Source organism: Vibrio sp. 1401, assembly GCF_033340295.1.
The window spans coordinates 1-57,671 of the sequence record NZ_JAWOWF010000004.1 but is presented as its reverse complement, the minus strand read 5'-3'; the positions used below and the strand labels follow the sequence as shown (position 1 = coordinate 57,671).

The 57,671-nt window shown below is 44.9% G+C and carries 47 protein-coding genes, 2 tRNA genes and 3 pseudogenes (1 of these 52 running past the window's edge); 34 read left to right on the top strand and 18 right to left on the bottom strand.

Annotation, left to right across the window (positions count from 1 at the left end):
* From R7Z77_RS03520 to hemL, 5 genes are all read right to left on the bottom strand, one after another.
* Positions 1 to 736 carry the 5' portion of an ABC transporter substrate-binding protein gene (locus R7Z77_RS03520; RefSeq protein WP_005380037.1) on the bottom strand. It extends 947 nt beyond the left edge of the window, so only the first 736 of its 1,683 coding nucleotides appear in the window; the start codon lies at positions 734 to 736; the stop codon falls past the left edge of the window.
* A gap of 780 nt (positions 737 to 1,516) precedes the next feature.
* Positions 1,517 to 4,903, bottom strand: a complete 3,387-nt coding sequence (locus R7Z77_RS03515; RefSeq protein WP_318136600.1) for a response regulator — start codon at positions 4,901 to 4,903, stop codon at positions 1,517 to 1,519.
* Positions 4,904 to 5,128: 225 nt separating this feature from the next.
* The gene (gene rsmC, locus R7Z77_RS03510; protein WP_033905578.1) at positions 5,129 to 6,154 is read right to left on the bottom strand and encodes a 16S rRNA (guanine(1207)-N(2))-methyltransferase RsmC; all 1,026 of its coding nucleotides are present in this window, start codon (positions 6,152 to 6,154) and stop codon (positions 5,129 to 5,131) included.
* A 76-nt stretch (positions 6,155 to 6,230) separates the two neighbouring features.
* Complete coding sequence (locus R7Z77_RS03505) at positions 6,231 to 7,316, bottom strand: AI-2E family transporter (protein ID WP_005386541.1); 1,086 nt, start codon at positions 7,314 to 7,316, stop codon at positions 6,231 to 6,233.
* 345 nt (positions 7,317 to 7,661) lie between these two features.
* A complete protein-coding gene (gene hemL / locus R7Z77_RS03500; protein WP_005380032.1) occupies positions 7,662 to 8,957 on the bottom strand; it encodes a glutamate-1-semialdehyde 2,1-aminomutase in 1,296 nt (431 codons plus the stop codon).
* 246 nt (positions 8,958 to 9,203) lie between these two features.
* Here hemL and erpA point away from each other — a divergent pair, with 246 nt between their 5' ends.
* From erpA to vmeK, 3 genes are all read left to right on the top strand, one after another.
* Positions 9,204 to 9,545: an iron-sulfur cluster insertion protein ErpA gene (erpA, locus tag R7Z77_RS03495; RefSeq protein ID WP_005380031.1), complete on the top strand. Its 342-nt coding sequence runs from the start codon at positions 9,204 to 9,206 to the stop codon at positions 9,543 to 9,545.
* A 105-nt stretch (positions 9,546 to 9,650) separates the two neighbouring features.
* Positions 9,651 to 10,766, top strand: a complete 1,116-nt coding sequence (locus R7Z77_RS03490) for an efflux RND transporter periplasmic adaptor subunit (protein WP_005380030.1) — start codon at positions 9,651 to 9,653, stop codon at positions 10,764 to 10,766.
* 9 nt (positions 10,767 to 10,775) lie between these two features.
* Entirely contained in the window at positions 10,776 to 13,880 is a 3,105-nt protein-coding gene (gene vmeK, locus R7Z77_RS03485; protein WP_017820415.1) for a multidrug efflux RND transporter permease subunit VmeK, read from the top strand.
* A gap of 65 nt (positions 13,881 to 13,945) precedes the next feature.
* On the opposite strand, the gene R7Z77_RS03480 is transcribed toward vmeK, so the two are convergent.
* The gene (locus R7Z77_RS03480) at positions 13,946 to 15,238 is read right to left on the bottom strand and encodes a peptidoglycan DD-metalloendopeptidase family protein (RefSeq protein WP_033905576.1); all 1,293 of its coding nucleotides are present in this window, start codon (positions 15,236 to 15,238) and stop codon (positions 13,946 to 13,948) included.
* Positions 15,239 to 15,368: 130 nt separating this feature from the next.
* On the opposite strand from R7Z77_RS03480, the gene tyrS reads away from it, so the two are divergent.
* A complete protein-coding gene (gene tyrS, locus R7Z77_RS03475; protein ID WP_017820416.1) occupies positions 15,369 to 16,556 on the top strand; it encodes a tyrosine--tRNA ligase in 1,188 nt (395 codons plus the stop codon).
* Positions 16,557 to 16,974: 418 nt separating this feature from the next.
* Positions 16,975 to 17,820 carry a magnesium transporter gene (locus R7Z77_RS03470; protein ID WP_005380062.1) on the top strand — a complete coding sequence of 282 codons (846 nt, stop codon included), beginning with the start codon at positions 16,975 to 16,977 and terminating at the stop codon, positions 17,818 to 17,820.
* On the opposite strand, the gene dacB is transcribed toward R7Z77_RS03470, so the two are convergent.
* Together dacB and R7Z77_RS03460 are read right to left on the bottom strand one after the other, a co-directional pair.
* Positions 17,799 to 19,220, bottom strand: coding sequence for a serine-type D-Ala-D-Ala carboxypeptidase (gene dacB, locus R7Z77_RS03465; RefSeq protein WP_017820417.1), 1,422 nt, complete (start codon positions 19,218 to 19,220; stop codon positions 17,799 to 17,801). The genes R7Z77_RS03470 and dacB overlap by 22 nt on opposite strands.
* Positions 19,221 to 19,406: 186 nt before the next feature.
* Positions 19,407 to 20,429: a porin gene (locus R7Z77_RS03460; protein WP_005380064.1), complete on the bottom strand. Its 1,023-nt coding sequence runs from the start codon at positions 20,427 to 20,429 to the stop codon at positions 19,407 to 19,409.
* 545 nt (positions 20,430 to 20,974) lie between these two features.
* On the opposite strand from R7Z77_RS03460, the gene greA reads away from it, so the two are divergent.
* Positions 20,975 to 21,448: a transcription elongation factor GreA gene (gene greA / locus R7Z77_RS03455; RefSeq protein WP_005380065.1), complete on the top strand. Its 474-nt coding sequence runs from the start codon at positions 20,975 to 20,977 to the stop codon at positions 21,446 to 21,448.
* 84 nt (positions 21,449 to 21,532) lie between these two features.
* Here greA and yhbY read toward each other — a convergent pair whose 3' ends face one another.
* A complete protein-coding gene (yhbY, locus tag R7Z77_RS03450; RefSeq protein WP_005380066.1) occupies positions 21,533 to 21,829 on the bottom strand; it encodes a ribosome assembly RNA-binding protein YhbY in 297 nt (98 codons plus the stop codon).
* A gap of 138 nt (positions 21,830 to 21,967) precedes the next feature.
* On the opposite strand from yhbY, the gene rlmE reads away from it, so the two are divergent.
* The 17 genes from rlmE (at position 21,968) to R7Z77_RS03365 (ending at position 40,047) form a co-directional block, all read left to right on the top strand.
* On the top strand, positions 21,968 to 22,597 hold the full coding sequence (rlmE, locus tag R7Z77_RS03445; RefSeq protein WP_005388985.1) for a 23S rRNA (uridine(2552)-2'-O)-methyltransferase RlmE: 630 nt from the start codon (positions 21,968 to 21,970) through the stop codon (positions 22,595 to 22,597).
* A gap of 108 nt (positions 22,598 to 22,705) precedes the next feature.
* Positions 22,706 to 24,679, top strand: a complete 1,974-nt coding sequence (ftsH, locus tag R7Z77_RS03440) for an ATP-dependent zinc metalloprotease FtsH (protein ID WP_017635895.1) — start codon at positions 22,706 to 22,708, stop codon at positions 24,677 to 24,679.
* Positions 24,680 to 24,731: 52 nt separating this feature from the next.
* Positions 24,732 to 25,562: a dihydropteroate synthase gene (folP, locus tag R7Z77_RS03435; protein WP_017820419.1), complete on the top strand. Its 831-nt coding sequence runs from the start codon at positions 24,732 to 24,734 to the stop codon at positions 25,560 to 25,562.
* A gap of 19 nt (positions 25,563 to 25,581) precedes the next feature.
* A complete protein-coding gene (glmM, locus tag R7Z77_RS03430; protein ID WP_005388992.1) occupies positions 25,582 to 26,922 on the top strand; it encodes a phosphoglucosamine mutase in 1,341 nt (446 codons plus the stop codon).
* A 220-nt stretch (positions 26,923 to 27,142) separates the two neighbouring features.
* Positions 27,143 to 27,481: a preprotein translocase subunit SecG gene (secG, locus tag R7Z77_RS03425; protein ID WP_005380080.1), complete on the top strand. Its 339-nt coding sequence runs from the start codon at positions 27,143 to 27,145 to the stop codon at positions 27,479 to 27,481.
* Between the two features lie 16 nt (positions 27,482 to 27,497).
* Positions 27,498 to 27,581: transfer RNA gene (locus tag R7Z77_RS03420), tRNA-Leu, on the top strand.
* A 56-nt stretch (positions 27,582 to 27,637) separates the two neighbouring features.
* Positions 27,638 to 27,714 (top strand) — tRNA-Met (locus R7Z77_RS03415).
* 225 nt (positions 27,715 to 27,939) lie between these two features.
* Positions 27,940 to 28,395: a ribosome maturation factor RimP gene (rimP, locus tag R7Z77_RS03410; protein WP_005386424.1), complete on the top strand. Its 456-nt coding sequence runs from the start codon at positions 27,940 to 27,942 to the stop codon at positions 28,393 to 28,395.
* Positions 28,396 to 28,431: 36 nt separating this feature from the next.
* Positions 28,432 to 29,919, top strand: a complete 1,488-nt coding sequence (nusA, locus tag R7Z77_RS03405) for a transcription termination factor NusA (RefSeq protein ID WP_005380084.1) — start codon at positions 28,432 to 28,434, stop codon at positions 29,917 to 29,919.
* Positions 29,920 to 29,941: 22 nt separating this feature from the next.
* A complete protein-coding gene (infB, locus tag R7Z77_RS03400; protein ID WP_005380086.1) occupies positions 29,942 to 32,653 on the top strand; it encodes a translation initiation factor IF-2 in 2,712 nt (903 codons plus the stop codon).
* A 114-nt stretch (positions 32,654 to 32,767) separates the two neighbouring features.
* The gene (rbfA, locus tag R7Z77_RS03395) at positions 32,768 to 33,163 is read left to right on the top strand and encodes a 30S ribosome-binding factor RbfA (protein ID WP_005380087.1); all 396 of its coding nucleotides are present in this window, start codon (positions 32,768 to 32,770) and stop codon (positions 33,161 to 33,163) included.
* Positions 33,163 to 34,116, top strand: a complete 954-nt coding sequence (truB, locus tag R7Z77_RS03390) for a tRNA pseudouridine(55) synthase TruB (protein ID WP_017820421.1) — start codon at positions 33,163 to 33,165, stop codon at positions 34,114 to 34,116. Before rbfA ends, truB begins: the two co-directional genes overlap by 1 nt.
* Before the next feature lie 141 nt (positions 34,117 to 34,257).
* Positions 34,258 to 34,527 (top strand): 30S ribosomal protein S15, encoded by a 270-nt coding sequence (gene rpsO, locus R7Z77_RS03385; protein ID WP_005380094.1) that lies wholly within the window; start codon positions 34,258 to 34,260, stop codon positions 34,525 to 34,527.
* A 292-nt stretch (positions 34,528 to 34,819) separates the two neighbouring features.
* A complete protein-coding gene (gene pnp, locus R7Z77_RS03380) occupies positions 34,820 to 36,955 on the top strand; it encodes a polyribonucleotide nucleotidyltransferase (RefSeq protein WP_005380098.1) in 2,136 nt (711 codons plus the stop codon).
* 178 nt (positions 36,956 to 37,133) lie between these two features.
* Positions 37,134 to 38,054 (top strand): lipoprotein NlpI, encoded by a 921-nt coding sequence (gene nlpI, locus R7Z77_RS03375; RefSeq protein WP_005380101.1) that lies wholly within the window; start codon positions 37,134 to 37,136, stop codon positions 38,052 to 38,054.
* A gap of 99 nt (positions 38,055 to 38,153) precedes the next feature.
* Positions 38,154 to 38,576: a MarR family winged helix-turn-helix transcriptional regulator gene (locus tag R7Z77_RS03370; protein ID WP_005380103.1), complete on the top strand. Its 423-nt coding sequence runs from the start codon at positions 38,154 to 38,156 to the stop codon at positions 38,574 to 38,576.
* Positions 38,577 to 38,700: 124 nt separating this feature from the next.
* Complete coding sequence (locus tag R7Z77_RS03365) at positions 38,701 to 40,047, top strand: MATE family efflux transporter (protein ID WP_064376537.1); 1,347 nt, start codon at positions 38,701 to 38,703, stop codon at positions 40,045 to 40,047.
* Between the two features lie 53 nt (positions 40,048 to 40,100).
* Here R7Z77_RS03365 and R7Z77_RS03360 read toward each other — a convergent pair whose 3' ends face one another.
* The 3 genes from R7Z77_RS03360 to R7Z77_RS03350 all read right to left on the bottom strand — a co-directional run bounded on the left by R7Z77_RS03360 (position 40,101) and on the right by R7Z77_RS03350 (position 44,186).
* Entirely contained in the window at positions 40,101 to 40,979 is an 879-nt protein-coding gene (locus tag R7Z77_RS03360; protein WP_064376546.1) for a U32 family peptidase, read from the bottom strand.
* 20 nt (positions 40,980 to 40,999) lie between these two features.
* Complete coding sequence (locus R7Z77_RS03355; RefSeq protein ID WP_064376538.1) at positions 41,000 to 42,013, bottom strand: peptidase U32 family protein; 1,014 nt, start codon at positions 42,011 to 42,013, stop codon at positions 41,000 to 41,002.
* A gap of 133 nt (positions 42,014 to 42,146) precedes the next feature.
* On the bottom strand, positions 42,147 to 44,186 hold the full coding sequence (locus R7Z77_RS03350; protein ID WP_005380112.1) for a bifunctional diguanylate cyclase/phosphodiesterase: 2,040 nt from the start codon (positions 44,184 to 44,186) through the stop codon (positions 42,147 to 42,149).
* A gap of 363 nt (positions 44,187 to 44,549) precedes the next feature.
* Between R7Z77_RS03350 and R7Z77_RS03345 the strand changes: the two genes are divergently transcribed.
* Together R7Z77_RS03345 and R7Z77_RS03340 are read left to right on the top strand one after the other, a co-directional pair.
* Positions 44,550 to 45,077, top strand: a complete 528-nt coding sequence (locus tag R7Z77_RS03345) for an SCP2 domain-containing protein (RefSeq protein WP_005394645.1) — start codon at positions 44,550 to 44,552, stop codon at positions 45,075 to 45,077.
* Positions 45,061 to 45,564, top strand: a complete 504-nt coding sequence (locus R7Z77_RS03340) for a GNAT family N-acetyltransferase (RefSeq protein WP_005380119.1) — start codon at positions 45,061 to 45,063, stop codon at positions 45,562 to 45,564. The genes R7Z77_RS03345 and R7Z77_RS03340 overlap by 17 nt, the downstream gene beginning before the upstream one ends.
* 62 nt (positions 45,565 to 45,626) lie before the next feature.
* On the opposite strand, the gene R7Z77_RS03335 is transcribed toward R7Z77_RS03340, so the two are convergent.
* Positions 45,627 to 46,073, bottom strand: coding sequence for a hypothetical protein (locus R7Z77_RS03335; RefSeq protein ID WP_064376539.1), 447 nt, complete (start codon positions 46,071 to 46,073; stop codon positions 45,627 to 45,629).
* A gap of 159 nt (positions 46,074 to 46,232) precedes the next feature.
* Here R7Z77_RS03335 and R7Z77_RS03330 point away from each other — a divergent pair, with 159 nt between their 5' ends.
* The 6 genes and pseudogenes from R7Z77_RS03330 (at position 46,233) to R7Z77_RS03310 (ending at position 50,179) form a co-directional block, all read left to right on the top strand.
* Positions 46,233 to 46,631: a DNA polymerase III subunit psi gene (locus R7Z77_RS03330; RefSeq protein ID WP_064376540.1), complete on the top strand. Its 399-nt coding sequence runs from the start codon at positions 46,233 to 46,235 to the stop codon at positions 46,629 to 46,631.
* Between the two features lie 12 nt (positions 46,632 to 46,643).
* Positions 46,644 to 47,099, top strand: coding sequence for a ribosomal protein S18-alanine N-acetyltransferase (gene rimI, locus R7Z77_RS03325; protein WP_005380122.1), 456 nt, complete (start codon positions 46,644 to 46,646; stop codon positions 47,097 to 47,099).
* Positions 47,100 to 47,384: 285 nt separating this feature from the next.
* A pseudogene (locus tag R7Z77_RS28875) lies at positions 47,385 to 47,456 on the top strand (peptide chain release factor 3); the annotation flags it as partial.
* Positions 47,457 to 48,240: 784 nt separating this feature from the next.
* A complete protein-coding gene (locus R7Z77_RS03320; protein WP_000122829.1) occupies positions 48,241 to 48,561 on the top strand; it encodes a helix-turn-helix domain-containing protein in 321 nt (106 codons plus the stop codon).
* Positions 48,554 to 49,768 (top strand): type II toxin-antitoxin system HipA family toxin, encoded by a 1,215-nt coding sequence (locus tag R7Z77_RS03315; protein WP_005394637.1) that lies wholly within the window; start codon positions 48,554 to 48,556, stop codon positions 49,766 to 49,768. The genes R7Z77_RS03320 and R7Z77_RS03315 overlap by 8 nt, the downstream gene beginning before the upstream one ends.
* A 216-nt stretch (positions 49,769 to 49,984) precedes the next feature.
* Positions 49,985 to 50,179 (top strand): helix-turn-helix transcriptional regulator, encoded by a 195-nt coding sequence (locus R7Z77_RS03310; RefSeq protein ID WP_005394635.1) that lies wholly within the window; start codon positions 49,985 to 49,987, stop codon positions 50,177 to 50,179.
* 16 nt (positions 50,180 to 50,195) lie between these two features.
* On the opposite strand, the gene R7Z77_RS03305 is transcribed toward R7Z77_RS03310, so the two are convergent.
* From R7Z77_RS03305 to R7Z77_RS03295, 3 genes are read right to left on the bottom strand one after another with little or no spacing between them, the layout of a single operon-like run.
* Positions 50,196 to 51,437 (bottom strand): tyrosine-type recombinase/integrase, encoded by a 1,242-nt coding sequence (locus R7Z77_RS03305; RefSeq protein ID WP_031780411.1) that lies wholly within the window; start codon positions 51,435 to 51,437, stop codon positions 50,196 to 50,198.
* 1 nt (position 51,438) lies between these two features.
* The gene (locus R7Z77_RS03300; protein ID WP_032471961.1) at positions 51,439 to 51,708 is read right to left on the bottom strand and encodes a hypothetical protein; all 270 of its coding nucleotides are present in this window, start codon (positions 51,706 to 51,708) and stop codon (positions 51,439 to 51,441) included.
* A gap of 2 nt (positions 51,709 to 51,710) precedes the next feature.
* Positions 51,711 to 52,685, bottom strand: a complete 975-nt coding sequence (locus R7Z77_RS03295) for a ParM/StbA family protein (protein WP_001963822.1) — start codon at positions 52,683 to 52,685, stop codon at positions 51,711 to 51,713.
* Positions 52,686 to 53,149: 464 nt separating this feature from the next.
* Here R7Z77_RS03295 and mobI point away from each other — a divergent pair, with 464 nt between their 5' ends.
* Entirely contained in the window at positions 53,150 to 53,593 is a 444-nt protein-coding gene (gene mobI / locus R7Z77_RS03290) for a conjugative transfer protein MobI(A/C) (RefSeq protein ID WP_031780410.1), read from the top strand.
* A 10-nt stretch (positions 53,594 to 53,603) separates the two neighbouring features.
* Here mobI and umuC read toward each other — a convergent pair whose 3' ends face one another.
* Together umuC and umuD are read right to left on the bottom strand one after the other, a co-directional pair.
* Entirely contained in the window at positions 53,604 to 54,911 is a 1,308-nt protein-coding gene (gene umuC, locus R7Z77_RS03285) for a translesion error-prone DNA polymerase V subunit UmuC (protein ID WP_284143970.1), read from the bottom strand.
* Positions 54,880 to 55,329 carry a translesion error-prone DNA polymerase V autoproteolytic subunit gene (gene umuD, locus R7Z77_RS03280; protein WP_005394623.1) on the bottom strand — a complete coding sequence of 150 codons (450 nt, stop codon included), beginning with the start codon at positions 55,327 to 55,329 and terminating at the stop codon, positions 54,880 to 54,882. The genes umuC and umuD overlap by 32 nt, the downstream gene beginning before the upstream one ends.
* Positions 55,330 to 55,984: 655 nt before the next feature.
* Here umuD and R7Z77_RS03275 point away from each other — a divergent pair.
* Positions 55,985 to 56,620, top strand: a pseudogene (locus R7Z77_RS03275) (exonuclease domain-containing protein); the annotation flags it as partial.
* Positions 56,621 to 56,687: 67 nt separating this feature from the next.
* Positions 56,688 to 57,596 (top strand): annotated as a pseudogene (locus tag R7Z77_RS03270) (IS5 family transposase); the annotation flags it as partial.
* Between the last annotated feature and the right edge of the window lie 75 nt (positions 57,597 to 57,671).

Genomic DNA, 57,671 nt, shown 5'->3' with positions numbered 1-57,671 from the left:
TTTCTCCGTTAACGATTTTGCCCAAGAATTGGTCGTTGTTCGCGATTTGTGGCACACGCAGACAATCTACATCTAGGTTGTCAGCATCCCAATAATTCGGGTTCTCACACTGGATATATAGCTGCGGTGTGAAAGTGTCGATTTCAGTAAATGGACCACTGCCTACTGGATTTTCGTTTGTGAATGTTGCTGGATCTTTTACTTTGCTCCATACGTGCTTAGGTACGACGGGTACTTTCGCAATTTCGTAAGGAACGTTTGAGTTTGCTTCGCTTAGACGGAATTTAACTTGGTAGTCGTTAACTTTTTCTACGCCAGTCACCCAAGAGTTGATACCAGATTGGTCTAGCTCTGGCTTCTCTTTAACTAGGTTGAAAGAGTAAACAACATCATCAGCGGTAAACGCTTTGCCATCAGACCATTTTACGCCCTTACGGATATCGAAGGTTACGCTCATCAGGTCATCAGCCATGGTAAAGTTTTCTGCTAGACGAAATACAGGCGTATTACCGTGCATTTCGTTAAAAACAACGAGCGGCTCGTAAATAAAGTCGGTTGTTGTGTGCAGGTTAGTTGCACCCAAGAAAGGGTTAAAGTTACGAACGAAAGTTGTAAACTCTTTAGGGTGGATAGTCAGTTCACTGCGTTCAGCCGCAGTAGCTACCGATGCAAAACCTGTAGTAGCCGTTGCAATAATTGCTGTTGCTAGTGCTGTTTTTTTAATATTGGCAAGCATAGCTGTTCCTTACTATTTGCTTTCATTTCACTAAATGGAATTGAATGTCATCAATTGATAAACACTCTCTAAGACCTACCTCTTGTACATGCCTTACTCATTACAACATTGAGTTTCGCCAAGAGTGGCCTGTAGGCCTTAGGCAGGAGTAAGAAAACACCTTATCCATAAAATAATCAAACTTGATTCCCGTTAAAAACGTTAAAATCTCTGAGCTCTCCGTTATAAACGTTATTTTGGCTAATTTTAACCAGCATTGGGCCAAAAAATAAACGTTGATATGCGTCGCAGTTTATATCCTTGTTAATAATGAATGTTGGTGATTACTAACCTTTTGGTCCTTTTTAAATATACGTTTCTTGCTTGGTTTCTAGGTTCGGAGATCTCGCTCACATGCAGAAATGGTGTTAATTAATCAGCTAAAAATTAATCTGCCGTTCTGTTGTGATTAAGTTCGCAATCTCTATCAATAGTTCGTCAAAATCCGCTTGTTATCTGAAAAATGGCCTTTTTTATCGACAGTTTTCTTCCGTTTGTTGTCCTTTTTTTATTGTATGAATGAAGTTTTTCGGTTGCTCGAACTTACCTAGTTAAGACAAGTTAAATGGATAAGGTCGTACGTTTTGAAGACCAACAATAGATAGCGTTGTCTAACCAAATGTTCGTTATTGGAAATATGTTAACGGGGTAGGAAGAGGCGGTCTCTTTTATCTCTAGGAAGGGAATACTCGAATAACAAAAAAGCCCAGCATGCACGCTGGGCTAGTTTTTTGATAAATATTAGCTGGTCAATAGTCGCTGTAGTTTATCTCGTTGTGCTTCTATGTATGCTCTCTCGGGGCTCTGTTCTTTGCAGTGTTCGAGAATGAACTCTATCGAGCTTAGCACCGTTCTCCAACGTGGTGTTTTGGGTAATGTTTCTATACGCATGTATTTATCTAAAGTGCGTGTTTGCAAAGTACTACGGTCTAGATAAACGCGCCACAAGCCACTTTGCTCTGCAAATGCGAACTTACTTTCACCCGTTACAGATTCCCAATACTCTAAAGCATGTGTCATTGCGTCTACTAGAACTTCTCGCATAAGTTCTTGCTTGTCTTTTTTATTACCGAGCGCTTTGTCTGCAAGGCGCGTAAATTCTCCGCCAAGCTCTTTTAGCTTTTGTAATTGGTCTTTGTCACCATCAAATGCATAACTTGAAAGCACTTCTACGGCGGTTTCTAGATTATGTATGCGAGCGGCACTGGCTCCACCGCCGACATTAAAGATGTACATGATATCTAACCCTGAACCTTCAGGGAGCTTAAGAATGTCTGCTTCGATGTTCTGACGAATATCTTCAATATAGATATCAATCTTGCCACAGTAATGAGGTTGTTTGACGGTTAGATATTTAGGGGCAATCAGCTCATCAGCAGATGAGCGCTTTAGCTGTTCTAAGCTGCGCTTGAATAGCTTACAAGCAGCTTCGTTAGCAAAGCGAATACGCTTGTCTTCACGTAGACAGATGATAGCTTCAGGAGCCGATTCTAGCTGTTCCAACAGACGACCTTGAGTCTCAAGTAAGCTTGCTTCAACGACTGCTCGCTGTCTAAGTTCAGACTCTAGCACTTTGTTTTCCATATGGCGCATTTCTGCTTTACTTGCCGTTAAATGCGCTTGGATACGTGCCGCCAACTCTTGTTTATTAAATGGTTTCGATAAATAGTCGTTGGCTCCTGCTTCAAAACCTCTTACACGATCTTCTGTTTGACTGAGTGCGGTGAGCATAATGATTGGCAACTCGGCATGATCATAGGTTTCACGTAGTTCACTACAAACTTGGTAGCCGCTCATGCCTGGCATCATGATATCCAATAACAGAAGTTCTGGCTTCTCTTGCTCGACGAGCGCTAACGTTTCTGGCCCATCGGAGACGGTACGCACACGATAGCCCTCTAAACGTAAAAAGCTTTCAAGCACGCGTAAGTTTACTGGTTCATCGTCAGCAACATACAGTAACGGGCCGTCTGGGTTCTCTGGAAGTGATAAGTCTTCGCTGTTCTCTACATTAACTTCAGGAATTTGGAAGTGCCCGTGCGCAGCTAGAGTCTGGGTTGCTTGGATTTCTTCTTCACTGGCGAGCGGTAAAGTGAAACTGAAGGTAGTTCCGACCATTGGTTGGCTACTGACGTATAACGAGCCTCCCATTAATTCGATCAATTGCCGGCTAATGGAGAGCCCAAGCCCTGCACCTTGACGATAACGGCTCGCGTCTTGCCCTGCTTGGATAAGTGGTTCAAAAATATGCTCAAGTTGTTCTGCGGGAATTCCTTGTCCAGTATCCACGACTTGTACGCGTACATGATCATCTACCACATTAGCGGAGATAACAATTTTACCTTCTGAGGTGTATTTAATCGCATTGCCAATCAGGTTATATAGCACTTGTTCAAGGCGTTGCGGGTCAGCTGACACTGCTTTTAAATCCGCTGGGACTTGGTTGATGATGCGGATGGTTTTACTTCCAAGTAAATGGCTAGAAAGCTCTAAAACCAATCGTGTTGCACTGCCCAAACTCACTGCTGATTTCTGGATATCCATGCTTCCATAACGCATTTTATGATAATCCAACAAGTCATCGACTAGATTAGCGAGACGCTGACCACTTTTAATGATGATATCAAGCTGATATTTCTGGCTAGCGGGGATCGCGCCATTGGCGCCGGACGCTAAGGTTTCAGCAATCCCGACCATGCCGTGTAACGGTGTACGAAGTTCATGAGAAGTCGTGGCTAAGAATTCATCTTTTAATTTATCGGCCAATTGCAGTTCTTCATTCTGTTTTTGAATGATCTGTATGTTGCTTTCTAGTTCTTCATTTTGCTTCTTAATGGTTTGAATCTTCTCTCGAATAGAGCGTTGCATTCGTTCAAAGCTTAACGCAAGCCGACCAATTTCATCTTTACGAACAGTATTAAAAGACGTGTCATCAAGATCACCTGCAGAGACCTTTTCGGCAACCCAAGTCAATTTCAGCAACGGAGAAGTGATAAAGTTTGATAAATAGTGAGAAGCGATCACCACAAGGATAATGGCGATCAACATAGCGATAACGAATAGTTTTTCGAGTTGATGGATACGAGCGAAAGCTTCGTTTTCTGGTAACTGTACGACGAGCGCCCAAATCACACCACGAGTTTCAATCGGTGCATAAGCCGCGATGATCTCTTCACCTAAACCGTTTGTGTAAGTGCCGACACCAAATGCACCAGAGAGTGCTTTATCGATCACTTCTAAACTGTTCTTAATATCGTCTTGTTTCGTGTTAATTGTGCGAGGTTGGTGATCATTTCCAACCAGCAAGGTGTTAATTGATGACTCTCGGTTGGCGTCTGCGGCTAACTTAGTGATGCCATTATTTGGCAAGCGGAACATGGCATAGCTGTGTAGATAACCTTGCTGAACAATTGGTGCACCTAGCCAAGCGACTGATTTCCCCCCTTCCAGCTCGAAGTCAGACACAATCACAGGAGTGTAGTCTTCGTTTACTTTTCGACGTTCAGTCACATCATCGGCGAGACGCTTGAAAGTTTTGCCAAGTGCCGAGTCTTTGTAGGGGCCTGATAACAAGTTCGTTCCGTAGTTATCGTCTTTGTTGATCGAGTAGGTGACGTTACCATTGATGTCGACCAGCAAAATGTCATTAAAATCAGAGCGCTTGAGGAGCTCTAAGTAGGCCCAATGATAGCGTTTATGTAAAAGCCGGTAACGTTCACTTCCTACATAGTTGGATGACTCGGGTAACGTTGAGGTTTTGATTTGGTCTCCGCTGCCCTCGATGTAGCGCTGTTGGGCGTTTTTACGAGACTCTTCAATATCATTGCCTAAACGACTAAAAGCATTGATGAGACCGTAGAATCGGCCACCACTGGCGTAAGCCAACTCTGAGCGCACAAAGCCCATGACTTCGGTTTCTCGTGCCTCAAAGTAGTCGATGATTTGCTGCTGTTTTGTATCTCGAACAGACAGTAAGTGCGAGGTGCTTTGTTCTTGCAGATCTTTACTGTGGGACTGCAAGAAAAAGATCGCAGTAATGGTAAGAGGTGTGATACTGAGCACTAGAAATGCGGTCATCAGTGTACTCTGAAGGCGCTTAAATTTCTGTTTTTTGTAGAATTTAAACATGGATAAGATTACAACTCATAATGGGCAGTTCTAAAACATACTTCGCTGCCGAGGTTCTCGTTAAAAACGGATAAGATGTTCAACTAGACAGAATTAACAAAATTAACGAGTTTTTTTTCTTTGACAAGAAAGTTAGTTGTAAAGCGTGCAGGGTGACGCAGTTTTTCTTATGAGTGTTGAATTTATGAGAAAAAATCGCGCAGGTTTGTGCCCGCGCGGGGGAAGTTATGATTTTTTCGCGTAGTAGATAGAAAATTTATTGGTCTTATTTAGCGTCTCGCAATTATTAAACGCCCGCTCGATAATTGGTGGGTATTTTAAGAAACTATTCGCGACAATCACCATTTCGCCGTCTTTGGTTAAATATTGTGGTGCCTGACCCAACAAGGTTTCCGCTGCGTTGTAATTTGTGTCTAGACCACTGTGGAATGGCGGGTTGCTGACGATAAAGCGGTAGTCTTTTGCGGTATCCGAGTATATATCTGATGCAAATACGCGTCCGGATAAACCATTCGCTTCTAATGTGGCTTGGCTAGAAGTGATCGCATAAGCATTAATGTCACACATCTCAATCGCGATCTCTGGATTCGCTTTCGCCATAAACGCACCGAGTACACCTGCACCACAACCAAAGTCGAGCACTTTGCCCGACAGCTTAGGTAAGGCTTCAAGCAGCAATCGGCTACCTAAGTCGAACTCGCCATGGCTGAATACGCCAGGTAGGCTCTTAACCGCTAGCGACTGCTCACCGAGTGTAACAGTGTAAGACTTAAACCAATCTGCTTGGTTGAAAGGTTTTGGTTCATTGAGGCAATTACCCCAGTAAAATGAGCAGCGACGAGCAGAGTCGTACTTGTTCACAGGGCCGTATTCTTGGAACATCTTCTCGATGCTCTTGATGCCGGAGCGGTTTTCACCAACGATGACGATTTCGGTGTTAATGCCCAGTTTCGCCATCAACATCGCCAGCAAGTATTCTGCTTCGGCTTTTGCTTTTGGCCAGTATAAAAGGACCATGTCTGCTTTTGTTTCAACATCAAACACAGAGCCAAAATGACTTTTCACTTTGTCAGAGGTTTGAATTTGGCGGTAGTAGCTATAGTTGGAAGTAAACACTTCAACAGACTCACAATGAGCTACTAACTCAAGAGGAAATAGGTCTTCAACTTCACCAGCGACTAAAACGTGTTTTCCGTTGAAGTATTCAAGTTGGCGCTGAGCTATTTGGCTAGGAGCGATATAAGCAGACATAAATTTGGTTCATCAGAAATAATTTGGGGCAGATTTTCGCACAATCTGCCCCAAGCTTGAAGTGATTAAGCGGTGACTAGCTGTTGTCTTGTTGGTTAAGGAAGTCTTTGAATTCTTCCTCGTAGATATTAAACAGTACCATGGTCACGGCAAAAATAAGTGGGCCGTAGATAAGACCAATCAAACCAAACAGATGCAGACCACCCAGTAATGAGAAGAAAATCATAAGGGTATTCATGCCGGCGCTGCCTTGCATTAGCAACGGGCGCAATAGGTTATCTATAGAGCCAACGACAACTACACTCCACACCGTCAAAAAGATAGCCCAAGTCATATCGCCTGTTAAGAACAAGTACGCTGCTGCAGGAATCCAGATTAGCGCGGTTCCTACCACTGGAATGAATGATGCAAAGCCCATCATCGTTCCCCAAAATAGCCCAGGGAAGCCGGCGAGCCACATACCGATGCCGCCAGCCAAACCTTGAGCAATCGCCGTCATGAATGAGCCCATTACGGCTGATTTAGAAACTTGCTCTATCTCTGTCAATATTCGGTCTTCTTGGCTACGTGAAAGTGGCAGAATATGACGAATCGCAGAGATAATTTTGTCGTGGTCACGAAGCAGAAAAAACAACACAAACAGCATTAGGAAGAAGTTCATTAGGAAGTTGGTTGCGTCTCCTAAAATCTTTGCGCTAATAGCAACTAAGTTAGAGCCAAACGATGTGGCAAATTGCCCAATTTTCTCAGCGATGGCTTTGGGCTCGATTTTATCAAAAGGTAAGTACTCATTAACAATCGCTAAGCCTTTGATAACGAAAGGATGTTGGAATATATCTTGGATACCACCATTGGTAACCCAATTATATGTATTTTGTGAGAAAACAGAGCCTTGCTGAACAATGGCGGCAAACACAAATAAAAGCGGGATAACAATAATAAACGTCAAGACGACACATGACAGCAGTGCCGCCATATTGGGGTGCTTGGGAATTTTCTGCTCAAACCATTCGTGTATCGGAAACATGAGCAAAGAAATGATAAAAGCCATCACAATGGAATTGATATATGGCTCAACCAATAAGTAGCAAGCAAAAGCAGCGGCGAGTAAAGCAACCATTAGTACTCGGTGACTCGACGTTATTTTTACATTATTTGGCATGGTATTAGTCCAACTTACAGGTGACGTTTACGGTTTATGCCTTCAATGATGGCGTGTAACCTTTATTACTTTGCACTCTTAACTCTTTCAAGCTTATGACAATGCCGAATTAGAGCAGGGCGATGTACCTTGCTATAATGACTACAAATCAGTCGGTTATCAATCAAGAGATGAGCTATGGGTTGTTGCAACGGTGATAAAAAGTGTCAAACCGAGAAAAAAGCTAAGCGAATACCGTGGTTTGGCATTGTCGTTGGGGTATTAGCGATATTGGTTATTTTGAATTGGCAATAAAAAAGGACCGTTACGGTCCTTTTCTAAATGCGTTATCGCCGTTTTTAGCGATTATTTCGCTTCTTCTGCAAGAACAGCAAAACAGCGGTCAGCCGCTTCTAGTGTGGCATCAATCTCTTTTGAACCATGAGCGAGTGAAGTAAAGCTCGCTTCAAACGCAGATGGCGCAAGGTAGACACCGTGTTTTAGCATTAAGTGGAAGAAACGCTTGAAGCGTTCTACATCGCACTTCGTTACGTCTTCGTAGCAAGTTACTTTTTCTTGGTCAGTGAAGAAGAAGCCGAACATACCGCCCACTTGGTTAACAACTAGCGGAATACCGTGTTTTTCTGCTAGAGACTTAAAACCTTCAGCAAGTTGTTTCGTTTTAGAAGCTAGGCGCTTTTCGTTGCCTTCTTCTTTTAGAAGGTTCAAACATGCGTAGCCTGCTGCCATTGCGACAGGGTTACCGGAAAGGGTACCAGCTTGGTAAACTGGGCCTGTAGGTGCAACGTATTGCATCACTTCTTTACGGCCACCGAAAGCACCTACTGGCATACCGCCACCAATCACTTTACCCAGTGTCGTTAGGTCGGGTTTGATGTTGTAGTGTGCTTGCGCGCCGCCTAGAGCAACACGGAAGCCTGTCATTACTTCATCAAAAATTAGTAGCGCGCCCTCTTGATCACAGATTTCACGTAGCCCTTCGTGGAAGCCTTCCACTGGTGGAATACAGTTCATGTTGCCAGCTACTGGCTCAACGATGATACAAGCAATTTCGCCTTTGTTAGCAGCAAATAGCTCGCGTACAGAATCTAGGTCGTTGAATGTTGCTGTTAGCGTGTGCTTAGCAAAATCTGCAGGAACGCCAGGAGAGCTTGGTTGACCTAGTGTTAGTGCACCAGAACCTGCTTTTACTAGCAAGCTGTCAGCATGGCCGTGGTAACAACCTTCAAATTTCATGATCTTGTCGCGACCGGTGAAGCCACGTGCAAGGCGAATCGCGCTCATCGTAGCTTCAGTACCAGAACTTACCATGCGGATTTGCTCCATTGATGGAACAAGCTCAGAAACTAATTCTGCCATCGCGATTTCAAGTTCTGTTGGCGCACCGAAGCTAAGACCGCGTTGCGCTGCATCAATTACTGCCTCGCGGATAACCGCGTGGTTGTGGCCAAGAATCATTGGACCCCAAGAGCCAACGTAATCAATATACGCTTTACCATCGGCATCAAAAATCAGTGGACCGTCTGCTCGTTCGATAAATAGCGGAGAGCCGCCAACGCCGTTGAATGCACGAACTGGTGAATTGACACCGCCAGGGATGGTTTGCTGAGCTTTTTGATACAGCTCTGATGATTTGGTCATGGGGTTATCCTCTTTTGATTGCTCGGACCAAGTGGAGCGCATTGTACCTAGCTATAATCAAGTTAGAAACGTTTTGCTTAATTTATGTGTTGTTTCGCAGTGTAATCTTATATATCCGCATCTGTTATAAAGAATCGGCGGCGAATACTTGAACGAGTTTGTCAGGTATTGGATAATCGTCTCAATTAGCACAAATTTGACGTCTTGCTTCAGGCTTGACGCATTACACGAGTGAGAGAGGTCTTCGTGAGCGAAGTAAACGTACCATTATCTTTTTCTGACGCAGCAGCATCTCGCGTTAAAGCATTGATTGCTGAAGAAGAAAACCCAGCATTGAAACTGCGCGTATACATTACTGGCGGCGGCTGCAGCGGCTTCCAATACGGCTTTACTTTTGATGAAAATGTAAACGAAGGCGATACGACAATCGTAAACAGTGGTGTAACACTGGTTGTAGACCCTATGAGTCTGCAATATCTCGTTGGCGGTATTGTTGACTACACAGAAGGGTTGGAAGGAGCGCGCTTCTTCGTAAATAATCCAAATGCAACGACAACATGTGGTTGTGGTGCATCGTTCAGTGTGTAATTAACACCTAACAGGCAGCTAATGGCTGCCTGTGCTTTATGTAGAAGGATGTCACGTAAAGCGCACGCTCGCAGATATGCAGAGAAATAATAAAAAGGACTTTATATGTCTGGACTTTCTTTTGGACGCCGAATTGTCGAGCGCCCTTGGCTAGTATCTCTTATCCTCGTCTTACTTCTTGTTGCATGGCTAACCATCGGCCAACTCAAAGCACAAGATGATCATCCTAACTCTTCAACATCCACGAACACGACACCACTTGCAAAGGTGATGTTTGATACTTTTCTTGCCGAACCTACTAGTAAAACCATTGAATTGTATGGACGAACAGCGCCCAATCGTCAAGCGCGTCTTGGCGCTGAAGTTGCCGGTAAAATAGTCAGTCTTAACATAAAGAAAGGCCAAGCGGTCAAACAGGGACAAGTGATCGCAAACATCGATAAGCGCGACCTTGGCATTCAACTTAAACGAGCCCAGGCGATGCTGTTGGTTAAAGAAAAAGAGTTTAATGCAGCTAAATCGCTAAAAAGTCGAGGACTGCAAGGTGAGGTTGCATTTGCGACAGCGCAAGCAGCGTTGGTAGATGCACGTGCGAATTTGAGTAACGTGCAAACGGCTTTAAGAAATACTGAAGTTAAAGCGCCATTTGATGGCATCGTAGATCACCACTTTGTTGAGTTAGGTGATTTTGTCGGGATTGGCGACCCTATTGCGACGGTCATTGATTTGGATACTTTAGTGATTGAAGCCGATGTCAGTGAACGGCATATACAATACCTTAAGGAAGGCCTAGAAGCCGACGTAAGAACCATTAACCAACAGCATCATCAAGGTCGTGTGCGCTACATTGGACGTGTTTCTTCTGCTTCTACTAATACATTTCCAATTGAAATCGAAATTGATAATCAAGACGCAAGAATTCCTGCCGGTATGAGCGCAGAAGTACAGCTGCCGTTGAGTGAAGTGTTGGCAGTAAAGATTACGGCTGCCATGTTAGCACTAGATGAAGAAGGTAACTTAGGTGTCAAGACACTGCGTAATGAGCATGTTGAGTTTGTTCCAATTCAACTCGTTAAGGCCGAGGATGATGGTGTGTGGCTCTCTGGGTTAGGAGAGCGTGTAGACATTATCGTGCTGGGACAAGGTTTTGTGCGAGATGGTGATCAAGTACTGGCCAATAAAGTTGATGACGTAGTTATTGAAGCGGCTAATGAGCAGTAAGGAGCACCTATGTACACTCTGATTGATGCTGCGTTATCTCGTGCTCGCACTATGCTGACATTGTTGGTGATGATATTAATTGCAGGTGTCATTACTTACGTCACAATCCCCAAGGAATCGAGCCCTGATATTACCATTCCTATTATCTACGTTTCTGTTGGGCATCAAGGCATTTCTCCTGTCGATGCCGAGCGTTTATTGGTTCGTCCAATAGAGCAAGAGCTGCGTTCAATTGAAGGCGTAAAAGAGATGACCTCTGTGGCATCAGAAGGTCATGCTTCGGTGACGCTGGAATTTAGTGTCGGAGTGGATCTTGATAAAGCGATGGCAGATGTGCGTGATGCAGTTGATCTTGCGAAGCCAAAGTTACCAGAGGACAGTGATGAGCCGACGGTAAACGAAGTCACGTTTGCATCTGAAGAGCCTGTTTTGACCGTTGTGCTCTATGGCACCGTACCAGAGCGAACCATTGTTCAGATTGCCAGAACGTTACGTGATCGTTTGGAAAGTTTCCGTCAGGTTCTTGAGGTTGAAATCGCAGGAGATCGCGAAGACATCGTGGAGATAGTTGTCGATCCGCTATTGATGGAAAGCTACGGTCTCGATCAAGCGGACATCTATAATTTAATTGCCTTGAATAACCGAGTTGTGGCTGCGGGGTTTGTCGATACTGGGTATGGACGCTTTTCGGTAAAAGTCCCATCGGTTTTTGATTCACTGAAAGATGTGCTTGAACTACCGATCAAGGTGAATGGCAAAGAGGTGATCACTTTTGGCGATGTGGCGACAGTACGACGTGCATTTCGCGATCCTGAAAGTTTTGCTCGTTTAGATGGCGAATCTGCCATCGTTTTGGACGTAAAAAAACGGGCAGGGGAAAACATCATTGAAACGGTTGAGCTGGTAAAAGAAGTACTGGCTCTGGGACAGAAGCGCGCCGAGTGGCCCGACAATTTGCAAGTTAAATATACTTGGGATCAATCCGACGATGTCAAATTGATGCTCAGTGATCTACAAAACAATATCTTATCCGCAATTATCCTCGTAGTTATCGTCATTATTGCCATATTGGGGGTTAGGACCGCGCTTCTCGTGGGGATTTCTATTCCAGGATCGTTCTTGACTGGGTTGTTGGTGTTATCGGTATTTGGGCTGACGGTCAATATCGTCGTACTGTTTGCTTTAATTATGGCGGTAGGCATGTTGGTGGATGGTGCCATTGTGGTGACAGAGTTTGCAGATCGGCGCATGCAAGAAGGAACGCCACGTAAAGAAGCCTATCGAGATGCAGCAAAGCGAATGGCCTGGCCTATTACCGCATCCACAGCAACCACATTGGCTGCGTTTGCTCCGTTACTTTTCTGGCCAGACATCACTGGTGAGTTCATGAAGTACTTACCACTTACTTTAATTGCTACCTTGGCCGCTTCGCTGATGATGGCTTTATTGTTCGTTCCTGTCATCGGTGGGATCATTGGCAAGCCTCAAGTAGTCAATCAGAAAGCTCAGCGAGAAATGGTGGAGCTGCATAACGGCAACTTTGAAAAAGCGACAGGCATTACCAAGCTTTATTACCAGACTCTGTCGGTAGCGATTCGTCATCCATGGAAAGTCTTACTCAGCGCGATACTGCTAGCGGCAGGTGTCGGCTTCACTTACAACAAAGCTGGCTTGGGTGCAGAGTTTTTCCCTGAGGTGGACCCTGCCTTTTTTACCGTTAAAGTTCGTTCTTATGGTGACCTGTCTATTCACGAAAAAGATGTTGTTATGCGCGAAATCGAGAAGGTGATGCTCGGTCATGACGAGTTTGAAAGTGTCTACACGCGCACAGGATCGAGCGATAATGGGGACGAGATTGGCCAGATTCAAATAACGCCTGTGGATTGGCAGTATCGACGCAAAGTGAAAACCATTATTGAGGAACTAAAAGAGACGACAGACCGCTTTTATGGTGTTGAACTTGAGTATAAATTCCCGGACGCAGGACCGCCTGTCGAGCATGATCTCGTGATTGAAGTGTCATCACGAAATTTGAGTGTTAGTGCGTTAGATGAAGCAGCCAAAAAAGTACGACATTGGGCTGATGGTAATCCTGCACTGACCAACTTGAGTGATACCACTAATAAGGAAGGGATTGATTGGCAAATTGATATCCAGCGAGATGACGCCTCTCGCTTTGCAGCGGATGCTACTTTAGTCGGGAATACCGTCCAGTTTGTTACGAACGGCTTGAAAATAGGCGATTATTTGCCCGATGATGCGGATGAAGAAGTCGATATTTTGGTGCGCTATCCGCAAGATAAGCGCGACATAGGTCGATTTGATCAACTGAGAGTGAAAACGGCAGCTGGTCTGGTTCCGATTACGAATTTTGCTCAAATCAAACCAGATCATAAGCAAGACACTATTCGTCGGGTCGACGGTCATCGAGTTATCAATATTAAAGCGGATATGGTGGAAGGTTACAATTTGGCGCTTGAGTTACCTAAGATTGCCGCTGGAATGGAACAGCTCGACTTACCAGAAGGCATTGAATATAAGATTCGGGGTCAAAATGAAGAGCAGGAAAACTCATCAGCATTCTTGCAAAATGCTTTTATTGTCGCGCTTGGTGTGATGGCTTTGATTTTAATTACGCAGTTTAATAGCTTTTATCAAGCTTTCTTAATCCTTAGTGCAGTGCTGTTTTCTACCGTTGGTGTCTTCGCTGGGTTACTTATTTTCCAAAAGCCATTTGGCATCATTATGTCGGGAATTGGAGTGATTGCGTTGGCTGGTATCGTGGTAAACAACAATATTGTTTTAATCGATACTTATAATCAGATGCGTAAACGTGGCTTAGAAAAATCTGAGGCTATTTTGCGTACGGGTGTGCAGCGTTTAAGACCCGTTTTACTCACGACGGTGACCACCATATTAGGCTTATTGCCAATGGTGTTAGAAATGAACATCGACTTAGTTAATCAGAAAGTGGAGTTTGGCGCACCAAGCACTCAATGGTGGTCTCAGCTTGCGACCGCTGTCGCGGGTGGTTTGGCATTTGCGACTTTGCTAACGTTAGTTCTGACACCGTGTTTGCTTATGCTCGGGAGAGAGCATCACTCTGAACAGTAAGCTTTATCGTGATGATATCGACAAAACAAAAAGGGCAGCGAAGCTGCCCTTTTCAATACCTTGCCTTACTTCATTGCTAACAGTTTGCTGTAGCGTTCAAGCTTGTCCATGCTAACTTTCGCGTTTGCCATGAAAGTTTGTCTCGCTTTGCCTGTCAGGGATTTAGATTGTGGCAAATTCACCGTGCGTGGGTTTTTATGGACACCATTCACAAGGAACTCATAGTGCAAGTGGGGGCCTGTTACACGGCCAGTTCCGCCAAGCGTACCAATGGTTTGGCCTTGCTTAACGCGTTGACCAGCTCGTACAGTACGTTTGGTTAAGTGCAGGTACTTGGTAATGTAAGTATTACTATGTTTAATGAAAACGTAGTTACCATTAAATTTGTTGTAAGACGATTTTTGAACGACACCATCACCAGCCGCCCAAATCGGGGTGCCCACTGGTGCTGCATAGTCCGTGCCTCTATGAGGACGAACGCGTCCCGTCACTGGATGTAAGCGGCGTGGGTTGAAGTTAGACGAAACTCGACGGAAATCCAACGGCGCGCGTAAGAATGCTTTTTTCATTGCACGCCCATTTTCGTCGTAATACTTGCCACTTTTCTGATCCAATATTGCGGTAAAGGTATCGCCTTGGTTTTTAAAGATCGCAGCAATGATTTTTCCACGGCCGATTACTTCTCCTTCTACCACTTCCTCTTGGTAAAGTACTCGGAAGCTATCGTTTTTACGAATATCTAAAGCAAAGTCGATGTCCCAACCAAATATGCCAGCCAGTTCCATGATTTGGTTACCATTTAATCCAGAAGATATTCCTGCATTCCAAAAGTTTGATTTGATGGTGGCTTCTGCGTAGTTGTACTGGAAGTCGACTTCTTTCTTATCAACTTCAGAAACGTACTTGCCGTCTTTTAATGTGATACGAAAAGTCTCGAACGCGCTTAGTGTCCTTCTTAGCTGCACCAAGTCGTTATTTTCGTCAAAGCCAAATTGCAATCGGTCACCAGGTCGAAGCCGAGTTAACTGTTTTTCTACTTCTTTGTCTGATGACACCAGTTCATGTAATAGACGAGCAGAAAGCCCTACGCGACTAAATAAGATGGCAGCACTCTCGCCATTTTTTACCTTGTATGTCTCCCAGCGCAGCACGGCGGGAACCGCAGGCGATGAACTATTTAGTGCACTGAGTTCGAGGGAAACTGGCACAGGATAATGTTGACCAACTTTTAATCGGCTCTGCTGCGGGTCTAGGTCTTGCGGATCAGGTAAAAAGAAGAGCGCGAAGATAATCAACGCACTAAAAAAACCGATCAATACTTTGTGCAAGAGTGGAAGTCGGACAAAAATCGAATGCATGAGGTACTTGATTGCTAAATTAAACGGAAAAAGTGACAACTACCTAGTCTAACGTGTTTCAAAATGCATCGCTATTCAAGTAATATGTTCAGCTATTATATTTTTGCCAAATCTGTGGGAGTGAACAAGAATGGCGAGCATTGAAGCTGCACTAGCCGAGATTAAGCGCGGTGTTGAAGAGCTGATTCCAGAAGAAGAGTTAATCGCAAAACTAAAAGAAGACCGTCCTCTACGTATTAAATTGGGCGCTGATCCAACAGCACCTGACATTCACCTAGGCCATACGGTTATTTTCAATAAGCTTCGCTTGTTCCAAGAACTAGGTCATGAAGTGACGTTCCTAATCGGTGACTTCACTGCAATGGTTGGTGACCCAACAGGTAAAAACACAACTCGTCCACCGCTAAGTCGCGAAGACGTATTGCGTAACGCTGAAACGTACAAAGAGCAAGTGTTCAAAATTCTCGATCCTGCAAAGACTAAAATTCAGTTTAACTCTGAGTGGCTGTCTGAACTGGGCGCAGAAGGTATGATTCGCCTTGCGGCAAACCAAACCGTTGCTCGTATGCTAGAGCGTGACGACTTTAAAAAGCGTTACGCGGGTGGTCAGCCAATTGCTATTCATGAGTTCATGTACCCACTTCTACAAGGCTGGGACTCAGTAGCAATGGAAACGGATGTTGAATTAGGTGGTACAGACCAGAAGTTCAACCTTCTAATGGGTCGTGAACTGCAAAAGTCTCACGGTCAAAAACCTCAGGTTGTACTGATGATGCCGCTTCTAGTGGGCCTTGATGGCGAGAAGAAGATGTCTAAGTCAGCAAACAACTACATCGGTATCAGCGAAGCGCCAAGCGAAATGTTTGGTAAAATCATGTCTATTTCTGATGACCTAATGTGGAGCTACTACGAGCTGCTCTCTTTCCGTCCTCTGGAAGAGATTGCTCAATTCAAAGCTGATGTAGAAGCGGGCAAAAACCCTCGTGACATCAAAGTATTGCTAGCAAAAGAAATTATTGCTCGTTTCCACAGTGAAGCCGATGCCGATGCAGCAGAGCAAGAATTCGTAAACCGTTTTGCGAAGAACCAAATTCCTGATGAAATGCCAGAGTTTGACTTTGACGCAGGTCGCCCAGTGAGTAATCTGTTGAAAGAAGCAGGTTTATGTCCATCATCGTCAGATGCGATGCGCATGGTTAAGCAGGGCGCTGTGAAGATTGATGGTGAAAAAATTGCGGACAGCAAATTTGCTCCAGAAGCGGGTACTTACGTGTTCCAAGTAGGTAAACGTAAATTTGCTCGTATTACTATTCAGTAATCCATAATGACTGCAAATGAAAGCGTCCGAAGGGCGCTTTTTTTGTATGAAAATTTAGCAAAAACGGCAAAGTAAAACTTCCATACCTGATGAACTTTGCTACTATACTTGCGCTGCCAATAATGGCAGCGCTATCGGAGATTTACATGAACAATACCGACCATCCTCCCAGTCGTTGGGTGAGTAAGATTAAGGGAGCGAAATAACCCGCTTCGGTATTGGCGATCTCCGCCTTACCTAAGTGGTGAGGCATCTTTTCTAATTTTTTCTCGTTATTTCCTTCATACATTCTGAATAGACAGTGCATTCGCATTGGTTTTCTCTGTGCATCTTATTTGTTGTCTGACTTTTAGCGTGCGAGAGTGGCTTTTTCATGCTTTGTCGATGGTCGTTACCAATGCCAATCGGGAGATTCGCCATGACGGTAATGAACAACACTTTTATTGAAACAACACCAAACTTTTCTGAAGTAGAAATTGGTGCAGCTCGCAATGCATTCTTGCAGTATGAGCAAGAGCAACAAGTCCATTTGCTTACGGTTATGCCGATTGATGAGGCTGTAGGTATTTTACAGCATTGCTCTGTCGGCTATGTGAATAGTCTTATTGCTCAACTTGAGCAAGCAGGTCATGACAAACGCGCACGTCATTATGCTCACCAACTGGGTCTGCATATGTCTGAAGTTGATACACCCGATGGTTATTTATCAACTAGTGTTTTAGGGCATGTAAAACAGCGTATTGGATGGATCATTGCGCTGGCTCTTTTAGGGATAGTGTCAGGCTTGATCATCGCTCAGTATGAGGACACCCTTAGTCAGCTTGTTTTACTTGCAGTGTACATGCCAGTGATTGCAGCTGCTGGTGGTAACACAGGAACACAAGCAGCAACTTTGGTGATTCGTGCTCTTGCTACTGGAGAGTTAAAAAAACGCCAATGGTTAGAAGTTTTGTGGAAAGAGAGCCGAGTCGCTCTATTTATTGCGCTAGCAATCGCTATCGTGATGATTGGACGCATTATGTTATTTAGTGCAGGACAATCAACAGGAGGCTTTGAACTGACCGATATCGCTCTGGCAATAGCAGTTGCGCTGTTCATTCAAGTCACCATTTCTACAACATTGGGCGGGCTGTTGCCAATTATTGCACGAGCTTGCAAGTTGGACCCTGCCGTATTGGTGAGTCCAGTTCTTGCGTCTATCGTCGATATTTCAGGAATGTGGATTTACTTTAACGTGGTGAACTATTTCTTAGGTATTGCCTGACTAAAGTTCACAATGTCATTGTAAAAAAGCTGCTCAAAATGTGTAATCGGGGCGATGACAGGAGTGTTGTCGTCCCGTTTTTCTGGGAAGTAGTCTGAAACAAACTGAACAAAAATGGTGTTAGGTTGACCATTTTTATCCAAGCCATATCCAGCCATATTGTAAGTCCCGTAGATAGAGCCACTTTTCGCTATCAGCTGTCCTTTAATTGGAAGTTTTCGCATACTTTGTCGGTACTTTAATGTGCCGGATTCACCTGATTTCGGCATGATGGCAATCAATTTGAGTTCGTTTTCATGCTTCCAAATATAGCGCAGCATTTCAGCCATCTTGGTCGCGGAGATCCGGTTATTTCGCGAAAGTCCTGAGCCGTCTTCTAGGCGCGCATTACGAATATCAATACCAGTGTTGGCGAAAATGATCTGCTTGATCGCTTCTGTCCCGTTAGTAAAACTGCCTGGCTGAACGAAAAATTTAGCGCCAAGTGTTTTGGTTAATGTGTCGGCAATCAAGTTGTCAGAGTTTTTGAGCATATCTTCAAGAATGTCTGGTAAGGCCTTTGATTGATGCATTGCGATGAGCTTTCGCTGCTTTTCTGGCGCCGTACCGACCCTAATCTTTCCTGATACCCCAATGTTGAGCTCCTTGAGCAAAGTCGCCAACCTTTGACTGGTGTAACGCTCAGGGTCTTGAACCGCAAATTTCAGTGGCAATGGTTTGTCTCTTTCAACCAAGCACCCTGTTAGCTTGTAGTTGTTATCGGGATTTGCAACTAAACCTAAGTCACAATGACGACTTTTCTTAATGGTTTTAGAAACTGTTTCTACGGTACTTGTGACACGAATAGGTTGATGCTCTGGTACGTAGACCCGCGTTCCACCATCTTTTTGTGTATAGATAGAGGCTTGTACACAGTTGTTATTGAGTGTGATGGTCGATGCCGGAGCGCTGTAGCAAACTCCCAAGATATCCCACGGCCAGCCCACCGCACGGTTATAACCAGTGAATGCGCTGTTATCGAGCCATAGGTCACCGTTAATCCGTTTTAAGCCATTTTTCTTAGCTAGAGTGAGAAGTGATTTTAAGTCGTTGGTTTGGAGTGTTGGGTCGCCGACAAAGTAAATCACTGCATCTGAGTTCGACGTTTCCAGCTTGGTTCGAAACCGGAAATTATCACCCAGTTCTAGCTTTGCGGCTAATGCGGTGACGATTTTTAATGTACTCGCTGGTGGGAACAGTTGTTCGGTAGGATGAACACCGTCAAGCTCAGCATTTTCACTGAGTTTTTCCGCAACTAAACTGATGCGGGCGCCTTCAGGCAACACCTCTTGATGAGGGTACGCTTGTGAAAAAGCAGAAAGTAATGAAGAGAATATGAGCAAGGGCCAACGTAAACGCATAATGGTACTTTCTAAGGTGAGTTATGTGATTGAGTATACGCAAGTCCTTTCAATATGCTAGGTAACTAAAGAAATGCTTCAAATGTCTTCATGAATGAGACACGAGAGAAAGGCGCGCTGCTTAAAATGAAGTATAAAAAATGCCCGCTTAAAGCGGGCATTCGATATTCTAGTCAAAGACCGGAATTAGAAGTCGTAACGTAGACCTAGAGCTAGCTCGTCTTCAGCATCGATCTTAGTTGCAACTGTTTTGCTAGTGTCAGTTGAACCAAACTTGTCACCTGCATCAATCAGGTTGAAGTTGTAAGAAATGTAACCACGGAAGTTAGGCTTGAAGTAGTAAGAAGCATCAACAGCGAAGTTGTTTGCAGAAGTTTCGTTGTTAGTTTCTGCATTGTTGTATGATGTTGTAAATACTGTTTGGCCTAGAGTGTAAGCACCCGCTAGCTCGTAACCAGTGTAATCAACTGTGTTACTGTTGTTTGAATCTTCCATTTTCTCGCCGTCAGTGAATACACCAGCGAAGTAAAGATCAGACATTGTGTAAGATGCAGCTAGCATGTACTCGTTAGCTTTGTCTTGATCTGCGTAACCAGCACCTAGCTCAAGACCAGTGTCAGCTAGAGCGTAGATTGCAGATAGAGAGTAACCGTCTTGTTTGTTGTCGTAGTACTCACCAGTGTTTTTGTTTTCCATACGATCAGCGAAGCGGTAGCTTGCTTTTACGCTTAGGTTTTCAAACTGGCCTTTGTAAGCCATCATGTTGTCTGTACGGTCTGATACAGCTAGTTTGTCTGCTGCAGAGTTACCGTGGTAAGCCATGATATCTGTGAAGTCAGTGATAACGCCTAGTGCACCTTCAGTTTTACCGTATGCGAACTCACCGTAAGCACCGCCAAGACCAGCGTAAGCAAGACGAGTTTCTAGATCGCTCTTGTCGTCGCCGTCTACAGTACCGTTTTGAGCAGTCTCAAATTCACCTTCCCAGAAACCAACACCGTATAGGTTGTCATTGATTTCTTGTTTACCAAGGAAGTTTAGACGGATGCGAGATTTGTCTTGAGCGTCGCCATCTTTCATAGATAGACGTGCTTCAGCACGGCCGCCCATTTCTAGAGAAGTACCGTCTTGGTTGTAAAGTTCAGCTGCGTTTACGCCAGTTGCCATAGCTGCTGCAGATACAGAAAGAGCAATTAGAGTCTTTTTCATCTTATTTGTCCTAGTTAGCTGTCCATAATCATTGTTGTATGGGGGAGAGGTGATCTCTCACAAGTTGTTGGTCCAAAATTGGCTAATTGAGCGATATAGTTCGCACTTGTAAGCCATTGATCTAACAACTCGCTGGACATGTTTTACTGCTAAAGTTTCCGTATGAGTTAGTAAAATGATATAAATCCCAATGATGAACACTGTTCAATTGTGCGTTGTTTTTATTTAAATTACTGTTTTTGATTGAAATTATTGGCAATGACATTGGCCTGACATTGATTAGTTTTTATCTTTTTTGAGGTTTTTGGTGTAATGAACAGTGTTGTTTTTCAATAAATTGAGAAGGTGATTCGCCCTAGAGCCGCTCTAAAAGTGAGTTATATCATTATGCCGAAAAGGCATAGTCTTGCTGTCTTTCGAATTAAGATGATTTCGTCCGGGAGTTTGTTTACACTAAACGAAATACATCTTTAAGCGCACTACCCAGTCCTATGACAGGGTGGGCTTTTTTTGTCCAAAGACCCATTTGGGCTTGAGGTTATAAAATGGAAAAAGTTCCAATGACACTACGTGGCGAGCAAAAGCTACGTGCAGAACTCGATCGTCTACTTAAACTACGTCCTCAGATCTCAGAGGCAATTGCTGAAGCTCGTGAGCTAGGTGATTTAAAAGAGAATGCTGAATATCACGCCGCTCGTGAAGAGCAGGGCATTTGTGAAGCACAAATCCGTGACATTGAATACAAACTGTCAGTTGCTCAAGTTATTGATGTAACGAAGATGGAGAACACGGGTAAAGTTATTTTTGGTTCAACCGTAACCTTGATTGATATCGACACCGAAGAAGAAAAAACGTACCAAATCGTTGGTGATGACGAAGCCGATATCAAAGCAGGTCGCATTTCAGTGAGCTCACCTATTGCTCGTGGCCTGATTGGTAAGATGGAAGGCGATGAAGTTGCTATTCAAACTCCGGGTGGCGCGAAAGACTTCGAAATTGACCGAGTAGAATATATCTAAGTCGTTTGGAGTTGCATTATTACTCTGATAAAACGCAAAAAGGTCGCCTCAGGCGACCTTTTTTCTTCAGCAACGTAAGTAGAGTTACTTACGAGGGATTTCGATTTTACGCTCTTCAGACTGGCGGTATAGCACAAGCACTTTACCAATAGTCTGAACTTTTTCAGCGCCCGTCTCACGTACGATAGCGTCGATGATTAGCTGTTTTGTTTCACGATCTTCCGAAGCAACTTTTACTTTGATAAGTTCGTGATGGTTAAGAGCGATTTCAATTTCTGCTAGCACGGCTTCTGTAAGTCCATTTGCGCCCATTAGCACAACAGGTTTTAAACTGTGAGCTAGGCCTTTAAGGTGCTGCTTTTGTTTGGTGCTTAGGTTCATTACGCGGCCAATTTTCTTTAAAATAAGGGTTGAAAAAAGCTATTTTAACGCCATCTATTGCTGAAGACTATAATTTATTGAGTAATAGGTAGCGCCTATTAAAACAATAGCTCCAATTTGTGCCTTGTTGGGATTAAAATGAGTAAACAAAAACATTCGGCTAGTTCTGGTCGTTGGTTGAAAGAACACTTTGATGATAAATACGCGAATGAAGCCCGAAAAAAAGGCTACCGTTCACGTGCTTATTTCAAGATCGATGAGATTCAAACGAAAGATAAATTGTTAAAGCCTGGAATGACAGTCGTCGACTTGGGGGCTGCGCCGGGCGGATGGTCTCAATATGCTGCTAAGATAGTAGGGGACAGCGGTCAGATCATCGCGTGTGACTTGCTTCCTATGGACCCGATTGCTGGCGTTAGCTTTTTACAAGGCGACTTTCGTGATGATGCGGTATTGGAAGCTTTGCTAGAAAGGATCCAACCTTCCATGGTAGACGTAGTAATGTCTGATATGGCGCCTAACATCGCGGGAAACAATTCTGTTGATCAACCTCGCGCTATGTATTTAGTTGAATTAGCTTTAGATATGTGTCGACAAGTTCTAGCGCCTAATGGTAGCTTTGTCGTAAAGGTTTTCCAAGGGGAAGGCTTCGATCAGTATGTGAAAGAAGTCCGAGACATGTTTAAAGCCGTAAAAATTAGAAAACCAGACTCATCGCGAGCTCGCTCTCGAGAGGTCTTCGTCGTAGCCACTGGTTACAAAGGTTAACCATTTTGCTCTCTTGAGAGCGTGTTAACACTATAGCTACAGTTAATGAACTGTAGTACCCTACCTTTAATTACAATTAGTTATCGAGAGGCTTACACCTTGAGTGACATGGCAAAAAATTTAATTCTGTGGCTTGTTATCGCCGTCGTATTGATGTCGGTATTCCAGAGCTTTGGCCCTGGAGAAAGCAATGGCAGAACCGTGGATTACACCACGTTTGTACAGGAAGTTGGCCAAGGCCAGATTCAAGAAGCAACTTTTAAAGACGGTGAAATTAGCTTTGTTCGTCGTGGCGGCGGTGCCAAAATGGTCACTTACATGCCAGTGTATGACCAAAAGCTTCTAGATGACCTAATTAACCAAAACGTGAAAGTACAAGGCACGCCTCCAGAAGAGCAAAGCTTGCTTGGTACTATCTTCATCTCTTGGTTCCCAATGATCTTACTGATTGGTGTATGGATTTTCTTCATGCGTCAAATGCAAGGCGGCGGTGGTAAAGGCGCCATGTCTTTTGGTAAGAGTAAAGCTCGAATGATGAGCGAAGAACAAATCAAGACAACTTTTGCTGACGTTGCTGGTTGTGACGAAGCAAAAGAAGACGTGAAAGAACTGGTGGACTACCTACGCGATCCAAGCCGCTTCCAAAAACTGGGCGGTAAGATTCCAACGGGTGTTCTAATGGTTGGTCCTCCTGGTACGGGTAAAACGCTTCTAGCGAAAGCCATTGCCGGTGAGGCGAAAGTACCATTCTTTACTATCTCTGGTTCTGATTTCGTAGAAATGTTCGTTGGTGTTGGTGCATCTCGTGTGCGTGACATGTTTGAACAAGCAAAGAAAGCTGCACCTTGTATCATCTTTATCGATGAGATCGATGCGGTAGGTCGTCAACGTGGCGCAGGTGTTGGTGGTGGTCATGATGAACGTGAACAAACACTAAACCAAATGCTCGTTGAGATGGATGGTTTCGAAGGTAACGAAGGTATTATCGTTATCGCTGCGACTAACCGTCCGGACGTGCTAGACCCTGCGCTACTGCGTCCTGGTCGTTTTGACCGTCAAGTGGTAGTTGGTCTTCCAGATGTACGTGGCCGTGAACAGATCCTAAAAGTTCACATGCGTAAGGTCCCTCTAGCGGGTGATGTAGAGCCTTCTCTCATCGCACGTGGTACTCCAGGCTTCTCTGGTGCTGACCTAGCAAACTTAGTTAACGAAGCAGCCCTGTTTGCTGCGCGCGGTAACAAGCGCAACGTTTCTATGGTTGAGTTTGAACTGGCGAAAGACAAAATCATGATGGGTGCTGAGCGCCGTTCAATGGTGATGTCTGAGGAAGTGAAAGAGTCAACCGCATACCACGAAGCGGGTCACGCGATTGTTGGTCGCTTGGTTCCTGAACACGATCCAGTGTACAAAGTGTCTATCATTCCACGTGGTCGTGCGTTGGGTGTAACAATGTACCTTCCAGAGCAGGACCGCGTGAGTATGTCTCGCCAACACCTAGAATCAATGATTTCTAGCTTGTACGGTGGTCGTTTAGCAGAAGAACTTATCTACGGTGCTGACAAAGTATCAACCGGTGCTTCTAATGATATCGAGCGCGCAACAGATATTGCTCGTAAGATGGTTACTCAATGGGGTTTCTCTGAAAAGCTTGGCCCTCTGCTGTATGCAGAAGATGAAGGCGAAGTGTTCTTAGGGCGTAGTGTAACTCAGACTAAACATGTGTCTGACGATACAGCGAAGTTGATTGATGACGAAGTTCGTCAGATCATTGACCGCAACTACGATCGTGCGAAGAAGATTCTTCAAGAGAACATGGATATCATGCATGCGATGAAAGATGCGCTGATGAAGTATGAAACCATTGATGCTCGCCAGATTGATGACTTAATGGAGCGCAAAGCTGAAATTCGTGAGCCTGCGGGCTGGAGTGATAACTCAGCAAGCAAACCAGAAGACAGCGACAAGCCTCAAGCAAAGCAAGAAGTTAAAGAAGAAGCAACGGAGACTGCGAAAGATGCAGAACAGCCTAGCTCTTCTGAAACAACTTCTAACGAAGCGCCTGAAAAGAAAGACTCTGAATAAAGAGTATCGATAATATTAAACCCCGAGTTATCTCGGGGTTTTTGTGTTTATGATGATGATTACAGCAAATAACAAATCTTTGGACCTTTCGCGTCCACATGTCATGGCCATTCTAAATGTGACACCGGATTCCTTTTCGGATGGCGGTAAATACAACTCAATTGAACTTGCTCTTGCTCAAGTTGATAAAATGATAAAGGCTGGTGTAAGTATTGTTGATGTTGGTGGTGAATCAACAAGACCTGGTGCACCGGATGTGTCTTTGGAAGAAGAGCTTAGGCGTGTTGTCCCAGTAATCAAAGCCATTCGTGAAAAATATGATGTATGGATTTCCGTTGACACCAGTAAAGCAGAAGTGATGCGTCAAGCAATTGATGCTGGGGCTGATTTGATCAATGACATCCGCTCGCTGCAAGAGCCAGGTGCTCTGGAAGTCGCAGCAGAAGCAAACCTTCCAATTTGTCTGATGCATATGAAAGGTCAGCCTAGGACCATGCAAGTTGACCCTCATTATGATGATTTAATGGGGGACGTGTCGGCTTTTCTAGAAGAACGTATCGCGGCGTGTGAAGCAGCAGGGATTGATAAATCTCAACTGATTCTCGATCCTGGGTTTGGCTTTGGCAAAACAATCGAACACAATTATCATATGCTTGCTCATCTTGAAAAGTTTCATGAATTCGGCCTGCCTATTTTGGCTGGCATGTCTCGTAAATCCATGATCTTCAAACTGTTAGACAAGCCAGCGGCTGAGTGTACGAACGCAAGTGTCGTTTGTGCTACGATTGCCGCGATGAAAGGCGCGCAGATCATTCGCGTGCATGACTTTGAAGAGACAATCGAAGCGATGAAAGTTGTTGAGATGACGAAAAACAATATTTAAAAATAATAAAGGAAAGTTTATGTCGAATGAAAGACGTTACTTTGGTACTGACGGTGTGCGCGGTAAAGTAGGACAATACCCAATCACTCCAGACTTCGTACTTAAGCTTGGCTGGGCTGCTGGTCGTGTACTAGCGAAACAAGGCACAAAGAAAGTTATCATAGGTAAAGATACACGTATTTCAGGTTATATGCTTGAATCTGCACTAGAGGCTGGCCTTGCAGCTGCGGGACTTAAAGCAACATTTACTGGTCCCATGCCAACTCCAGCTGTGGCATATTTAACTCAGACTTTCCGTGCCGAGGCTGGTATTGTGATTTCTGCATCACATAACCCATATTACGACAACGGCATTAAATTCTTTTCTTCTGAGGGTACTAAGCTACCTGACGATATCGAATTGGCGATCGAAGCTGAGTTAGATAAAGAAATTGAATGTGTGGAGTCTGCTGAGCTTGGTAAAGCAACCCGCCTAAATGATGCAGCTGGTCGTTACATCGAATTCTGTAAGAGTACTTTCCCATCTGAGTTGAGCCTTGCGAACTTTAAGATCGTAGTAGACTGTGCGCACGGTGCAACGTACCACATCGCTCCAAATGTTTTCAAAGAACTTGGGGCAGAAGTTATCGCTATGGGCGTAGAGCCTAACGGCATCAACATTAATGAAAAAGTGGGCGCAACAGACGTACGAGCACTTCAACAGCGTGTTGTTGAAGAGCAAGCGCACCTTGGTCTCGCATTTGATGGTGATGGTGACCGCATCATTATGGTCGATCACCTAGGTAACAAAGTTGATGGTGACCAAATTGCTTATATCATCGCTCGTGATGCTCTTCGTCGTGGTGAGCTAAAGGGTGGTGTTGTTGGTACACTAATGACTAACTTGGGTATGGAAAATGGTTTAAAGCAGCTAGGCATTCCGTTTGTACGTGCCGCTGTTGGTGACCGTTATGTCATGGAGCAACTGCTAGAAAAAGGTTGGAAAATTGGTGCTGAAAACTCAGGCCATGTGATCTTATTAGATAAAGTCACAACCGGCGATGCGATTGTTGCTGCACTTCAAGTACTTGCTTCTGTAATTGGCAGCGATATGTCTTTATATGAACTATCGCAAGGAATGACACTATATCCTCAGGTTTTAGAAAATGTCCGTTTCTCAGGAGAAAGTAACCCTCTTGAAGCTACAGCTGTATTAAACGCTGTCGCTGAAGTAGAGGCGACACTTGGTGATAAAGGGCGTGTACTGCTGCGTAAGTCTGGCACTGAGCCTTTGATCCGCGTTATGGTGGAAGGCGAAGATGGTGAACTAGTTCAACACTCAGCATTGAAAATCGCTGAGGCTGTTAAAGCAAGTTGTTAATCATTGCGTTAAAGCATGTCTTGAATGAAAAGGGCATCTTTTGCTCTTTTTTTGAGCGCTTAACGCATTGGCATTGATTTTTTACTAATTTTCCCTTGTCAGCGTTACTGGCTTTCGCTAGTATTGCTCCGCCTCCCGTTAGGAGGTCGCTAGCCTTGTTCATAATGATTTATTCTTTTGAACGGCGCTGGCTCAACAATTTGGAACATAGGTGGAAAAAATGTTTTCAGTTCTACTTGTGATTTACCTGTTGGCAGCGCTTGGTGTGATTGGCCTTGTGTTGATTCAACAAGGTAAAGGCGCAGATATGGGAGCCTCGTTCGGTGCTGGTGCTTCAAACACAGTGTTTGGTGCTGGCGGCTCGGGTAATTTCTTAACCCGAACAACTGCTATTTTAGCAACCGTATTCTTTATCGTTAGCTTGTTACTTGGTCGTATGTCTACGCACCAGACTGAATCACAATGGGTAGACCCAACGTTAGGTCAACCAGTTGTTGAACAAGTTAAGGATGCAGCGAGTGAAGTTCCTGCCCCAGCGGGTGATGAAATTCCTCAATAAGCTGTAAGGTTTTGATGCCGAGATGGTGAAATTGGTAGACACGCTAGCATGAGGTGCTAGTGCCTTAGGTGTGAGGGTTCGAGTCCCTCTCTCGGCACCATGTATTTACAAACTTGTAAATCACTTGTTTGCGAGTATAATGCTCAGCAAGTCGGACGCGGGGTGGAGCAGCTTGGTAGCTCGTCGGGCTCATAACCCGAAGGTCGTCGGTTCAAATCCGGCCCCCGCAACCAATCTCTTTCTTTAAAAGGAAATCGTAGATTGGCAAGTTTGCGTAGTGCTAACCACACTACGAGTTAAGAAAAGCAATTGTTGGCTATTCTTAACGTATCAGGGTCCAGCAGCATAAAACCCCGACTATCGGGGTTTTTTGTTATCTGAGCTTTTTGAAATAGCTCAGATACTGCTTGGTTTTTTGATTGGGCTCTGAGCCCTTTTTTTGTTTCTGGAGTGGTTAAATGACTGGTTTAGAAAGACAACTTACTGAAATGCTTGACGCGCCAGTAGCGGCATCAGGTTATGAGTTAGTTGGATTAGAATTCATTCGTGCAGGCGCGCACTCAACGTTACGTATCTACATTGACCATGAAAATGGTATTAACGTAGACGACTGTGCAGAAGTTAGCCACCAAGTTAGTGCAGTTTTAGACGTTGAAGATCCAATTTCTGTTGCTTACAGCCTAGAAGTGTCTTCTCCAGGTTTAGAAAGACCACTTTTTAAAGCAGCACATTACGAGCAATTTATTGGTCACGAGGTCAGCATCGTATTGAAAATGGCTGTAGCAAACCGTCGTAAGTGGAAAGGTATTATCCACGGTGTTGATGGCGAAACAGTGACAATTACTGTAGACGGTCAGCAAGAAGAGTTTGCTCTAAGTAACATTTCCAAAGCTAACCTGATCCCTAAATTTTAGTTCCCTAAAAAAGTTTAAGCTTAGAGGCTAAATACAATGAGTAAAGAAATTTTAGCGGTAGCAGAAGCGGTATCGAACGAAAAAGCGGTACCTCGTGAGCGTATCTTTGAGGCTCTTGAGATTGCTCTAGCAACTTCTACAAAGAAAAAATACGAAATCGAAATCGACGTACGTGTTGCCATTGACCGTAAAACCGGTGAGTTTGTAACTTACCGCCGTTGGTTAGTTGTTGATGACGTTGAGAACCCTACAAAAGAGATCTCACTAGAAGCAGCGCAATACGAAGATGACTCAATCGAGCTTGGCGACTACGTAGAAGACGAAATCGAATCAGTAACGTTTGACCGTATTACGACTCAAACTGCTAAGCAAGTTATCGTACAAAAAGTTCGTGAAGCTGAGCGCGCACAAATCGTTGAACAGTTCATCGACAATGAAGGTGATCTAATCACTGGTGTCGTGAAAAAAGTAAACCGTGACACAATCGTGCTTGATCTTGGTAATAACGCTGAAGCGGTAATCCTGCGTGATGACCAACTTCCTCGTGAAAACTTCCGTCCAGGCGACCGTGTACGTGGCCTTCTTTACAAAGTCGCGCCTGAAGCACGTGGTTTCCAATTGTTCATCACTCGTTCTAAGCCAGAAATGTTGGCAGAACTGTTCCGTGTTGAAGTGCCTGAAATCGCAGAAGATATTATCGAGTTGAAAGGCGCGGCACGTGATCCTGGTTCTCGCGCTAAGATCGCTGTCAAAACAAATGACAAACGTATCGACCCTGTAGGTGCGTGTGTTGGTATGCGTGGTGCACGTGTACAAGCTGTTTCTGGCGAACTTGGTGGGGAGCGTATCGATATTGTGCTTTGGGATGATAACCCAGCTCAATTCGTTATCAACGCAATGGCGCCAGCTGATGTTGCTTCTATCATCGTTGATGAGGATGCACACTCAATGGACATCGCAGTTGAAGCTGACAACCTAGCGCAAGCTATCGGTCGTAACGGTCAAAACGTGCGTCTAGCATCTCAACTAACAGGTTGGGAACTGAATGTTATGACAGTTGCTGATCTTCAGAAGAAACACGCTGAAGAATCACAAGCATCTATTGAAAACTTCATGAAGTACCTAGATATTGAAGAAGACTTCGCTCAACTTCTTGTTGAAGAAGGTTTCTCAACGCTAGAAGAAATCGCATACGTGCCAGTTAACGAGCTACTAGAAATCGATGGTTTGAATGAAGAACTAATCGAAGAGCTTCGTGGACGTGCAAAAGATGCACTAACGACGATCGCACTAGCACAAGAAGAGTCTTTTGAAGGTCTAGAACCAGCTGAGGACCTACTTGCACTTGAAGGTCTTGAGCGTGAGATGGCATTTAAATTGGCAGCGAAAGGTGTAGCGACACTGGAAGATCTTGCTGACCAAGGTATTGACGATTTAGAAGGTATCGAAGGCCTGACCGAAGAACGTGCAGGTGAGCTAATTATGGCCGCACGTAACATCTGTTGGTTCGGCGAAGAAGCATAATTTTCGGCAAGGAGGAAGCGGCATGACACAATTAACAGTTAAAGCACTGAGTGATGAGATTGGTACGCCAGTCGACCGCTTGATTGAACAACTTGCTGACGCTGGCATTAAAAAGGCGAGCTCTGACAATGTTACTGATGAAGAGAAGCAGAAGCTTCTCTCTCATTTAAAGAAAGAACACGGTGATAAATCAGGTGATTCAGAGCCGACTCGCCTTACGCTTCAGCGTAAAACTCGTAGTACACTTAGTGTGAACGCGGGTGGTGGTAAGAGTAAGAATGTTCAGGTTGAGGTGCGCAAAAAACGTACATACGTGAAGCGCAGCACAATTGAAGATGAAGCGAAACGTGAAGCTGAAGAAGCAGCACAACGTGAAGCAGAAGAAGCAGCAAAACGTGCAGCAGAAGAAGCTGCAAAACGTGAAGCTGAAGAAGCTGCGAAACGTGAAGCTGAAGAAGCTGCAAAACGTGAAGCGGAAGAAAAAGCGAAACGTGAAGCTGAAGAAAAAGCGAAGCGAGACGTAGATACGAATGCACAACGTAATGCTGAAGAAAAAGCAAAGCGTGATGCTGAAGAGAAAATTAAGCAAGAAGCAGCGCGAAAAGAGGCCGACGAGCTTAAACGTCGTCAGGAAGAAGAAGCTAAGCGTAAGGCTGAAGAGGAAAGTCAGCGCAAGCTTGAAGAAGCTCGCGAATTGGCTGAAAAGAATAAAGAGCGTTGGTCTGCTGCAGAAGAGAAAAAGGGTGATATGGAAGATACAGATTACCATGTAACGACTTCACAATACGCACGTGAAGCCGAAGATGAAGCAGATCGCAAAGTAGAAGGCGGTCGTCGTAAGAAGAAAAAAGCAGCTTCGGGTAAAGACGACCAAGCTCGCGGTGGCCGTAACAACCAACGTGGCGGTAGAGGTCGTAAGGGCAAACTTGCTAAGCCGACTTCAATGCAGCACGGGTTTGATAAGTCAGCAACGGTTGCTAAGCAAGACGTTGTAATTGGCGAAACGATCGTTCTATCAGAACTTGCTAACAAGATGTCGGTTAAAGCGACAGAAGTTATCAAAGTAATGATGAAGATGGGCGCTATGGCGACTATCAACCAAGTGATCGACCAAGAAACAGCACAACTTGTTGCTGAAGAAATGGGCCATAAAGTAGTTCTTCGTAAAGAGAACGAACTGGAAGAAGCGGTACTATCTGACCGTGACACTAACGCGGAAGCAGTTCCACGTGCTCCAGTTGTTACTATCATGGGTCACGTTGACCACGGTAAAACGTCAACACTTGACTACATCCGTCGCACACACGTTGCTTCTGGCGAAGCGGGTGGTATTACTCAGCACATTGGTGCGTACCACGTTGAAACAGACAACGGCATGATCACGTTCCTTGATACTCCTGGACACGCAGCGTTTACTGCAATGCGTGCTCGTGGTGCTCAAGCGACAGATATCGTTGTTCTTGTAGTTGCAGCAGACGATGGCGTAATGCCACAAACAGTAGAAGCGATTCAGCACGCGAAAGCGGCAGGCGTTCCTCTAATTGTTGCTGTGAACAAGATCGATAAAGAAGACGCGAACCCAGATAACGTTAAGAACGAGCTTGCTCAATACGACGTTATTCCTGAAGAGTGGGGCGGTGAGAACATGTTCGTTCACATCTCTGCTAAACAGGGTACAAACATCGATGGTCTTCTAGAAGCAATCCTTCTTCAGTCTGAAGTTCTTGAACTTACAGCTGTAGCTGAAGGCATGGCATCTGGTGTTGTTGTTGAATCTCGCCTAGATAAAGGTCGTGGTCCAGTTGCAACAGTACTTGTTCAATCAGGTACACTAAACAAAGGCGACATCGTTCTTTGTGGTCAAGAATACGGCCGTGTTCGTGCAATGCGTGATGAGCTAGGTAAAGAAATTACTTCGGCTGGCCCATCTATCCCTGTAGAGATCCTAGGTCTTTCAGGTGTACCATCTTCAGGTGATGAAGCAACAGTAGTTCGTGACGAGCGTAAAGCGCGTGAAGTAGCTAACTACCGTGCTGGTAAGTTCCGTGAAGTGAAACTTGCTCGTCAGCAGAAATCTAAACTAGAGAACATGTTCTCTAACATGACTGCTGGTGAAGTTGCTGAACTTAACGTTGTACTTAAAGCAGACGTTCAAGGTTCTGTAGAAGCAATCGCAGACTCACTAGTTAAGCTATCTACTGACGAAGTTAAAGTGAACATCGTTGGTTCTGGTGTTGGTGGTATTACGGAAACTGACGTAGTACTAGCGGAAGCTTCAAACGCAATCATCCTTGGCTTTAACGTTCGTGCAGATGCTTCTGCTCGTCGTGCTGTTGAAGCCGCAGCTGTTGACTTACGTTACTACTCAATCATTTACCAATTGATTGACGAAGTGAAACAAGCAATGGGCGGTATGCTTGCTCCAGAATTCAAGCAAGAGATCATTGGTCTTGCTGAAGTTCGTGACGTGTTTAAGTCACCGAAACTGGGCGCTATCGCTGGTTGTATGGTTACAGAAGGTGTGATCAAGCGTAACAACCCAATCCGTGTACTACGTGATAACGTTGTTATTTACGAAGGTGAACTAGAGTCACTGCGTCGTTTCAAAGATGACGTTCAAGAAGTTAAGAATGGCTACGAATGTGGTATCGGCGTTAAGAACTACAATGATGTTCGCGTTGGTGACCAAATCGAAGTCTTCGAAATCGTTGAAATTAAACGTACTCTAGACTAATTGACTAAAATTACTAATATTGTCTTTGAAAGATAAGTAGTAATTGGTTGTTGAATACACCATGGGGGGCTGGCTTTGACCAACCCCCCATTCTTTCTATATAAGAGTAAAGATATGTCAAAAGAATTTAGCCGCACGCAGCGCGTTGCACAGCAGCTGCAAAAAGAACTAGCGATGATCCTTCAACGTGAAGTTCGTGACTCTCGCCTTGGCATGGTGACGATCTCAGACGTAGAAGTCTCTCGTGACCTAGCTTACGCAAAAGTATTTGTGACCTTCCTATGTGTGGGTGAGCAAACACCTGAATCATGTCTAGCAGCGCTACGTGAGCACGAAGTGCACATTCGCATGATGTTAGGTAAGCGTATTCGTCTACGTTTAACGCCAGAAATCCGCTTCCACTATGACAATACGCTTGTTGAAGGTATGCGTATGTCTAACCTAGTGTCTGAAGTCGTTAGTTCAGACAAACAAAAGCAAAAAGATTCTGGTCGTGAGGACGAAGAATAATGGCTCGTCGTCGTAAAGGTCGTCCAATTAATGGCGTTATACTGTTGGACAAACCAACAGGTATCTCTTCCAATGATGCACTGCAAAAAGTAAAGCGAATCTACTTTGCCGAGAAAGCAGGCCACACTGGAGCCTTGGACCCATTAGCGACAGGCATGCTGCCAATTTGCTTGGGTGAAGCGACAAAATTTTCTCAGTTTCTTCTTGATTCTGATAAACGCTACCGCGTGATCGCAAAGCTGGGTGAACGTACCAATACGTCTGACTCGGATGGTGAAGTTGTAGAGACGCGTCCAGTCGATGTTACGTTAGACAAGCTAGAAGCGTGCATCGATCAGTTCCGTGGTGAATCTGATCAAGTGCCTTCCATGTTCTCTGCGTTGAAGTATCAAGGTAAACCCTTGTATGAATACGCTCGTAAAGGCATCGAAGTTCCGCGTGAATCTCGTAAGATCACGGTATATGAGATTGTTCTTCACCGTTTTGAAGGCGATGAAGTAGAGATGGAAGTGCACTGCTCTAAAGGTACCTATATTCGTACTATCGTTGATGATCTGGGCGAAATGTTAGGTTGTGGTGCGCACGTAACTATGCTTCGTCGTACTGGTGTGGCTAAATACCCTTACGAGAATATGGTAACACTTGAGCAACTAAATGAGTTGCTAGAGCAAGCTCACCGCGAGGAACGAGCGCCTCGAGAACTACTGGACCCGCTACTTTTGCCAATGGATACAGCGGTAGAAGACTTACCAGAAGTCAACTTGGTGCCTGAACTGGCGGATATGGTCCAACATGGGCAGCCCGTTCAAGTATTTGGTGCTCCGACAGAGGGCTCACTTCGCCTTACTATGGGTGAAGAACGCTTATTTATTGGCGTTGGCGAAATGAACGAAGATGGCAAAATCGCTCCTAAGCGATTGGTCGTGTTCCGAGATGACGTTGCATCCAAGTAAATGATTGAAAATACCGACCTGAGTGTCGGTATTTTTATATTGCACGAGATAGGAAATTTCCCTATAATCCTCGCTTCGCGTAGCGGCTGAATCAGAGATTGGCTGCTACAACTTTAAACCTACTCTTATTAGGAGAGAATTATGTCTCTGAATGCAGAAACTAAAGCAGCAATCGTTGCAGAATACGCACAAGGCGAAGGCGACACTGGTTCACCAGAAGTTCAAGTAGCTCTACTTACAGCTTCTATCAACCACCTACAAGGTCACTTCAAAGCGCACAAAGGCGATCACCACAGCCGTCGTGGTCTTCTACGCATGGTTTCTCGTCGTCGTAAGCTTCTAGATTACCTAAAAGGTAAAAACCTAGCTCGCTACCAAGACCTAATCAAACGTCTAGGCCTACGTCGCTAATCAGCGACTGCATAGCAGTTTGTCTAAAAAGGGGCTTTATGCCCCTTTTTTGTTGCCTAAATTTAGCCAAATTAGACTTATGCCGTTATAATACTGGCGGCTAAACCTTGTAAGAGGTTTTCTCAAAAGCTCATAGCATTACAGTCAACCACGTCGACCAAAAGGTCGCGACTATTCAAAAGGAATTTCCGAGTTTCTTTTTACTAGTCGCGATTCGTAATGCCTTGAGTGTCAATTAACACATCTAAGATTTCTTTAAGCACTAAAGGAAGATTAGAAACAAGGAATAACAATGTTCGAAAAACCAGTTGTTAAAACGTTCCAGTACGGTAACCACACAGTTACTTTAGAAACTGGCGTTATTGCACGTCAAGCTACAGCAGCAGTTATGGTCACAATGGATGATACGTCTGTATTCGTATCTGTTGTAGGTAAAAAAGAAGCCGTTGCAGGTCAAGACTTCTTCCCACTAACGGTTAACTACCAAGAGCGTACTTACGCTGCGGGTAAAATCCCAGGCGGCTTCTTCAAACGTGAAGGTCGTCCTTCTGAAGGCGAAACGCTAACAGCTCGTCTAATCGACCGTCCAATCCGTCCGCTATTCCCAGACGCGTTTAAAAACGAAGTTCAGGTTATCGCGACAGTAATGTCTGTAAACCCAGATGTTCAGCCAGATATCGTTACAATGATCGGTACTTCTGCTGCTCTTGCTATCTCTGGCATTCCATTCAACGGCCCTATCGGTGCGGCGCGTGTTGGTCATATCGATGGTCAGCTTGTACTTAACCCTAGCCAAACTGAACTAGAAACTTCTAAGCTTGACCTTGTTGTTGCAGGTACAGAGTCAGCAGTACTGATGGTTGAGTCAGAAGCGGACAACCTAACTGAAGAAGAAATGCTAGCGGCGGTTGTTTATGGTCATGACCAACAACAAGTTGCTATTCAAGCTATCAACGAATTCAAAGCAGAAGTTGCAACTCCTGCTTGGGATTGGGTTGCTCCTGAAGAGAACACAGCGCTTAAAAATAAGATTGCTGATCTAGCAGAAGCTAAACTTGTTGAAGCTTACCAAATTACTGAGAAAATGGCTCGTTACGACCGCATCCATGAGATCGCTGCGGAAGTAAATGAAGTTCTTCTTGCTGAAGATCCTGAAGCAGACACAAAAGAAATCCACACTATCTTCCATGATCTAGAGAAGACAGTAGTACGTAGCCGTATTATTGCAGGTAACCCTCGTATCGATGGCCGTGAAAAAGACATGGTTCGTGCACTAGATGTACGTACTGGTGTTCTTCCTCGTACTCACGGTAGCGCGCTATTCACTCGTGGTGAAACTCAGGCGATCGTTACTGCAACGCTAGGTACTCAGCGTGATGCTCAAATCATCGATGAGCTAACTGGTGAGCGTAAAGATCACTTCCTACTGCACTACAACTTCCCTCCATACTGTGTAGGTGAAACTGGTTTTGTAGGTTCTCCTAAGCGTCGTGAAATCGGCCACGGTAAACTGGCGAAGCGTGGTATTGCTGCAGTAATGCCTTCTGTTGATGAGTTCCCATACACAGTACGTGTTGTATCGGAAATCACTGAATCTAACGGTTCATCTTCAATGGCTTCAGTATGTGGTACTTCTCTTGCACTTATGGACGCAGGTGTGCCAATCAAAGCATCTGTTGCTGGTATCGCAATGGGTCTTGTTAAAGAAGGTGACGATTTCGTTGTACTTTCTGACATCCTTGGCGATGAAGACCACCTAGGTGACATGGACTTTAAAGTAGCAGGTACTAACACTGGTATCACTGCACTTCAAATGGACATCAAGATCGAAGGCATCACTAAAGAAATCATGCAAATTGCGCTTAACCAAGCTCAAGGCGCACGTAAGCACATCCTATCTGTAATGGATGAAGCAATCTCTGGTGCTCGTGAAGACATCTCTGAATTTGCTCCGCGTATTCACACGATGAAGATCAGCGCTGAGAAGATCAAAGACGTTATCGGTAAAGGTGGTGCAGTTATCCGTGCTCTAACTGAAGAGACTGGTACAACTATCGAAATCGAAGACGACGGTACTATCAAGATTGCGGCAACTGAAGGCACTGCTGCGAAAGAAGCTATCCGCCGTATCGAAGAGATCACTGCTGAAGTTGAAGTGGGCCGTATCTACACAGGTAAAGTTGCACGTCTAGCAGACTTCGGTGCATTCGTAACGGTTCTTCCAGGCAAAGATGGTCTTGTACACATTTCTCAAATCGCAGAAAAACGCGTAGAGAAAGTGTCTGACTACCTAGCTGAAGGTCAAGAAGTTCAAGTTAAAGTTCTTGAAATCGACCGCCAAGGCCGTGTACGTCTAAGCATGAAAGAAGCGGTAGAAAAGCCAGCTGAAGAAGCTGCTGCTGAAGCACCAGCTGCTAAAGACGAGTAAGACAAAATGAGACTTTCAGCCTTTTATTAGATTAAGGGCCTGAAAGCATGTTATAAAAGGGGAGCATTTTCGCTCCCCTTTTTTGGTTTGTTTCGATGTATTAACCTCAAACGAGGTTATCGCCTATATTGCATTAAGAGAAATAAATCTTGAGCGGTCCAAACAGGAGTATCAATTAGTGAAATGGTTTCAAACCGCAATTTTATGTGTTGCTATCGCGCTGACCGGTTGTGCAAATACTTCTCAACAATCAGCACAAAAGTGGTTATATCCACCGATGGCGGTGCCACTTCAGCCTAGTGTTCAACAAGAAGTACAAATCGCGCGTCTCTCGCAGTTGCTACAACGTCCCGACCTTAGTGATGAAGTGCGCGCTAAAATGCATTATGAGCGCGGTAGCTACTACGACAGCGTTGGTTTACGTGATCTTGCCCGTTTGGACTTTAACCAGTCTTTGCAGTTGAATCCTGCTCAGCCGGACATCTTCAATCTTTTGGGAGTATACTTTACCCAAGTAGGAGAGTTTGATGCGGCATATGAAGCGTTTGACTCGACCATAGAGTTGGCTCCTGATAATACCTATGCTGAGCGCAACCGTGCGATTGCACTGTATTATGGTGGCAGAATCGATCTCGCTTTAGAAGATATGACCAAGCATTATCAAGAAATGCCAACGGATCCTTTTCGTTCATTATGGCTGTACATCATCGAAGCTGAGCAAAATCCAGAGCAAGCAAAAGCCAATCTTCAACAGCGTTATTTACGAGATCGTAGTGAAGAGTGGGGATGGGTTCTTGTTGCCATCATGCTACGAGACGTCTCGGACGAAGACGCGCTTAAAGCAATTATGGATGGAACGAGAGAGAACTATCGCCTAGCTGAACGATTGACGGAAACGTATTTCTACCTTGGAAAGCGTAATCAGCTTGAAGGTGATATCGCAAGTGCCATCTCACTTTATAAGCTCGCGATTTCGTTCAACGTTTACGATTATGTTGAGCATCGCTATTCTTTCTTGGAGTTGGCGCAAATTTACGATCAATTACAGCAAGATAGATTGGCCAAGTTAAAGGCTGCCAAGAAGCTGGAAATTGAATGATTTAGAGCCGCTCGATGAGAGCGGCTTTTTTTATGATTGAACTTGATGAGTGACTCATTTAAAATAGTTAGTCTTGCTAACTAAGTGGTGGTGGCTTTTATGGCATTAGAAGAAAGCTTGATTGATTTAGAGCGTTTTTGCGCCAAAGCTTGGCGTGTCTATGCCAAAGAAGATCCATTATCACATCTAAGCTTTAATGAGTTCGATTATTTACGTGTGATTCAGGTTTACCCTGAGGGTGTGCGAATAACCGATCTTGCAGAAGAGCTGCAAGTGACTAAGCCTTCCGCATCGACAATGGTTGTGCGTTTGGAAAAAAAGGGTTTGGTGAAACGCATCGCATGTAATGAGGATGCTCGTGCTAAGCGTGTGTTGCTTACGGAAGAAGTCGCAGAAAAAATGTCTTTGGAGCAGGTAGTGTACAAAGATATCTCTGACCAAATGATGCAACAATTAAATCAGCAAGAAGCTGAACAGTTACAAGCTTTATTGAATAAAGCATTGAGTAATAAGTCATTTTAAACTAAAGCAAAGGCCTCAGCTGTATGGTTTAGTTTTTGTTGTTTCATCTTTCTTTTATTTAATTTAACCATTTAGTTAGTCTTGCTAATTAAATGGTTAGCTTTGCTAACTACTGGTGACAGTCATGCAAAACTCAATTTATAGACAGTTTTGGAAATATACGATTCCAACCGTCGCAGCAATGCTCGTAAACGGTTTGTATCAAATAGTTGATGGCATTTTTATTGGCCGTTATGTTGGCGCTGACGGATTAGCTGGGATCAATGTTGCGTGGCCTATTATCGGTTCGATCCTCGGTATAGGAATAATGATTGGGGTGGGGACTGGCGCGCTGACTTCGATCAAGCAAGGAGAGAACGATCATGAAGGCGCTAAGCGAATCCTAACGACCGGATTGACGTTGTTAGCGGCATTGATGCCGGTCGTTGCTACAATATTGTTCTTGTTTTCGGATGAATTTATTCGCTGGCAAGGTGCGGAAGGGCGAGTGTTTGAACTTGCGCTGCAATATTTGCATATTCTGATTGTCGCGTGCGTATTCACGTTGGGTTCTATCGCAGTTCCGTTTCTGTTACGCAATGACGACAGCCCGAACTTAGCAACGATTTTGATGGTCATCGGTGCCGTTATTAACATCGTATTAGACTACGTATTTATTGCTTGGTTGGAGTGGGAGTTAACCGGAGCCGCTATTGCCACTGCACTTGCACAATTAGTGGTCACTGTGCTCGGTATTGGTTACTTCTTTACTTCAAAAGCAACATTACGCCTTCGTATCCGCGACTTCAAAGTTCAGGTTGATGCTGCACCAAAGATTATCATGATAGGTACATCAAGTTTCTTTATGTACGCCTACGGCTCTGTGATGGTGGCACTGCACAACGCGTTATTTGCTCAATACGGAAGTGCAATGTTGATCGGAGCGTACGCCATTTTGGGGTACATCGTGACGGTTTACTATCTGATAGCCGAAGGAATTGCGAATGGTATGCAGCCTTTAGTGAGCTTCAACCACGGTGCACGTAATCAGGAGAACATCAGAAAGTTATTAAAGGTCGCGATGGGGACATCTGTGCTTGGTGGGGTGGCGTTCGTTGTTTTGATGAACCTTTTCCCGTACGAACTGGTTGCGGTGTTTAATAATGCTGACCAACAGTTGATTGATAGCACTGTGATCGGGATTCGTTTACACATGTTTGCGTTGTTCTTAGATGGTTTTTTAGTTGTGGCGGCCGCGTACTATCAATCAGTAAACAAAGGCAGCAAAGCTATGTTTGTAACACTAGGCAACATGCTGGTCCAGTTGCCATTCTTATTCATTATGCCGAAACTTTTCGGCGTGACAGGCATTTGGTTAGCTTTCCCATTGTCTAACATTGCATTGAGTTTGGTCGTGATCAGTATGTTGTGGCGAGATGTGAAAAAGCTGCTTAATGAAACTTCGGCTGAGCCAACAGTGCAAGCCTGTTAACAATGGCTGATAGAGAAAAGCGAGGTTGGGCCTCGCTTTTCTTTTTTGGGGAGCTAAATGTTTTTTACTTCTAAGCCAGCTAGCTGATGCCAATAGCCATTGCATTGGCGGCTTTCAAGTTTTTCAGGGTTGTCGCCGTGCTCGTTTGAGCGAAAATGCTCTAACTCAGAAAGTGTACTCACACCGAGAGGGCTTAATCGGACCACATCAACTAGGCCTTGCATACTTGGTAAGTCATTGATCAGGTTATAACAATACCCTGATTGCGTTTGAATGCCGTTAAGGTTAAAGACTTCTTGTCCTTCTTGGCTGCTGACCTGGATACCCGTAGGGTATTTGATACAGCAGGTTTCGCAATCGTCTTTCGCTAGGTTTTCAGCTCGGGCTGTGAAACAGCGAGCGGAATATGCTAAAGGCAAATAACCGTGGCTAAATACCTCAACTTCAAACTTGTTACGAATACCAAGCTCGTCACACTGAACCAAAGTATCGTTTAACCATTCGCGAGAGAGCTCGACAGGCATGCACCAACGCATCATACCTTGCTTCAAAAATAAGTTGAGCGTGTGTGCGTTATAAGTATTGATTGCAGGGCCAACGACGAAAGGCACTTTATGCTCTGATGCCAATTGAACAGCAGATACGTCATTTGCTTCAATCGCGAAGTCACCGTTGTCGATGTACTTCCTCATTATGTTTACTTCACTCGGAGCTTCTAGTAGTGCCATTGTTGATAGCACCACTTGCTTGCCAGATGCAGACAGCTCTTTTGCGATTTCAAGCCAATGCGAAGGCTTCATTTCTCGACGTTTTGAACATACGGTTTCCCCAAGATAGATGATGTCCGCGGAGCTTGATTTCGCTTGTTCATAAAACGCTTCGATGTCTTGTTTTGGCCAGAAGTACAACAGCGGGCCAAGCGCGTATTTCATTGAATTATCCATCTTAACCTCTACTGCCATTTGCGGTGATAAGCACCAAGTGTGGTCTGCGTACCTTCAGACACGTTTGCCAATGCGGCATCCCAAGCCGCTTCGACTTGGTAAGCTTCTGGGTTTGCTTGGTAACGGTCAATCGCGGCTCGCCATGTTCGAGTGACTTGTTCTACGTAAGCAGGGCTACGTTGGCGACCTTCAATTTTTACAGACGCCACATTTGCAGCAAATAGTTCTGGCAGCATAGAGAGGGTGTTCAAACTGGTTGGTTCTTCCAGTGCGTGGTAGCGTTTTTTCTCGCCTTCGATTTCTGCTTCGAAACGACCTTTACACAAGGTAGGGTAGCCCGCATTTTCACCGGCGCTGTAGCGATCGATCAAAATGTCGTTAAGGCGGGATTCCAGACCATTTTCTGTTTCTTGCCAGCGAACGTACTTAGCTGGAGAGCATGCTCCCACAGTGTTTGGAGACTCGCCTGTCATGTATGACGATAGGTAGCAGCGACCTTCAGACATGATGCAAAGGCTACCAAAAGCAAAGACTTCTAACTCGACATCGCTAGTGATGTTGCGTGAGAGCTGTTTGACCTGATGAATCGATAAAACGCGGGGTAGCACTACCCGTTTTACGTTGAAGTTTTGTTTGTAAAAATCAATGGCTGCGACGTTGGTCGCTGATGCTTGCACTGAAAGGTGTAGTTCCAGATGGGGATATTTGCGAGCCGCGTACTCCAGCACTGCAATGTCTGCAACAATCAGCGCGTCTACACCCAGTGCCGCTGCATTGTCTACTGCGTTCGTCCAGCGCTCGAAGCCATTGGGATGAGCGAAGGTATTCAACGCGACATGAATTTTTTTATTGCGGTCATGAACGTATTGCACCGCTTTTTCTAATTTCTTGCCGTTAAAGTTGAGGCCAGCAAAGTGACGGGCGTTGGTATCATCTTTGAAACCAATGTAGACGGCATCGGCACCGCAATCAATCGCAGTTTTTAACGCAGGCAGGTTACCCGCGGGACACAAGAGTTCCATATGCTCACAATCATTGAAAATAAAAAGGTGTCCGCATTTTATGAAGAATTATGAATAGCGAAATTGACCTAAGTTAGGTTTAGCTCAATAAAGTCGATATTTACCCCTTGCGAGTAAGGGTATCGGGTCGAGGTTAGTTCTTGTGACGACGATTCTGTACAAACAGCTCTTCAATTTCATGTTTTGGCTGCGGGCGATAAAAATGGAATCCTTGAATCGCATTACATTGAAGGTTAGAGAGCAGGGTCGCTTGCTGGTGGGTTTCCACCCCCTCGGCAACGACAGTTAAGTCGAGCGACTTACCTAGGTTAATGATGTTTTCAATCACAGTGACTTGTTTCGGTAGTGTGTCGATATCATTAATAAAAGCGCGGTCGATTTTTAGCTCGTCAATAGGGAAACGCGCTAAGTAAGAAAGAGAAGAGTAGCCGGTACCAAAGTCATCGATAGAGAGAGCGAAGCCAAGCTTTTTAATCGCATTCAACATTTGCAGTGTATGTTCGCTATCACTCATCACGGCACTTTCGGTTAGCTCGAAGGTAATGCAGCTTGGATCAAGCTCGGTAGTGCGAAGCAGCTTTTCCATAAAGTCGATCAGCTGTGGGTTGCCAAATTGCTCGGGAGAGAGGTTGATGGCGACACGGCCTGGCAGTATGCCTTGTTGCTTCCAACGTTTTACCGTATTGAAAACATCACGCATCACGACACGTCCAAGGTGTTCTATTAACCCAGCGCGCTCGGCGACAGGAATGAATGAGCCAGGACTAATGTACCCTTCGACTGGATGCTTCCAACGAACGAGCGCTTCTGCGCCGTTGATACTGAAGTCTCGCGCGTTAACCTTAGGTTGATACCACACTTCCAAACCGTTCTGCTGCAATGCTTTTTGCAGTTCGATTTCAAGCCACAAACGCATACGCGCTTCTTTGTTCATTTGATCGTTAAATTTGATCAGACGATTTCTACCACGATCTTTGGCTTCATACATCGCAGTATCGGCATTTTGTAGTAGGATTCGCGCATCTTGTCCGTCTTCAGGGTATCGAACGCTACCAATTGAACAGGCAAGGCGTTTACTGAAGTGGTGCAAGTCGAAAGGTTGGTTGATCAACGAGATAATGCGATCGGACAAAATTTCAGCCATGCGGGTGTTTTCTGGCTCCGGCAGAATGACGCCAAACTCATCGCCACCCAAATGACCAATAATCGCTTGGTTTGGTAGTAACCGTTTAAGACGGGCCGATACCTCTTGAATCACTTTATCGCCAATATGGTGACCAAGTGAGTCATTAATGTTTTTGAAGTTATCGATATCCAAATAGAACACCAGAAGCGGTGTTTGCTTTTTGATCAGCTGTTCCAAACGTTTGGTGAAGCCAAAGCGGTTGTAGAGTTTGGTGAGCGAGTCAATGTGTATGTCTTCATTCGATGCAGAAGACAGGTTTTTGGGCGCATCATCAGCATCTTGGATTAGGATAATTTGAGATTCGCTACCTAATATCGCCGTGGAATCCGCGTGTAGCTGAACTTTCCGTTCAAAGCCGCATCTTGCACTGGTTAAGCAGACAAAAGGTTTGTCAGAAATTAATGTACTCAATCGATGACTAAATACCTTTTTACTGTTTTCATCGATGAATAAACGACTTAGCTCTTCGCCCAACAATTCATGAGGAGAGTTAAGTCCGAGAAGGCGCGCTGATGCGGGGTTCGCAGAGATGACAATATCATCTTCGATAAGCAGTAAGCCGTCTGGTAGCAGTTGTGTTAACTTCGCAAACTTACTTTCGGACTCTTCTAAGGAGCGAACGAGTATCTGCTTTTCTGAAGTATCGACAGCGTGAAAAACAACAAAGCGAATGTCGTTACCTTCAAAAACTGGCGAAAGACTAAAGTGAAGACTGGTTTCAAGGTCGGTTTCATCGAGCGTGATTTCGGCTTCGACATGTGCCCCTTTGAACGCGCGCTGATAGTATGGTGCAAGCTTCTTATAAAACTGTTCACCCAGCACTTGGCAATCGTTTAAGCCGACGATTTCCTCATGACTTAAACCTGCGATATCGCAGTAACGGTCACTTACCATTCGATAATTGTGTTTTTTATCAAGAATGGCAAAGAAGAAAGGGCTATTTGAGGTTAGCGTGGCAAACCAATGTTTTAATTGCTGGGAAGGCATTAGGGTATTACCGATCTCCAATGAGCCAGATTATTCGTCCGTGTATAAAAAGCGACACCCTGATAAGCCTGCGGCGGTCTACCACCAAGCTAAAGTGTTACCTGCCATTAAAGGGCTCGCGGTTTTAGCTGTGCAGTCGACAATCACATGGATACGCTCAGATAACTATAACTTTGAAAATACGGTTGTAAAAGTGTTTATCCACCTGTTCGCATCAATAATACACGTAAGTTCAAAAAAAGAAGCGTTAGTGAGCAATAAACCACCAATCTAAAATAAGCACTTTATTGATACATAACAGTAATCTCATCGCCACGATTGCTTAATATAAGCAACCTAATGACAAAGTAACGGATAATGAACGTGTTAAACAAGATTCGCAGTCAACTAGTAAAGAACGCAGCTAATATTTTGCGTTCTCCAGTCCAGTTATTACCACAGCCAATTCAGCAAAAAGCGTTGCTGGAAGGGCTAAAAATGGTGTTTAAAGAAGCCTTGGAAGATGGTGACTTTGAGTTCCTTGAAGACAAGTGGTTAAAAGTTGCGATTAAAGACTTGAACTTAGCATGGTACATCAGCTATCAAGACGAAAAATTGGTGGTAGCTGAAAAACCAGTTCAGGAAGATGTGAGTTTTAGTGGTAATCTAAACGACCTAGTACTGATTGCTGGTCGTAAAGAAGACCCTGACACACTGTTCTTCCAACGTCGCCTTTCAATTGAAGGTGATACTGAGCTTGGCTTAGAAGTGAAAAACTTAATGGACAGTGTCGACTTAGAGCAGTTACCGAAAGCAATGCAAGTCGCTTTGAATCAATTGGCTGATTTTGTTCAGAAAGGAGTTCAAGCGCCTGCACAACCAACCGGAGTAGCGAATGCTTATTCGAACTGAAGCCCCAGCGGACATTCTTACCATTGACCGCTTATTGAAACACGCCTTCCCGACGGAAGCTGAAGCTGAGCTTGTGATGCGTTTGCGCGAAAACAGCAAATTCACGCTTTCCTTAGTCGCGTGTACAGATGAGGGAGAGGTGATAGGCCATGCTTTATTTAGCCCTGTGACCTTAAATGGTGAAGATTTGTCATGGCAAGGGCTAGCGCCATTAGCTGTTCATGAAGATTACCGTCGCCAAGGCATCGCTGCAGAGTTGATCAAAGAAGGTTTTGATTCACTGCGTGATTTTGGCTACCCAGTGTGTGTGGTGTTGGGCGATCCTGATTATTACGCGCGCCAGGGTTTTCAATCATGCGACGAGATGGGCTTTGAATGTGCTTGGGATGTCCCTAAAGGTGCATTTCGAGTCGCAGAGTTGGTCGAAGGTCAATGTGCTGGACGCTCCGGACGCATAGACTATGCGCCAGAGTTCTCTGAACTGTAAATGAAAGAAGCCCACGACTAAGTGGGCTTCTTTCTTATTCACTGAAAACTGAGATAGGGAGGTTAGGATGACTGGTTACTTTTCTTTTTGCCCCAGACCTCTATTTTCGCTTTTTTACTTACCCCTAGCAGGCTAAGTTTTGTGCTTCCCCAGCTACTGTAAGTCATTTCAATCCGTTTTAGCTTGGCTTCTTTTGTACCTGGAAGGCTCCAGGCACGAGTCGACAATCCGCTTGTTAGTACGCCCATAGAGGAAAGCTTTTTCTCACTACCATCTGTCATGACGACTTTTAAACCATTAATGTCTACCGTTCCTTGCACACATTTTAGTTTTATTTTACTGAAGCTTCGGTTTCGGAATAGGCTATTTGGTGTCACGGTATCTGTTTCTGTATGAAAGTTAACGGTTTTCGTTGCAATCAGCTCCCACTCATCGCTGTTATTAGCAAAAACACTCACGCTGGTGGCGGCTACCAGTGTGCAAAGTAGTAGCGTATTTAAGAATTTCATAATGTACCTCATATGTCATACCCAATGTGTGGCCGTTGGCAAAACGCTATGTTCAGGAATATCCAAACCATCTCATTGTGTTCAGGTGTTCCTTGAAGTCCTTTAGGTATAATCGCGATAATTTGATAGGATTGCCCTCGTTCAAATAGGTGACGGAAAATGTCAATTAACGAGAAACAGTATTTACGTGAAATGGGGATCAGCACATGGGAGCTGGTACACCCTGAAAGACTGGAAGGCTATCAATCGCCATTATTGGATTTGCAAAGTTCATGTAAACTCCTATTGGTATCGCCAATATGTCCAGAAAACGAGACGGCATTGATGTTTGAGCGCGTATTAAAAAGCATTAAGCTCACGCTTGATGATGCGCTACACCTAGAGCCTGAGCGCTTATCCATGCTGGGTGAACATCAGCTAGAGTGGGTGTGGTTTGCAGGCTGTGAGGCTGATCAAAGCATCAAGGCAAAGCACCTGGTCTCGCCACTATTACAAGATATTGATGGTAATAACGAACAGCGCCGCGCATTGTGGCAACAAATCTGTTCGTACTCTTAACGGAGCTAATGCGTGACAATTGAAATTACGCCGATGCGTGCAGAGCACCTCGACCAAGTTTGGCAAATCGAGCAGCAAGCACATTCTCACCCTTGGGCCGAATCTTTGGTTCGTGACTTATCCAGTCGCGGTGCTTGCCATCATGTGATGCTGGAAGGCTCTCAAGTGGTTGGTTACTTCTATGGACAGAATATTGTTGGAGAAGTGACACTATTAAATATTGCAGTAGCGCCTTCTCAACAGGGCAGAGGGCTAGGGCAAAAATTGCTGGACGCGTTTATTGAATACTGTGAACAAGCCAAAGCAGAGAGTGCTTGGTTAGAAGTGCGTGAAAGTAATCACCCAGCTATCCATATTTATGAGCAAGCAGGTTTTAATGAAGTGGACCGTCGTTACAACTATTACCCAGCTAAATCGGGAAATGGTAAGGAAGACGCCATTATCATGAGTTACTTATTTTTGAGTTAGTTTTAGGCCGTTACTAATTACCTCATCAACACTTATGCTTTAAATGCGTATCCGGATTCGAGGCTTTTGAATATGTAATAACAATTTTTTGAATTTTTACATCTCTTTGTGTGGCGCTGGCTTTCCCTTGTTAGTTGCAGGTAAAGGCTGGTGAGCCGAGTAAATTCAGTTCATGTCTTTCCAGTTTGCTAGCACAGCGATAATAAGCGAGAATACCGCACAATATCGAATAGTAGATATGCTTGCCTATTTTGTGAGCATGAAAGTAATTTAGAAGATTAACTAATGTCAAATCCCCTTTTTTTAGGCGAAGTGTCTAAGCGCAGAACGTTCGCTATTATTTCTCACCCTGATGCCACCCAGCCTTTCAACGCTTAAAATCACCTTTCATTGCACACCACAATCACATCTCTACTTACTGAATTTAAAGGTTTTTTGTCTTTTTCTCGTTTCTTTGCTTTTCAATGATGTTCAAGCGTAATCTCGGAAAGTGTGTACAAACTTGAGTACAAATTCCGTTTTAGAGGTCTTTGGCGAAAATTCCATGACACAAACCTGGCTGTAGGCCTTGTCGTTACTGGGTTTGACGTAAAAAGTACTACCGTTAAAAAGAGTCTCTTTTTTTGGTAAATGTTTTCTTCTGTGCCAAATTACAAAATTTAATGAGGGAGTCTATTGTTGGTGTAATTTTTGCTCTAGTGTTTGTTTTTGAAGATGCTTGAAGCGAACCAATACGGTTATTTCTAATTGAGATATCAGACTTACCTTCAAATTTAGTTGCTGTTTACACCATCATTTTGCACTTGTTTTTCGACTTGTGTGTACAAAATTTCCTGTAACTGTGTACAAACTTCCTCTTTGTTGCACTTATCTTCTGGCGATTTGACGCGAGTTCTTCTGTAGCCCTTGCTGTATAAGGTCTGAGCGACAAAAGTACTTAGGGAGTTTGATGCGTCAGTTCGCGATTATCAGCGAGAGTATCGCTCTTTTGTCGATGACAAAAATCTCCTTCTACTTATATAATTATGTATCAGTTCATGGCTTTTGATATGTAATAGCTAATCGAATTTGTGTTATTTGAGTCACTGTGATATGTTTTTGTATATAATTATTCTTAAGTGATGCATTAAGGCGTATCAAAATGAGCTATGTAACAGAGCAGATACTAGAAAGTCTTCGAGAAGCTCGGGTACGAAAGGGGTTTAGCCAGAGAGAGTTAAGTGCTCGTTCGGGGGTGCCTCAAAGCCATATTTCGAAAATCGAGTCTGGCAGTGTTGATTTAAGAATATCCAGTTTGATTGCACTTGCCCGTGTACTAGACCTAGAGCTATTGGTTGCGCCTAAAAAATCTGTACCTGCCATCAAGTCGATCATTCGAAGTGGACAAGGTATTAACGGCATCAGCGACGAGGGTGAGCCAATGTCGCCCGCATATCAGTTAGAGGAAGACGACGATGACTAACCATGTCTCTACGCTCAACGTTTTGCTTTACGGTGAACCCATTGCAACGATCACCAACGTGGGCAATGACAGAACGATTTTTGCCTTTATGGATTCGTACATTAATGACGAATCACGGCCTGTGTTAGGGCTTGGCTTTAAAGATTCGCTAGGTGGCTTGCTGACTAGCTTCAAACCGACCCAAACCAAGTTAACCCCGTTTTTCTCTAACCTTTTGCCAGAAGAAACCATGCGAAATTACCTGGCAGAGCGTGCCGGTGTTAATCCAGCGCGGGAGTTTTTTCTATTGTGGGTACTGGGACAGGATTTGGCAGGCGCAATCACGGTTGTGCCTGCGGATGGTGAAGCTTTACCACCTAGTGTGCATCAAGACATAGAAGATGAAACGAAAACAGATGAGCCAATGCGTTTTTCATTGGCGGGAGTGCAGTTGAAGTTTTCAGCTGTGCAGCAGGCAAATGGCGGTTTGACGATCCCTGCAACCGGTCAAGGTGGTTCTTGGATTGTAAAATTGCCGTCGTCTCGATTTGAAGCTGTGCCAGAAAATGAATATTCGATGATGGAACTGGCTCGAATGTTGGGAATGGACGTGCCAGAAACGCAGCTACTCCCTATTAATCGGATTGCTAATATCCCAAATGGCATTGGCAAATTTGGTGACAGTGCGTTTGTGATTAAGCGTTTTGACCGTGCAGATGGTCAAGCTGTGCACATTGAGGACTTTGCGCAAGTGTTTGGCGTTTATCCTCAAGATAAATACAAAAAAGCTAGCATGCGGAATATTGCTCATGTTATCGGTATTGAAGGGCAAGACGAAGACATTGCAGAATTTACTCGCCGATTGGTGTTCAATACCCTAATTGGCAATGCAGATATGCATTTGAAGAATTGGTCTGTGATCTACAAAGATAAGCGCACAGCGTCTATTGCACCTGCTTATGACTTCGTTTCAACCATTCCCTATATCCCAGATGATAGTGCATCGCTTAAGGTGAGCCGTAGCAAGAAATTCAGTGATTTCACGTTGGATGAGTTATCACACCTCGCGGCTAAAGCCATGTTGCCAGAAAAATTGGTGTTAGATACCGCAAAGCAAACTGTAGCAGGCTTCCATGAGGTATGGGCGAAAGAAAAAACGCATTTACCCCTTACAAAGTCAGTGATTGAAGCCATTGAAAGGCACTTACGAAGCATACCGCTACGCTGAATACCTAGTAGCTAGAGCGTGCATATTGATAAAGATGGTTTAACTTCACACGATTTTACGGCGGTTTCCGCCGTAAACTGGAAATTTTGTAAACTGCGCAATGATACTGGAGTCGTGATAAGGCTGATCTTCTGAACAAATCATGCATCTTTCTGACCATCAACAAGTGATGAATCAGGCGATGATAGCTTTACATTGATTTTCAGGAGAATGCAGATGACAGCAGTAGTGCACAAGGTAACCCCTTTTCTAACATCTTACGAAGTGATGGCTCGTTACCACATTAGCTATACGACGCTCTGGCGAAGAATAAAAGATGGCAGCTTGCCGCAACCTCGTATCAACCGAAATACACGAAACAAGCTGTGGCACATTGAAGATTTGGAGGAGTATGAGAAGAAAGAGGACTGAGCCTCTTTCTTTTATTTTATCGTCCGAAACGCCAGTTGAACGGAAAGCCTGTCGGCTCGATGATGGTCTCTAGCTGTTGATACCAAACGTCGTAAGCATGACGCATTTCATCCAGGTACTGATATTGGTTGTAGATAGCATCCAACCCTTTTTTGCTGTGGCCAATCATCAACTCGGCAACTTCTTGCGTGGTGATGGCAGACATTCGCGTTCGCATCGTTCTGCGAAGATCATGCATAGACCAATGTTCCATCTCAATACCAAGCGACTTGCGAGCCCAGATTTTCACATTGTTAGGAATAGTGGTATCAAAGCCATTTGTGGCAAGTTCTTCTTGTCCGTTCGCGGGAAACAAGTAAGTTGATTTGCTCATCTGCATCGCCAGTTCAATCAGCTCGATAGCTGGTTTAATTAGTGGCCGCATGATCGGCGCTCCAATTTTCTCACCTTGTTTGCGGATCTCTATGGGCACTGTCCACATTTCAGATTGCAAGTCAAAGTGATGCTTTTCAGCTTGAATGAGTTCGCCCTTGCGCCCTCCCAATAAGAGAAGCAGTTTTATGTAGATGCGATTCTTCTCAGTGATTTTTGACTCATGCAAATAGCGCCAAAGTATCCTGATCTCGTTGTCATTTAGCACCCGAGTTCGTTTGCCTTTCTTACCGCCGACCTTTTTTGCAGTGATCCCAGCGGCAGCGTTAATTTCCAAAATCTGTTCATCTATCAGCCAGTCATAAAACTTATGCAGCACAGAAACTAGGCGTTCTGTGTTTGAAGGGGACGACTCCGAAACCTCACGAAGACAGTTACGCAAGGATAATTCATTGATGTCAGTTAATGGGTACTTGCCAAGTCGGGGCAGCAAATATATTTCACTGCTGCGTTTTTGGTAGTGCCACGTTTTCTCCTTTAGCCCTTGCTTACCGGCAGAGTCTATCCAGTCTCGAAAAATCGATTCGAAGCTTTGATTAGCAGAATACTTAGCCCGTTCCTGCTGTAGGTAGAGCTTGGGGTTTCGGCCTTGATCAAGTACTGCCCTTAACCTATCCAGCTCATTCCTGGCTTCAGCAAGCTTCATAAGGGGGTAAGTACCTATGTCTACCCGCTGTTGCTTGCCATCGAACCGATAACGAAACTGAAAAACAATTTTGCCCTTGGGCGATACCCGAGCACTTAGCCCGTCTCGGTCAGCTTTTACTACGGTTTCTTTTGCTTCTTTATTTAACCTGGCATCGAGCCAGCTAACTGATAACGCCATGTTATAAGCCCAGCCCTAGTTTTGATTTTAATGATTGTTTACGTGATTCTGCTTTAGGTTCTGGCGCTGTACTCATAGAAGTAACTTCACCATCTGGTGCAAGGCCATCCACCGGTACAGATGTCGTGGATAGATTGGGTTGGCTCATGTGAATTAACCCAAAGGTGGCCAGCATCCGCAGACGCTCAGCGCGTTCCCGTGGCGGCGTCTTTTCTAATTCTTTGAGCAGTTCAGGGTGGCTCCCTGGGGGAATGTTGACGACAACTCTCATAATCATGCCCCATAAAACCAGAAGCCTCGGACGTTCGCCAAAACAGATTGTTCCGGCACGATGATCTTGCTTCGTGAAAAAATCTCCTTGGCCGCTTCCTTATAAGCCATGGCTCCACCTCCGGCGATCAATACCAAGTCCGCATTAATGCTTTCGTCACGCATGGATTGGCGCATGGCTGTAAGAGCAACAGGCGCTACCTTTTTCATGGCAGCATTCAGATAAGGTGAAATATCGACTTTTTCTCCAAATAGCAGCACCTGCAAGTCGCCGGTTCTCATGGCTTTTTCAAGTCGATCCATACCCACTTTGGCACCATGATCTTCAGAAATCAGCTTATCAATGGTTTCCAGTAGCACGGACATTGCCTGAAGACTGGTTCCTGATGAGCTGTAGCGAATTTCTCCGGCCTCAAGGGCAACCCAGTCAACAGAAAAAAAGCCGGGATCTATGACGACGACGCGACCTTCTTCAATCAAGCCCAAATCACCACCTGTTTGAACCAGATCCATATAGGCACCGGCAGGCTGCGGCAGCACTTTGACGTCATGAACGGTGATGCTGCGCTTAGGCGTCACTTGATGGACACCTTTTAAACGCTGTACAAGGTCAGACTTACGTTGTGGTTCATGAAACTGGGAAACCGGTAATCCAGTGACAACCAAATCGATGGACTCAGTTTCAGCCATTAACAAGGCGGCATGAAAAAGCGCCTTATAGGTTTTTGTGGTGGGATATTCCGGGTGAAGCTCTCGTTCCCAGCCTTGAAGGCGTCCAGCAGGCACACCAGCGGCCCAACGCTCATTATCGACTGACACATACAAACAAGTTTCATCATCGCCTCCACCGATACGCTCTGGCATACGATCCGCAGGACCGGCACCCGCAGGCAGAATAATGGTTTTCGGTTCACTGCCTGATTGGCCAATTGCCAGCTTCAGGTTTGAGTAACCGATATCTACGCCTAATACAAACATACTTATCTCCTGTGCACGCAAAGTGCTCTAACGGTTTTCAATCAACCGCACTGGCCACGCTTGGGCATTTCCAAGTGCTCTGGCGGTTCACTCAAATGTCATTATCAGGATTCGGTGCACTGGCGGTGGGCAGAAAGGTGACAAATCCTTTCATCTATCTGCCTATTGCATTTTCGCAAAAGTATGAGAATAGGCTCTGTTTGGCGGCGGATGACCTAGTCAAAAAAATCGAGACGCCAAACGTCGTTTGCATTCTGGCCTGAACTCGCCAAACGGTTTGTATCTTCATGACGATACGTCTTTTTAGGCGTTTTTAAGTGAAATCGGGCTGTATCCCTTGTCAGGTATGGGATTGCGTGAGTTGATTTATATCGAGACGCCAAACAGGGATTGTTACGGTAGTTTTACGTTTGGCGTTTCGATCCAAAAGCCAAACGGATAGTGGTTTTGGCTTTTGGGGTTAATTGGATGGGGAAATTGGTTTGGTAAAAATCGTCAATGAACAATGGAAAGCAGAGGTATCAGATTTACTTCAGCAAGAAACGGACAGGCTAAAAGCGCTGGCACGAGCTGAAGTTGATGACTTTTGGGTTACCCATTACAAGGTTCGAGAGAATGCGCCCTTTAAAGACTGGGGTCTGCTTGGTGTCCGTATCAGAGACTTTAAGTATGGCTTTGGCATAGAGTGGTACATCAACAGTTTTTACGGTCAACGAGGCAAGCGCGTGATCTTTAGCAAGGGACTGCGTATTTCAAAGACGAAGCTGAGATACTCATTTTTGGACTGCCAAGGTCTAGCCAAAGAATGGGAGTTAGCGCTGGCCATGGAGAAAGAAGAATTCTTCAGTGATATTCGACGCCAAGTTGATAAGCTCAACATGCTGCGTCGCAGAGTGAATGCCTATTGAGTTAACTGCGCTACTTCACTCGCGGCAACTGGTCCCAACGTGTTGTGTAGGCGGGAGACAAATGCTCTCGCTTCATCGACCAATCTTGCTTCGTACCTTGTCCAGCAAAGAAAACCTTTCCGGCACCACTTTGGTTAATGGTGTCCAATACAGACATTAACTGTTGGCTATTAGAGCGGGTCGATACGTCATCGAATAGTCCTGGTTGAAACATGCCTGGATCGTAAAAGTCAGACAGCATGACGCCCGCTTTGGCATAACGAAAACCATCCTTCCAAATTCGCTTGAGTAAGTGATTGGCCAGCTCGATAAAATCCCGCGTATCGCAACTGGGGATCAACAACTCGCCCGATGCGGAATTGCTGTACTGCGGCTCGTTGTCCTTAAAGGGGCTGGTTCGTATGAACACGGTCATCACTTTGGCTTGCTGCTGTTCTTTGCGAAGCTTCTCAGTGGCGCGGGTTGCGTATTCACATATGGCTTCACGTAACAATTCAAATTGCGTTACTTTTACGCCAAATGAACGGCTACAGACGATTTGCTTCTTAGTTGGCGGGATCTCTTCAAGTTCAATGCACGACTCACCATTGAGCTCTCTGACGGTTCTTTCTAAAACCACTGAAAACTGGTCTCTGATGGCTCTAGGAGAGGCATTGGCTAGGTCTAGGGCTGTGGTGATACCCAAAGCATTTAAACGCTTAGAAAGCCGTCTACCAACGCCCCAAACATCATCAACTGGGACTAATGCGAGTAATCGACGTTGCCGATCTGGATTGGTCAGGTCTACAACGCCCTGAGTGGCGGGATACTTTTTGGCGGCATGGTTTGCCAGTTTGGCGAGTGTTTTAGTCGGTGCAATGCCGACACAGACGGTGATCCCAATCCAGTGGCCTATGCGCTCCCGCACTTGTTGTCCGAACTCGACAAGGGATATGGCAGACTCAATACCGGTTAAATCCAAAAACGCTTCGTCAATGGAGTAAACCTCTACTCTTGGTGCCATCTCCTCCAAAGTGCGCATCACTCGACTGCTTAAATCTGCATATAGCGCATAGTTGGACGAGAATGCCAAAATACCATGGCGCTGCATTTCAGCTTTGATCTGAAAGACGGGTACACCCATTTTAATACCTAGTGACTTGGCTTCACGTGAGCGAGCTACCACGCAGCCGTCGTTGTTGGACAGCACCACAACCGGCGTATCTTTTAAATCAGGACGAAACAGCTTCTCACAACTGGCGTAAAAATTGTTGCAGTCCACCACGGCAAATACAGGCATGGGATCGTCACGACTTGCGGCGCATGTTTCGCACCACATTGGTGACCACACCAAATATCTCTAACTCTGTCCCTTCAGGAATATGAATGGGCTCATACGCCCGGTTTCTTGGGATCAGCATGACGCACGGCCTTAGTTGAAGTTCCTTTACCGTGAGTTCACCATGGATACCAGCGATGACAATGTCACCGTGTTCTGCTTGGACAGAGCGATCAACCACCAGAATATCATCTGGGTGAATCCCGGCATCAATCATAGAATCACCTTCAACACGCACAAAGAACGTTGCAGCCGGTCGTTTGATGCAAAGCTCGTTAAGGTCGAGCGTTTGCTCAACATAATCCTGCGCTGGTGAGGGAAAACCAGCAGAAACACGTTCCATGAACAATGGAATACGAAGGCGCTTGGCTTTGATGAAGGCAAGTGCGCCGCTACGGCCTATCAGCGAGACACTCATGACGAACCTCGAAAAAAATAGAATTGATACTGTTTGTTCATACAGTATCTAATACTATGCTGATTTCTACAAGTAAAATTGTAGGTAAAACTGTAGTTGTTCGAGTAAGACGTTGTTTCGTGGGTGATTTCTTTTTTGTGTTGAAAAGCTTGATGTGGGGGATCGCTCGCCCTCGTCAAAGCCGCAAGGCTTGGACAATACTGCTTCTGCCTACTGTTCTTGTTTCTGTTAATGATCCTGTTACTGCTACTGGTTAACGCATGGGTTAGGTAACCGTCAAACAAGGCTTGTTGAACCCTTCGCAAAGGGTTTCAAAACAGTTAGTAAAATTCTGCTTCGTATTGAATTTACTGGCTTAAAGCGAAGTCAGGAGAATCATTAAAATGCTCAGTCGAACTCGGTTCAAGCCTTTTGCAACCGTTTGAAAAGGGGTTGGCTAAGCCATACGTAAAGGGTATCGGTAAGGGTTGCCTAAACGGTTTAGCTAAGACTTTCTGAAAGGCTTAGCCAAAGCCTTCATACATGGGTTCACCCAGTAGAAAGATTAAAAAAACGCTGAGGTATCCAAGGTGCATTTTGTACAAACGCGTTTATAAACGAACAGGGCACAGTGAAATAACCCAAAGCGAACAACAGAATTGAAGAGGAACCATCAATGACAAGAGCCCCTGCACCATTTCCGCTAGAGCGCCTCGCGGATATCCCAGAAAGACCAGAAGATTTTAGATTGCTGGAGCGCATTCCATTAACGCGTAAACCGCAGTCCTGGCCACTTGAACTTTCTGCTGTGGTCGGTGATGAACAGCCAATGGTGGTTCTCTACTATTTGGTTAAGGTGCTTTACAGCCCCTCTGCTAAGCGGATTGTGTCGATTGTTGATGTGATCAGTTTGTATGAAGATCCCGGCAAGCCAATCCCTGAGCTGATTACCGAGTTAACCGGTATCACCGATGACATGGTGCAACGCCAGCGCATTGATGATGCACTGGTTGCGAGTTGGTTATCCGATGATCCGCTGGTGGTCGCGCACAATGCACAGTTTGATCGTCCTTTCTTTGAAAAGCGGTTTGTCACATTAGGCCATCTATCTTGGGCCTGTTCAGCCAGTGGCATAGATTGGAAAGCATTGGGTTTTGAAAGTCGAAAGCTTGAGTACCTGCTGCTTCGCTTAGGTTGGTTTTATGAAGGACACCGAGCTGCAACCGATTGTTTGGCGATGGCTTGGTTGTTCCATTTGTTGCCCGAGTCCGTTGCAAACTTGTTGTCTGAAGCAGACAGGCGAACTGTGTTAGGGAAGGTGCGAATAAGTCCCTAATGTGAGATCATAGTGGTACAGTCCATCACAACGACCAACACCCATGAGCCAACAATTCACCTTTGCCGATAGTGAGTTTTCCAGCAAGCGCCGCCAAACACGTAAAGAGATTTTTTTATCCCGGATGGACAACCTGTTGCCGTGGTCTCAACTGCTCGAAGTGATTGAACCCTTTTACCCAAAAGCCGGCAACGGCCGCCGCCCGTATCCACTTGAGACAATGTTCCGCATTCATTGTATGCAGCAATGGTACAGTCTTGGTGACGAAGCGACCGAAGATGCGTTATACGAAATTGCTTCAATGCGTCAGTTTGCACGATTATCACTGGATAAAGCGCTCCCAGACTGCACCATCATCATGAACTTCCGGCATTTACTCGAAAAACACCAACTGGCACGCAAGCTGTTCAAAACAGTCAATCAATGGCTGTCTGACTGCAGCGTGATGATGACACAGGGCACCTTGGTGGATGCCACGATTATCGAAGCCCCAAGTTCCACCAAGAACAAAGACAAACAACGTGACCCAGATATGCATCAGACCAAGAAAGGCAATGAATGGCACTTCGGCATGAAAGCCCATATTGGCGTTGATGCCAACAGCGGTCTCACCCATACGCTAGTCACTACTGCCGCCAACGAACATGGCCTAAACCCATTGAATAAGTTGCTGCACGGTGAAGAGGAATTCGTTTCCGGCGATGCCGGTTATCAGGGCGCACAGAAACGGGAAGAGCTGGAAGACGCTGATGTGGAATGGTTAATCGCCGAGCGCCCCAGCAAAATTCGCGCATTGAAAAAGCATCCCCGTAAGAACAAAACTGTCATCAGGATTGAATACCTGAAAGCCAGTATCCGTGCAAAAGTGGAACACCCATTTCGCATCATCAAGTGCCAGTTCGGGTTCATCAAAACGCGTTATAAGGGACTGATGAAAAATGACTCACAGTTATACCCGTGATCATTGAAGGTGCTTGATTTTTCCTTAAAGCAGGATCATGCTACGAACCATGAAAATTACACTGAC

Coding starts and splice junctions, on each gene's coding strand:
- R7Z77_RS03355 (WP_064376538.1), bottom strand. CDS start 42,013: ATGGAACTCTTGTGTCCCGCGGGTAACCTGCCTGCGTTAAAAACTGCG.
- pnp (WP_005380098.1), top strand. CDS start 34,820: ATGTTCGAAAAACCAGTTGTTAAAACGTTCCAGTACGGTAACCACACA.
- rlmE (WP_005388985.1), top strand. CDS start 21,968: ATGAGTAAACAAAAACATTCGGCTAGTTCTGGTCGTTGGTTGAAAGAA.
- R7Z77_RS03330 (WP_064376540.1), top strand. CDS start 46,233: ATGTCAATTAACGAGAAACAGTATTTACGTGAAATGGGGATCAGCACA.
- R7Z77_RS03370 (WP_005380103.1), top strand. CDS start 38,154: ATGGCATTAGAAGAAAGCTTGATTGATTTAGAGCGTTTTTGCGCCAAA.
- rsmC (WP_033905578.1), bottom strand. CDS start 6,154: ATGTCTGCTTATATCGCTCCTAGCCAAATAGCTCAGCGCCAACTTGAA.
- greA (WP_005380065.1), top strand. CDS start 20,975: ATGGAAAAAGTTCCAATGACACTACGTGGCGAGCAAAAGCTACGTGCA.
- R7Z77_RS03340 (WP_005380119.1), top strand. CDS start 45,061: ATGCTTATTCGAACTGAAGCCCCAGCGGACATTCTTACCATTGACCGC.
- R7Z77_RS03480 (WP_033905576.1), bottom strand. CDS start 15,238: ATGCATTCGATTTTTGTCCGACTTCCACTCTTGCACAAAGTATTGATC.
- umuD (WP_005394623.1), bottom strand. CDS start 55,329: ATGAGTGTCTCGCTGATAGGCCGTAGCGGCGCACTTGCCTTCATCAAA.
- umuC (WP_284143970.1), bottom strand. CDS start 54,911: ATGTGGTGCGAAACATGCGCCGCAAGTCGTGACGATCCCATGCCTGTA.
- truB (WP_017820421.1), top strand. CDS start 33,163: ATGGCTCGTCGTCGTAAAGGTCGTCCAATTAATGGCGTTATACTGTTG.
- ftsH (WP_017635895.1), top strand. CDS start 22,706: ATGGCAAAAAATTTAATTCTGTGGCTTGTTATCGCCGTCGTATTGATG.
- R7Z77_RS03350 (WP_005380112.1), bottom strand. CDS start 44,186: ATGCCTTCCCAGCAATTAAAACATTGGTTTGCCACGCTAACCTCAAAT.
- tyrS (WP_017820416.1), top strand. CDS start 15,369: ATGGCGAGCATTGAAGCTGCACTAGCCGAGATTAAGCGCGGTGTTGAA.
- R7Z77_RS03315 (WP_005394637.1), top strand. CDS start 48,554: ATGACTAACCATGTCTCTACGCTCAACGTTTTGCTTTACGGTGAACCC.
- dacB (WP_017820417.1), bottom strand. CDS start 19,220: ATGCGTTTACGTTGGCCCTTGCTCATATTCTCTTCATTACTTTCTGCT.
- R7Z77_RS03470 (WP_005380062.1), top strand. CDS start 16,975: ATGACGGTAATGAACAACACTTTTATTGAAACAACACCAAACTTTTCT.
- vmeK (WP_017820415.1), top strand. CDS start 10,776: ATGTACACTCTGATTGATGCTGCGTTATCTCGTGCTCGCACTATGCTG.
- R7Z77_RS03310 (WP_005394635.1), top strand. CDS start 49,985: ATGACAGCAGTAGTGCACAAGGTAACCCCTTTTCTAACATCTTACGAA.
- rimP (WP_005386424.1), top strand. CDS start 27,940: ATGACTGGTTTAGAAAGACAACTTACTGAAATGCTTGACGCGCCAGTA.
- infB (WP_005380086.1), top strand. CDS start 29,942: ATGACACAATTAACAGTTAAAGCACTGAGTGATGAGATTGGTACGCCA.
- R7Z77_RS03505 (WP_005386541.1), bottom strand. CDS start 7,316: ATGCCAAATAATGTAAAAATAACGTCGAGTCACCGAGTACTAATGGTT.
- R7Z77_RS03460 (WP_005380064.1), bottom strand. CDS start 20,429: ATGAAAAAGACTCTAATTGCTCTTTCTGTATCTGCAGCAGCTATGGCA.
- R7Z77_RS03300 (WP_032471961.1), bottom strand. CDS start 51,708: ATGAGAGTTGTCGTCAACATTCCCCCAGGGAGCCACCCTGAACTGCTC.
- nusA (WP_005380084.1), top strand. CDS start 28,432: ATGAGTAAAGAAATTTTAGCGGTAGCAGAAGCGGTATCGAACGAAAAA.
- R7Z77_RS03305 (WP_031780411.1), bottom strand. CDS start 51,437: ATGGCGTTATCAGTTAGCTGGCTCGATGCCAGGTTAAATAAAGAAGCA.
- rpsO (WP_005380094.1), top strand. CDS start 34,258: ATGTCTCTGAATGCAGAAACTAAAGCAGCAATCGTTGCAGAATACGCA.
- folP (WP_017820419.1), top strand. CDS start 24,732: ATGATGATTACAGCAAATAACAAATCTTTGGACCTTTCGCGTCCACAT.
- secG (WP_005380080.1), top strand. CDS start 27,143: ATGTTTTCAGTTCTACTTGTGATTTACCTGTTGGCAGCGCTTGGTGTG.
- hemL (WP_005380032.1), bottom strand. CDS start 8,957: ATGACCAAATCATCAGAGCTGTATCAAAAAGCTCAGCAAACCATCCCT.
- R7Z77_RS03490 (WP_005380030.1), top strand. CDS start 9,651: ATGTCTGGACTTTCTTTTGGACGCCGAATTGTCGAGCGCCCTTGGCTA.
- glmM (WP_005388992.1), top strand. CDS start 25,582: ATGTCGAATGAAAGACGTTACTTTGGTACTGACGGTGTGCGCGGTAAA.
- R7Z77_RS03320 (WP_000122829.1), top strand. CDS start 48,241: ATGAGCTATGTAACAGAGCAGATACTAGAAAGTCTTCGAGAAGCTCGG.
- R7Z77_RS03360 (WP_064376546.1), bottom strand. CDS start 40,979: ATGAAATACGCGCTTGGCCCGCTGTTGTACTTCTGGCCAAAACAAGAC.
- yhbY (WP_005380066.1), bottom strand. CDS start 21,829: ATGAACCTAAGCACCAAACAAAAGCAGCACCTTAAAGGCCTAGCTCAC.
- R7Z77_RS03365 (WP_064376537.1), top strand. CDS start 38,701: ATGCAAAACTCAATTTATAGACAGTTTTGGAAATATACGATTCCAACC.
- R7Z77_RS03515 (WP_318136600.1), bottom strand. CDS start 4,903: ATGTTTAAATTCTACAAAAAACAGAAATTTAAGCGCCTTCAGAGTACA.
- R7Z77_RS03335 (WP_064376539.1), bottom strand. CDS start 46,073: ATGAAATTCTTAAATACGCTACTACTTTGCACACTGGTAGCCGCCACC.
- rbfA (WP_005380087.1), top strand. CDS start 32,768: ATGTCAAAAGAATTTAGCCGCACGCAGCGCGTTGCACAGCAGCTGCAA.
- R7Z77_RS03295 (WP_001963822.1), bottom strand. CDS start 52,685: ATGTTTGTATTAGGCGTAGATATCGGTTACTCAAACCTGAAGCTGGCA.